Source organism: Pseudoalteromonas sp. c7(2019), from assembly GCF_011378625.1.
In the GTDB taxonomy this organism is placed as follows: domain Bacteria; phylum Pseudomonadota; class Gammaproteobacteria; order Enterobacterales; family Alteromonadaceae; genus Pseudoalteromonas; species Pseudoalteromonas arctica.
Genome location: NZ_WTKS01000014.1, coordinates 57672 through 115342 on the forward strand (window position 1 = coordinate 57672; position 57671 = coordinate 115342).

A 57671-nucleotide genomic window follows, 5' to 3' on the forward strand; every position below is an offset into this window, starting at 1 on the left:
AGTAAGGTGAGTACAATTGCACTGCCCATACCGCCAACCATAGGCGCTGCTATTCGGCTCATTACTTCGCTTCCGGTGCCTGTACCATAAAGTACAGGTAATAAACCGATAATAATTGTCGCGACAGTCATCATAACCGGGCGCACTCTAAGCCCTGCTCCTTCAATAATAGCTTGCTGTAATTGCACTAAACTAAGCGGTTTTCCGGCTTGCTCTGCTTCGAGGCACTTTTCTTGATAGGCTTGGTTTAAATACACCAACATAATGACTCCTATTTCTACCGCTACTCCAGCTAAGGCAATAAAGCCTACACCTACTGCAACTGAAAAGTTAAAGCCCTCTAAATACATTAGCCATACGCCACCAATCATTGCCAGTGGCAACGTAGCCATAATAATAGTGACCTCAGCAAAGCTTCTAAAATTAAGGTAAAGCAATACAATAATAATCGCTAATGTAAGTGGTAATACATAAGTCAATTTGTCTTTAGCGCGCTGCATGTATTCATATTGCCCAGCCCACGTAATTGAGTAGCCAGCAGGTAGTATTAGGTCTTTATTGAGCACTTGCTGAGCGTGCTCAACGTAAGTACCAATATCAACGCCATCTATATCAATAAAACTCCAACCGTTTAAACGTGCATTTTCGCTTTTTATACCAGGCGGTCCATCTTCAATAAATACATCGGCTACATCACCAAGTGCTATACGCTGCCCTGTAGGCGTTACAATAGGTAACAACATTAACTCTTCTGGCGAGTCTCTGTATGCTTGCGGATAACGTAAATTAACAGGGTAACGCTCTTGCCCTTCTACCGTTTGTGTTACGTTTGTACCACCTATTGCAGTAGATACAACTTGCTGTACGTCGCTAATGTTTAAGCTATAACGCGCGGCTTTTTCACGATTTATATCTACTTTTATATAACGTCCACCGGCTACTCGCTCTGAGTAAACCGATGCGGTGCCTTGCACATCTTTTAAAAGCACTTCTATTTGTTGACCAATTTTTTGAATTTCGCTCAACTTTGGTCCCGCAACTTTAATGCCCACGGGAGTTTTAATACCCGTTGCGAGCATATCAATACGTGTTTTAATTGGCATTACCCACGCATTCGTCAACCCTGGAAACTTAACTAAGCCGTCGAGTTCTTTTTTAAGTTTTTCAAGCGTCATACCCTCGCGCCATTCGTCTTTTGGTTTTAGCTGAATAAACGTCTCTATCATTGTAAGAGGCGCAGGATCTGTTGCAGTTTCTGCTCGCCCAACTTTACCAAATACCGTTTTAACTTCGGGTACTGTGGCAATTAACTTGTCGGTTTGCTGTAGTATTTCGCGCGCTTTACCTACCGATAAACCTGGATACGTTGTGGGCATATACATTAAGTCGCCCTCATCGAGTGGCGGAATAAATTCACTGCCTATTTTGTTTACCGGGTAAAAGCCAATAACAGAAACAACCACCGCGAGTACCAATGTCATTTTTGGAAATTTAAGCACCCAGTTAAGTAATGGCCGATACGCTGCAACAAGTAATCGGTTAACTGGATTTTTTTGCTCCGAAATAACTTTACCTCTAATAAAGTAACCCATCAATACCGGCACTAAGGTAATCGCAAGCCCAGCAGACGCTGCCATAGCATAGGTTTTAGTGTAAGCGAGTGGCGCAAACATACGTCCTTCTTGCGCTTCTAAAATAAATACCGGCATAAAGCTGACGGTAATAATTAATAAACTAAAAAATAATGCAGGACCCACTTCACTCGCCGATTTAGCCACAACTTCCCAACGGTTTTCCTTGGTAAGGGGCGTTTTTTCCATATGCTTATGCATATTTTCAATCATGACGATAGCGCCGTCGGTCATTGCGCCTATCGCTATTGCAATTCCTCCTAAAGACATAATGTTGGCGTTAATCCCCTGCCAATACATAATTATAAATGCCGTTAAAATCCCAAGCGGTAACGTAATAATCGCCACCAGCGATGAGCGCACATGAAACAAAAACACCACACACACTAAGGCAACTACAATAAGCTCTTCAATTAGCTTACTTGTTAGATTATCTACCGCGTTATTTATTAAGTTAGAGCGATCGTACACAGGGACTATTTCAACGCCCTCTGGTAATCCCTTTTTAAGCGATTCTAGTTTTTCTTTTACGAGCTCAATGGTTTTTTGTGCATTTTCGCCATAGCGCATAATAACAATGCCGCCGGTTACTTCGCCTTCGCCATTTAGCTCTGCAATACCACGGCGCATTTGCGGTCCGACCCGAATATCAGCTACATCACGTAATTGCAGCGCAGTACCGTTGGCGTTTACACCAAGCGGAATAGCTTCCAAGTCGGCAACACTCTTAATGTAGCCGGTGCTTGTTACCATGTATTCAGCTTCAGCCATTTCAACTACCGAGGCGCCCATCTCTTGGTTGCCTTGTTGAATAGCTGTTTGAATAAGGCTTAGCGGAATACCATATGCCCGTAATTTATCGGGCTCTACATTGACTTGGTATTGCTTAACCATGCCACCAACAGCAGCCACTTCAGATACACCGGGCACAGTTTGTAGCTCAAACTTTAAAAACCAATCTTGTAAGCTTCGTAGCTGACTAATATCGTGTTTATTTGTTTTATCAACTAGTGCGTATAAGTAAATCCAACCTACGCCTGTTGCATCAGGGCCAAGCTCTGGCGTAGCGCTATCGGGTAATCTACTCGCTACTTGGCTTAGGTATTCTTGTACTCGGCTACGCGCCCAATACAAATCGGTTTTTTCGTCAAAAATAACGTAAACGTACGAGTCTCCAAAAAACGAAAACCCCCTTACAGTTTGCGCACCCGGCACAGAAAGCATTGCTGTGGTGAGCGGAAATGTAACTTGGTCTTGCACTACTTGCGGCGCTTGCCCCGGATAAGTGGTTTTTATAATGACCTGAACATCAGATAAGTCAGGCAAGGCATCCACGGGAGTATTTTTTACCGCAAACAATCCTCCACCCAGTAAAATTAATGTAAGCAACAACACAAAAAAGCGATTGCTAACAGACCAGCGAATAATGGCAGTTATCATAATGGCTCCTAGTGAGAACTGTGTTGCATAGGTTGCATAGTAGAATGATCAATCGGCTCTGCGTTTTGCGCTTTAGTAATTACAAATTCATCGTTAATAATGCTAAAAGTAAAATTAATATACTGGGCATTTTCAAACTGACTAATATCAATATCTGGCGCTAATACAAAGTCCATTGTGGCGGGTTCTCGATTCCATTTTTCAATGGCTTCTCGGCTAATATTAATAATGCGATTTTGTGTATCTATGGCGTTAATAGTACCGTTAACAGTCGCATTTTGTGGCTGCATATCCATGTTCATATTTGAGTCTGAACCAGAATCCGAACTCATACCTGAGTTAATACTAGAACTAGGCATTTCCATTCGTTTAAAGTCGGAGCTTTTACTCGATTCAGAGTCTATTAAAAATTGCGCTGAAGTCACTACCGTGTCACCTGTCATTACACCTGACAAAATGACCGCTTCATTACTATTAATTTGCCCAACTTCAACTTCTACCGATTTAAAACGACCCTCACCTAATGCAATAACCACGCGGTTTTGATGCTGCGTGCGGATTACCGCTTCTTTAGGGACTGTAAATTGCGCCTTACTCGCTTTAGCGTGAATGCTCACTTGTGCAAACATATTTGGTTTTAACCGATGATCTGCATTTTCAAACCTAAGCCTTACACGCAGAGTCCGGTTTTTAGCATCAAGCGCGGGGTAAATGTAATCAACCTTACCTTCCCACTTTTGACCTTTTAAGTAATCAAGCGTCATTGTAACGGGCAACCCAACACTCACTTGTTCTGATTGGCGCTCGAACACTTCCGCCTCTACCCAAATTTCATCAAGCTGGGCAATACTCATCATTGATGTGCCTGGTTTAACGTAAAAGCCCTCTCGTACTGTTAGCTCATCTACCACACCACTTTGCTTTGCGTAAAAAGTAATATTTTGCATTATCTTTTTATTTTTTTGTAAGCGCTCGATAAATCCATCAGACACATTTAAAGACTCTAAACGCGCCTTTGCAGCGCGAATTAACACGGTATTATTACGATTAACCGCCAATAAAAGCTCTTCCTGTGCGTTCACCAATTGTGGTGAATACAATGTATATAAAGGCTCACCGGCTTTAACTTCTGCGCCTTGTGCTTTAACGTATAAACTTTCAATCCAGCCTTCTACACGCGGATGAATGTGAATAAGTTGGTCTTGGTTATATTGCACATAACCCACAGTATTTATATCTCTGTGAAGTGTTTTAAGCTGCACTTTGGCAGTTCTTACACCAAAGTTATTAACGACTGCAGGCGAAATAGTTACAGCACCTGGTCCATCCTGAGCCTTGCTAGCGTTTTCATACACAGGTACTAAATCCATTCCCATTGGCGAAAGCCCTGGCGCGTCACGCCTGTAATTACTATCCATAGGGGCTACCCAATATAAGGGCTGTTTTTCAGCGCTTTGCTGTTCATTCATTGCCGAGTTGCTAGGTAAAAACTGCATTACTAAGCCGCCTATTAACCCAAAGGCGCCTGCGCCAACTAAGGCGGCAACAAGTAACTTTAAATTAGTATTCATTGTGTAATTCTCCAGTTTGCTCGCTCATTACTTGGGTGTCTAAGCTACTTGCATAATAATTAAGGCGGGCGGTAATAATATGTTGATCTACTTGAATATTCAGTGCATCAATTTTGGCGTTAAGTTCACCAATGCGCGCGCGCATCACGTCAGAAAAATCCCCGTCGTCGCGTGTATAAGCATTTAGTGTTGCCTGAGATTGCTCTGACATTTGCGGTAATAACGTATTTTGATAAAGCGCATCGCGTTTTTGCAAACGAGCGAGTTGGCTAAACTCCTTAAAGTACATGCCTTTGAGTTTTTGAAGCGCCACCAGCTTTTGTGTTTTAATAGCTTCTGCACTAGCAATAGCCGATTTAACCTGTTGATCTTGTCTGTTATCAGTAAACAATGGCAAATCAATACTAAACCCTACAGAGAGTAAATCAGCTCGCGACTCACCCATCGGGGTATCATCTCGGTAACCATAACCCACATTAACGCCCATTTGAGGTTTGTAGCTTTGCTTAGCGAGCGCAACTTCGGTTTGCTTTGCCGTTACGGTTTTATCTATCGCAATAATTGCGGGATGCGCCATAAGCAACTGTATTAGCTCATCAAATTCAAGGCTCGCAAAATCAACCAGCCCTGTGGTTTTAGTAAACTCAGTATTTAAAGGCTGCATAAGCATATTCATAGGTAACCACTGTGCTAAACGGTTTTTAGCACTTTCAAATTGCTGCTCAAGCATAACCAGCTTATCTTCAAGACGGGTGAGTTCTAATTGCGCACGAATAATATCTTGCTGACGTGTTTTACCTAAGGTGCTTGCGTAGCTTGCTTCGGTAATGTCAATAAGTTGAGTAAATAGCCCTTTATCTAGCTCAATTAAAGCAATACTTCGCTGAGCACGATACGCGTTTAACCACGACTCAATCACAATTGCTTTTACTTGTGCTAAGCGATCGGCGCGCTGCCAAGGGTATTGTTGAGCAGACTGTGCTAATGCTTTTTGTCTAAGCGCTAAACTATTCCCTCGGCTAAACTTTTGGCTCAAATCAACTTTAAGCTGCGTCATCCCTTCTTGATCAAACGCATAACCGTTAGTAGGTAAGTTGAGTAAGCCAACCGTTAAAACAGGATCGGGTAAGGTGCCAGCGGCAATGCTTTGCGCTATTGCTGCATCTTCTTGGTAGCCACTCGCTTTTAGCCATGGCTCATGCGTTAGCGCATAATTAAGCGCTTGCGTTAAGCTAAGCGTTTGCTCATTACTAGTTTGCTTTAGTGTTTCGGTATTTAGGTTATTTTGATTGTTTTGCGCATTAACAGCTGTGCTAAATAACACAACACTACATAATACGACTTTAATACTTACAGCGTGGTTCATCACCTGCTCCATCTAAAAATAAAAGAAAATCTTAAATTAGGAAGCAAAAAAGGTGTTTAGGAGTTTTACAAAAACCTTTTATATCAATTGCATTGAATTAATGATCTATTATTGCGGTAGGGAAATAGCTCTATAACAAGGAAAAAATTACGCAGTATAGTTGCTTTATATAAGTAATTTTTAACGCAGTTAGAGAGTTATTTAACTCGCTAGAATGAGCATGTTTTCAATAAAATTGATATTACACCTATCCTGCTATTAAGCAGACATAGGAGGGCGGTAGAGTGAACGAGGTATATTAATTTGTGTAGTAAATACACGTACATTTACTTTTTCAGATTCAAGTAAAGTAACGCTAAATAAAGTATCAACATTAAGCATTGAGTTAGCAGCGCAGCCACTCATAGGGCATTTACAGTCATTTTGTGGCGTACTTTCGTCGTCGCAACAATCCATCTGCATCATATTTTCAGACATGCTAACGACAGCTGTTGCATCACTACTTTGTGTCATTGGCATTTGGGCATGCGTTGCTGTCTTAGTTGGCATATGTGGCATTTCGCATACCATAGCTACAGACGCAACTGCCTGACCCACAAAAGTGAGCAGTAAAGTTATCATGAGTAAACTAGAGTAAAAACGTTGCAACATTATGCCTTTTAATAAACTTTAAAATGATTGTAAGGTAACCTAACGGCAACCACAAATACTTTAATTATGTAGACTGCGGTTTAGCAGGTGTTTTAATTAAGTTACTCGCGATAATTGCAAATATACAATATGCGCTAAAATACCAAAACCCTTCACCAAATTGTGCATTCATAACAAGTAGCTCGCCACTTTTACCATGGGCGTTACCTGCTAAGTAAGTCACTATTAATGCAATAACAAATACATCAACCATGCTCCACTTACTTAATGCACAAATAACCAGACCGAGCTTTTGCTTAAACCCATTCAAAGGTAGGCAACAATAAAGCAATTGTAATAGCAGCTTTAAGCTTGGAATAACAATAGAAAACAACCCCACTAAAGCGGCTACAAATAAATTATTATTGCTAGCAAGCTCTTTAACTGTGCCTAAAATACTTTGTGTTTTGTTATAGGCGCTAATCTCACCTTCTAACTTATCAAGCCCTAGCATGTTCGAGAACATCATTAGCATACTGCGAGTTCGACCATCGCCCTCTTCAGCCAGCATTTCAATACCCGCTTGCGCTAGTTTTGATTTATCTATGTTGCCCTCTATTGTTAATACTGGTTTTGTAATACCAGGAAACAATAAACAAAGAGCAACCACTACACTTATAACCGACAACCAATTACGCATATTTATTCTGCTATTGCCTCAATAATATCGTCACTGTATAAAACAGCATCCAGTAAAAAATTAAATATATCGCCAATGTGTAGCTCTGAGTTTATGTTGGCCAAATGGACCATAGCTTCATCTACATTATCTAATTCAAATTCTTTTATAAGCGATAAACAGTTTCCTAAAATGCCGCTCTCTAATAGTAACGCATCAGATATAGCTGCATCTAAGGTAAACTCTTTAACTATGTCTTTTAAATCAGCATCTAAAATAGCATCAAGCACCGAGAACAAACCCACTAGATACCCTTGCTCGGTCAGCTCTTTATTATTTTGCTCTAAAATAAGCGACATAAATTGAGCCCGCGTTAAAGCAAGCTTAGTTAATTCGGTTGGTTTTTCGACCCCCAACTCACTAATTGCTAATACACGAACAAATTGCCTTATTGTATCTTCACCTAAATAAATAACCGCTTGTGAAATAGAAGTAATAACTAAATTTGCTTTTCCTGAACGCGCGTTAGCCAGCTTTAAAACCCTGGCTGTTATGGCTACATCTCTGGCCACTCGTTGATGAACTTCTTTAAAGCAAAGTTTTTGTTTTGCTGTAAAACGCAATAGATCAAAAACAGTTAACTTTGAAGGCTCTACACCTTTATACGTAATCATTTCTGGGCGAGAGAAAAAGAACCCCTGAAATAAATCACAGCCTGCCAATTTTAATATATTAAATTGTTCATGCGTCTCTATTCGTTCAACAATTATTTTTGCATGTGGATTTGCGCGTTTTATTTTTTTAATGCGCATATTGGTTTTAATAACCGGATCATCTATCTCAATTTTTATGTAATCAACATGTGCTAATAGTGGCTCCCATTTTGGATCGCCATCGTAATCATCAAGTGCAAAAACATACCCTTCTTTTTTAAGTTCTTGCACACGCTCAGCAACCGCAGGAATATTACCCGTGCGCTCTACTATTTCAATAACACTATTTTCTGGCAATAAAAGTTTGGGAAAGTTATCGAGAATAGTTTCTGATGACAAGTTTATAAAAGCTAAATGATGCGCGGTAAGTCTATCTAAACCTACCAACATTAATGCATTAAAAAACAGGCGGCTTGTCGCATGCACATCAGAAGTGCCCACAGGAAACGCATTGTTGGCTGAGTCTCGATAAAGCAGTTCGTAAGAGAAAACATTCTGCTCTATATCAAAAATAGGTTGCCGCGCGACAAACTGAGTTATTTTTTGTACCTCATCAGGTATGTTATTTAATTTCACTTGGCTCTAAACCTATAAATAAGAGATGGCAAAACAGCCAATAATATGTGTACTTTAATGCAACTCGCATAAGATAAACATAGTCGTCATTGCAAAAATGTTAAAATTACATAACACTAATATAAAAATATTAATATAAAAGGTGGAGATTTGGCTAACTTTATTCGGTTATTAGTACTGAGCCCTCTGCTATTTGTATTTTTTAGCTATGCCAGCATTAACCCTACTCCTCTCAAATACAATGTTAGCGCGTCAGGTAGTCATTATCCATATTATACAAATGATCCAGAAAAGCCTGGTGTATTACCCGAAATTATTGAAAAAGCACTCGATGATGCAAATATTGCAGCTTCTCATATCGACCTACCCACAAAGCGTATTACCAAATATTTACAAGATGAAATAATCGATTTTGATGTTATTTCATTAGAATGGCTTCCAAAGGATGAGAGAAATGACTCTCGTTATGTTTTTTCAGAGCCCCTTATTTATGCCACAGAAATGATTGTTACCTTGCCTCAAAATGCCCAGAACTGGCAAAACGCTGATAGCTTAAAGGGCAAAAATATAGGAACAGTACTAGGTTACTATTACTTTAATGACAACACCTTTGAGCGTGTTGACTTTCCATCCGAGAAAGAACTTATGACCGCTCTATCAAGAAACCGTGTAGAAGCAGCACTAATAGGTAAGTTAACTGCGCTCTATTGGGCAAAGCAGTTAGGGATAAACATTGCCTTTGGCGCACAGCATTCCCATGGTTTTTTAAGAATTCGTTTATTGAGCAAACATAAAGGGTTATTGCCCCAAATAAACCTAGCAATTAAAAACCTTCACGCTCAAGGATATATAAAAAGTATTGAAGATAAGTATATGAGTAATATACCCACACAAAATTAAGGGACTAATGGCGCAGAGCTCGTGTTTTGGAGTACAATAGCAGCAAATGTTAACTCGACCAGAATCAGAAAGAGCCCCATGAGTATTGAAAAAGCCTTAATCGAACGTAGTAATAATCAATGTGAATTGTGTGCAGCCACCGAGAACTTATCTGTTTATGAAGTACCACCGGTAACTGAAACCCACTCAGATAAATGTATTTACACGTGTCAAACATGTAAAGATCAAATCGAGAATAACAGCGAAATAACGCCTACACATTGGCACTGTTTAAACGATAGCATGTGGAGCCAAACTCCTGCAGTACAAGTTGTAGCTTACAGAATGCTTTCGCGTTTAGCGCCTGATAATGGCTGGGCACAAGATGCGCTAGACATGATTTACCTTGAAGAAGACACGCTAACCTGGGCTAAAAAAGCACTTGCCGAAGATGACGATTTAAAGCATGTAGATAGCAACGGTGTAGTACTTCAAGCAGGCGATACTGTTACCCTAATTAAAGACTTAGACGTTAAAGGCAGTAGCCTTACCGCTAAACGTGGAACAGCTGTTCGTAATATTGGCCTAACCAGCAACCCTGAACATATTGAAGGGCGAGTTGACGGCCAGCGCATTGTTATTTTAACTAAGTTTGTTAAAAAATAATCGTTTGTTTTTAATTATTAAAGGCGCTAATGCGCCTTTTTTTATGTTTAAAATAAGTTAAGGAATGATTAAGTAACTAGGTAATACACTAAGGACATAATATTGAGTAAGGATAACCAACATGGAAAAGCATCAAGCAGTATCTTCGCGTAAAAAGGCAGTTGCAGGGATTGGCTTATTGGCGCTTAGCGCTTTTGCAGTAACTGGCTGCGGTGAGCAAACTAAATCGACTGAAAACACAGAAATTGCAGAAGCAATAACCAGCCTAACTATCCAAGCTAGCTACAAAGATCGCAGTATGCTTCGCCCTGGCTCGCAATTAATAGTTACGCTTTCCAATGTATCTAAAATGGATGTAAAAGCCGATATAATCACACAAGAAGTGATTGATGTTACCCAAGCCCCGCCATTTACCGTTGAGCTAATTTATGATGCCAGCAAAATTAGCGATAAACATCGCTATAGCCTAAGCGCCAGAATTATAAATAAAGACAAAGTGCTTTACACAAGTACAACAAATCATGACCCGTTTGCAGAATCACAGTTAACTACCCCCTATAAAATTGAGCTTTCAAAAGTGTCGACTCAAAAACCCGATGTAACACTCACAAATACTTACTGGAAAGCAATAACAATAAATGCTCAAACTGTGAATGTTACAACTAAAGAACCGTTCATTCAGTTCAATAAAGACCACCGTGTTAATGGCTTTTTAGGCTGTAATAATTTTAGCGGAAGCTATAGTACCGAGCAGCAAACAATTACACTTAGTCAGCTAGCAAGTACAAAAAAGATGTGCTCGGATAATATGAGCCAAGAAGCGGCTATGTCTGACGTACTTAGCAAAACTTCAAAGTGGGAAATAACAGGTGAATCACTAAAACTTAAAAACAGTCGCGGTAATACGCTTGCTACTTTTAGTGCGGTTTATTTTAATTAATATTTAGCTCCCTTATATATATTACCTAACACATTCGTATTGATTTTAAATAAAATGCCCAGCAAAGCTGGGCATTTTATTATTCGTTATAAGCGCTATTTAAAGTTACTCATCAACGAGTTGTTCACTTCTGTAAAAACCACTTGGCTCACTTAACAAACTAACAAGTTCAGGCATTATTGCATCCATTGTTTGCTTTAGCTTCCATGGAGGATTAATTACAATCATGCCCGATGCTGTCATACCGTGTACATCAGTATCGGCTTCAGTGCCTAATTCAAATAACTGAATGTTGCGCATTCCTGAATCAATTAAGCCCTGCTCCATATTATCAATGCGTTCTCTATCTACAACCGGATACCAAATCATGTAAGTACCTGTAGCAAAACGCTGATGAGCTTTAACTAAGGTTTTTACAACCGTTTCGTAGTCATCTTTAATTTCGTATGGAGGATCAATTAACACACACGCTCTGCGAGATGCTGGTGGTAATAAACCAACTAAACCTGCAAAACCATCCTCTCCACGTACACGAATAGATCGCTTACCTTGCATGTTTTCTTCAAGTAATAATAAATCGCGCGGGTGCAGTTCAAAAAACCAACCCTTATCTTGGCGGCGTAAGTAGTGCTCTGCAATTTTTGGTGAACCTGGATAAAACGCAAGTTCGTCAGTGTCGTTAAATGACTTAATTAATTCAATGTATTCATTAAGCTCAGCATGCTCACTTTTATGATGCCAAAGTTTTTCAATACCATCTTGATACTCTTGCGTTTTTTGCGCATCGGCAGCTGCAAGTTCAAAAAAGCCAGCACCTGAATGTGTGTCTATATAATCAAGCGGTTTATCTTTAATTGTTTGATAATTTAGCACTTGTGCCAGTACTAAGTGTTTAAGTACATCGGCAGGATTACCCGCATGAAATGAGTGTCTGTAACTAAGCATTATTTATTTTCGCCATACGCAATTTAATATCGTAAGTGAACCATAAGCACTAGGCTTTGGCAACTTACACCAAGATAAGAGAGTGTTTAAGTGAACCATTTCTGAATGAAAAAGCCCATATGCTGAATTATCCCTTAACGCAAAAGAAAAATCAGCTAAAACCACCGTAAATGCTGGCAAATCAACACACTTTGCTTTACATTTGCATGACATTAATTACAGTTATATGAGCGCCTTTATGAATAACACTACTCTTCAACAACTCGAACAACTGATCGATTCTTTAATCGAACGTAATAACCAATTACAAACAGATGTTGTTACTTTAAAAGAACAGAACACTAAACTAAGCGATGACAACGAATTGCTACAACTTGAAGCTTTAGAAAATGAAGAAAAGCAAAAAGATGCCAGCACTACTTTATCTGGTCTTCTTGATAAGTTACAAAGCGCACAACAGGCTAGCTAATGTCTGAGCTGCAAAACCAGCGGGTCACTGTTGAGTTGCTAGGTAAAGAGCAGCAATTTGCTTGCCCTGAAGGGCAGGAAGATGCATTAATAGCAGCAGCTAAAAATCTAAATGACTTAGTTGAGCAAATGAAGCAACGCTCAACCGTTAGAAACGATCAAAAAGCCCTACTAATGGCAGCATTAAACTTAAGCCACGAATTGCTAGAAGCAAAAACACAGGCTACAGTTGAGCAACAGCATCAAGACCAAATGATTGATAAACTCAGTCAGCATTTGGCAAATGACCCCAAACACCAAAAATAAAAAGCGCATACTGCGCTTTTTGTTTATTATTAAAGTAATTAAACATCAGCGTAGAGATAATAAATGAAGTTAAAACTTTCAAACATAGCCTCTTCATGTAAGCACTTACTATTAGCATGCACTTTATTATCAATAGTACCTAACACCTATGCTGCCGTCACTTGGAATACAATAAACCCTCATATTCAGTTTTTAAAGCAACAAGACAAGCTTCGCTTTTACGACTCTAACCAAGTATTAATTGAAGGCGAGAAATGTGCCCTACTTGTTGATACGAGCGCCAATTTTGCTGCAGTTGAACAACTTGCTGAAGATTTAAAGAACCGCCTTAAAACACCCTTATGCTATTTAGTGGCTACCCACTACCATGACGATCACTTGCTGGGCATGGCGGTTATGCAAAATTTTTACCCTGATGCTAAGCTCATTGTTCATCAGCAGGTAAATAAAAATTTTAACCTTTATCAAACAGCATATACCGACAAACTAGACACGTATGAAAAGAGCATTGAGCTGAGCTACCAACGATTAGCGAATGTGCCCAAAGAAGAGCAAGCTAAATGGCGAAATAAGTTAGAGCTTGCAAAAAAACGACTTTTTCGCTGGCAGGAGTATCAGCTTAGCAAACCCGAAATAGTAATTGATAGTCGTAAAGTTATCGACCTTGGTGATTTTGAGGTAACGCTTGAGCCGCAACAAGCCCATACTAACGGCGATTTAACTATTACTACTAATAATGGCAGTGTGCTGATTGGTGGCGATATCGTTGACTGGCTTCCTTACCCTGGACACGGTGAACTTAAAAGTTGGCAAACGTTGCTTAAGCAATATATTAACGACGAAAAGCTCACTATTATTTTACCTGGGCACGGCGGCACATTAACAAAAGAGCAGCTGAAACAGCCTCTATCATTTTTAACAGCCATAATAGAGCACGTTAAAAACAATAAAGATCAAAGTATTGAGCAGTTAATGCTATCGTTTCCTGAATCAGTTATTGAGCCTTATAAACAAGAAGCGCTTAATATAAAATCGAGCAACTTCTTTTTACAAGCTGGCCTAAATCGCGCAAAAAGCGCAGAATAACTCAACACAACGGATTGTGTTAAAATAATAAAAGGAATTTACAAAAGTGATCACTATGCGCAGTTTGGTTTTATGTTGTTTGGGTATTTTGTTATTTGGTTGTCAATCAACGGAGCAAGAACCACAAGAAGCTCCACAAATATTTACTCATTTTGAGCCTGACTATACTTATGATATTGATGATGAAGTAGCTCAAACGCCCCAAGTTAGTGAGCACGTTACGCCACTTCAATTCAAAAAAACAATCGTAAAAAAGCGCCCACCAAAAACCACCGATCTGTGGGTGCATATAGCCAACAATCTACACTTTACGGTTTATCAAAATCGCGCGTTAAAAAAGCGTATCAGCTGGTACGCAAAGCAACCTAACTACTTACAAACTGTGAGTAAACGCGCAGCGCCTTACCTGTATCATATCGTAAAAAAAATTGAGCAAAAGCAACTACCTATGGAGCTCGCTTTACTACCATTTGTAGAAAGCGATTTTAGACCAACGATAGCCTCATCACAGCAAGCTGTTGGTGTTTGGCAGTTAGTTGGCGCAACGGCGCATCACTTTGGTGTTAAATCAGACCAATGGTATGACGGGCGCCAAGACGTACTTGCTTCAACCGATGCTGCACTTGATTACTTAAGCTACTTACATAAACGCTTTGATGGTAATTGGCTACATGCTTTGGCCGCTTATAACAGCGGTGAGGGCCGCGTTAAACGAGCAATCGAAAAAAACAAAAAACGCGGTAAAAGCACCGATTACTGGTCACTCAGTCTGCCAAAAGAAACCGCCGACTACGTACCCAAGTTACTCGCTTTAAGCTATTTAGTTAAGCACCCACAAAAGGGCATAAAACGCCCAAAGCTTGCATATAAGCCATTTACAACACAGATGAATATAGGCCAGCAGTTCGATTTTTCGGTTATAGCTAAGCTCTCTGGTATAGGCTCAAAGCAGTTACACGCGATTAATCAGGGATATTTAAAAAATCAAAGCTCACCTAACGGGCCGCATACTTTACTGCTTCCTATAGGACAAGAGGCTTTATTAAAAAGTCAGTTTTTTAAATCAAACTTTGCTGGAGAGTACATCGTTAAACAAAACGACACGCTTTACGGTATTGCTAGACGTTTTAGTATGTCGGTAAAAGCTTTAAAACAACTTAATAACAAAAATAATAATTTAATAGGCGTTGGAGAAAAGTTATTAGTTGGACAACCTAAAACCCTGCCAAGCACATTAACAGTTGATTACAAAATTAGCCCTTATTTAGAACACCAAGAGATTGCGATTCCCACCATTGAAATAGATTACGAAGTTAAGTCGGGCGATAGCCTTTGGAGTATAAGTCAGCTTTACGATGTACCTCATAGCGACTTGGCAAAATGGAACAAACTCTCTGCATCTAGCATTTTAAAGCCTGGTACTCAATTAGTGCTGTTTATACCACAGGCTGAAAAGCAAAAAGCAGCCCCAACAAAAAAAGATTTTCTGCTAAATTTACAAAAAACACTAAATCAGCCACGTTAAGTTTATAAACAAGTATATTTCGCGTAAAATTGCGCCCTAACATAGTTATTATTTGAAGAGACAAGCATGCAAATTAGCAAAAATTCAGCAGTTGAATTTCATTACACCCTTAGCGAAGCGGGCGAGCAAATTGAAAGTAGCACAAACGAAGCGCCACTTACTTACATTCATGGCAGTGAAGGCATGCTTCCTGGTTTAGAAAAAGCACTTGAAGGCAAAGAAGCTGGCGAAAAATTTAGTGTAACTCTAGAGCCAAGTGAATCATACGGCGAGCGTGTTGATGACTTAATTCAACGTATTCCGCTTAAGCACCTACAAGGCGACGTTAAAGTATGGAAACCAGGTATGACAGCAATGGTTAGCTCTAACCAAGGTCGTCATCAGGTTACTATTGTTAAGGTTGGTCGTTTTAACGCAGATTGTGATTTAAACCACCCATTTGCTGGTAAAACGCTAACGTTTGACGTTGAAGTTATATCGGTACGTGAAGCAACAAGTGAAGAAGTTTCTCACGGACACGTGCACGCTGAAGGCGGCTGTGGTCACTCTCACTAGTTAGCAATAAAGGAAGTAAGTATGTCTAAAGTTGCAGTCGTTACAGGTGGTACAAAAGGTATTGGCTTAGCCGTAGTAAAGCGTTTGCTAAACAATGGCTATGAAGTACATAATCTTGATATAGAGCTGAGCGAAATCGGTATATTTCATCAGTGTGATGTAAGTGATGTATCGGCGGTACAAAGCTGTATCAACGCTATCTGTGAACAAAGCAAACGTATTGATGTACTTGTTTCTAATGCTGGAAAACACTTAAGCGCAAATATAGAAAGCACTGACGAGCAAACTCTCGATGCACTTTTTGCGCTTAATGTTAAAGGCGCTTATGCCGCAATACAAAGCGTATTGCCAAGCATGAAAGCGCAAAATGGCGGCGCTATTATATTAGTCGCTTCGGATCAGGCAATTATAGGTAAGCAAAACTCTTTTGCGTATAACCTAACAAAACATGCCCTTGCCTCAATGGCTAAAACAACAGCGCTTGATTACGCGGGTTTTAATATTAGAGCAAATGCGGTATGCCCTGGCACAATAGAAACCCCGCTATTTCATAACGCGATAGATGCGTACTGCGCAAAAAGTGGCGCAAACAAAGCTGAAATAGTTGCCGAGGAAGCAAGTCTTCAACCGCTTAACCGATTAGGTCAAGCCGATGAGGTTGCTGCCCTTGTGAGCTTTTTAGCAAGCGACGATGCCAGCTTTATTACTGGCAGCCTACAAAGCATTGACGGTGGCTACACTGCCCAATGAGTAATGTGCAATGAGCCTAAAAATTATTGACCCACACGTACACTTTTTTAATTTAGTAGAAGGTCAATACTCATGGTTACAAGGCGCTAACCCACCAGCGTGGCCAAATTTAGAAAAAATAAAACAGCCAGTAAGTGCACAGCAACTTGTTAAAAGTACTGACTTTGAGCTAGTAGGGCTTGTTCATATAGAAGCAGGGTTTGATAACACCTCCCCTATTAACGAGCTAAACTGGCTAGACTCGCATTTAAAAAGCCTTTCATTTAAGGCTATTAGTTACACCCAAATTGACTCATCGGCTGATCAGTTTATAAACTCGTTGGAAGCTTTAGCTCATCTGAGTTTGTGTGGCATTAGAGATATAACCGAAGGCACTGACGCAAAGCGTTTATTAGATGCTAATAGCTTTAAAAACCTAACAACGTTATCAGATACCCAACTGCATTTTGAAGCTCAGTTTGATATTGAAAATAGCGAAATAACCAAACAAATAGCTTACTACGCTAAGCAGCTACCGCAGCTTCAAATTATAATTAATCATGCAGGACTGCCAAGTAATTTAAATGATTGGCGACAAGGTGCTGAGTTACTTGCTCAGCATGACAACATAGCAATTAAATTCTCTGGTTTTGAATTACTACAACTCACCAGCGAGCAACAAGCAGCGTGTTTTAGTTTTCTTTTTAATCACTTTGGCCAGCAGCGTATTATGTTTGCTAGCAACTTCCCTGTGTGCCAAATAAATACAAGCTACAACAATCTATGGCACTGCCATAAGGCGTTATGCTCAAACGATAAGACATGGCATGACCTTAGCTATGCAAACGCTAAGCACTACTACCAAGTGTAAGTAAAACTAGTTATATTAAACTCTCTTTTTATGATAATACGGCCAATTTATGAAAATGTACTTTTTACTAATCGTTGTATTTTCAGCGCTTCTTCTCAATGGCTGCATATCTCAAAATCCAGACCCGACACCTAAGCTGCAACATGCTCTACTGGCAAAGCCAAATAAAACAGCGGTTAGCAAAGCAATTAAAACACTTGTACATATGCAAGAGACTCAATTAGCTGATGATGTATTTACTACCAGCAGCACAGTAACCCTTAGCAATGTAGATGGTAATAATATTATCGACACGCAAAGTCGCAATACACCCGATCAGTTTGAATTGATGATTAAAGGCAAGCAATGCTACATACGCCATCTCGATAGCAAAGCAACTATTGAACTTAAAGACGTAGAATGTAAAATCAACGAGTTATAACAAGCTTTACCTCCCCCCAAAAAAGTAAAAGCCGGTAAGTGACTAATCACTTACCGGCTTTTTAATGCATAACCTAAAGTTAGGTTAAAAGGCTATTATTTTATTTCTACGCGTTGAGAACGCATAACAATCTCATCGTTTAATTCAATACCTAACCCAGGCTCTTCTGACACTTCAAAGAAACCATTTTTAGGTTGTGGGTCTTGTAAACATAACTCGCGGTTCCACTTTTTAATCGCATAAGTATGGTGCTCATGAATCAAAAAATTAGGGATAGCCGTTTCTAAGTGCAGTGATGCTGCTGTTGCAACAGGCCCGCCACATACGTGAGCTTGAATACGCACATCAAAAATATCAGCGTAATCACACACTTTTTTGGTTTCGGTAAAACCACCACATAAACCAATATCAGGTTGTAGAACATCAATACTTTGATCTTCTAAGTACGGGCGCACACCCCAGCGATTATACAAACGTTCACCACCAGCAATTGGCACATTAACTTTATCTGCTACTTTTGCATGTAATGAATGGTTTAAATAGTTAACTGGCTCTTCAAAGTACATACAGTCAAATTCTTCTGCAATTTCACCCAACTGAATGGCGGTTGTAACACCCGGTAAACTGTGGCATTCGAAAATAATGTCTACTTCGTCGCCTACTGCTTCGCGAATAGCTTGCATACGCGCACGGTATAGCTTCATTTCAGTACGTGAGATTATTTTTGTACGGTCGTAATAAGTATTGCCGTCTTTATCGTACTGAATTGGATCTACTTTTACTGCATCGTAACCTTCGGCCATCGCCTTTAAAGCCGCTTCTGCATATTCTTGCGGCTGTACGAGCGCTTTAAATTCGCTATCCCAGTCGAACTGTAATTGCGAAGCGTAAGTGCGTAGTTTGTCGTTAACTTTACCGCCTAACAATTGATATACAGGTAAACCAAGCGCTTTACCTTTTATATCCCAAAGTGCGGTATCAATTGCGCTCATTGCAGCATATACAACAGGTCCGCCGCCTAAACCCCAAAAGCTCTCACGTAACATACGTGACCATAGTTTTTCTGTTTGAAAAGGGTCGTGGCCGATTAAAAAGGCGTCGGCCATTTCTTTAATCATAGCCGCTGCAGCACTGTGACCTAAATCGTATGCAAGGCCCGCTTCGCCAACACCACTAATACCTTCGTCAGTATGAATACGTACAAACACAGGTGTCCAAGAAGGTCTATCAGGACAGTGAATATCAAATACTTCAACGCGATTTACTTTCATTAAAATTCCTTATTAACCGCTATGGGTTATTTTGCAAAACTAGGGTCAAGTCGATACGCTTTACGTAACATCGCAGGCCACGCAAGTTGCCCGCCAGTGCTGCCACTGTGTACTACGTTTGCTTGATTATAAATATTGTCGATTATAGGTTGCGGTACTTCAATCACCTCTTGCGAGCTTGATTGTAGCGCCAATTGAATTTCACACGCTCGCTGTAAATCATAAAAGCGCATAAACGCATCGCCTACCGTTGGCCCTACTGTTAAGCCACCATGATTTACCAATAACATATGGTTAGTACTGCCCAAATCATCTTGCAGCACTTTTCGCTCGTCGTCGTTTACTGCAAGCCCTTCGTAACCATGATAAGAAAGCGATGGCAGTGAAAACATTGAATATTGGCTAAGCGGTAATAAACCATTTTTTTGTGTAGCTACAGCGATTGTTTCTTTAGTATGAAGGTGAATAACACAATGAGCGTCTTCGCGTACCTCATGAATCGCACTGTGAATAGTAAAACCAGCTGGATTAATACTAAATGGCGTATCGTCAATAATGTTACCGTCTAAGTCGACCTTCACTAAATTAGAGGCAGTTACTTCATCAAAGGTTAAACCAAAGGCATTCACTAAGTAATGATCGGTGCCAGGCAAACGTGCTGATAAATGCGTATAGATCAAATCCCCCCAACGAAAGTGCTCTACCAGTCTGTAACACGCAGCTAAATCAATACGCAGTTGCCACTCTTGTGCCGATACTTTATTTTTTAAATCGAGTTGGGGTAAATCAAACATAATAAGCCTTTTAAAAACGTACATTATTAACCTGTACGAACAGATGTTTAGAAGTCTAAAGCAGTCTCTATTTTATAGCAAACACCAAACAAAACAGCCACACTATTGTGTGGCTGTTTGTAAAACTAAAATACCAATTGTATTAAAATGGTATAACTGCGTAAATTATTTTACGTTAGCTAGGTAATCTGCAATTGCTTCAAACTCTTCATCAGTTACCGTTGCAACCATTGCTTTCATAGCCATGGTCATACCGTTATTACGTGCACCTGACTTAATATCTTTCATTTGCGCTACTAAATAATCTTTGTTTTGACCGTTTAGTTTAGGGTACATACCCATAATTGGTGCTTTACCTTCAGCGCCATGACAAGTTTGACAATTTTTAGCGGTATAAAGTGCAGCGCCATCGGCAGCAGCTGCATTAAACGAGAAGCTTGCGACTAAAGTAATGCCCGCGCCTAATAGTAGTGTTTTCATCTTGCTCATTGTATTTACTCTTCTTTTTTGACGGTTAGAAAAACTGTTCTATTGATTGTAGTAAACAATCAAATAAAAAGCATACGTACGAAACGACGCTAGACGATCAACTTAACCAAAAACCGCTAACTCGTTTCTGTCTCACTTTTATATACTTTAGCAAATAAAAATGAGCTTACCCTTAATGGACTATTACCACACTATATCATCTGGTACTTCAAAGTCTGCGTACGGGTCATCTTCATCTTTTGGTTTGTTTTCTGGCTCTACATGAAAAACAATATACTTTTCGTCAACTTCAGCCACTTTGCGTGCTGGTTCGTCGTCTAATACGTAAAATTGCCCTTCTAGTACACAAATAGCTAAACGACCGCCCGATAACGCTTTTTGCGTTTTCTCGTTCACGTCGATATTTTTTACTTTGTTTTGATAAGTAAAATTAAATGTGCGCTCACCACGAATAGCGTCTTGGTTGTGGTGCTCTAAAATTTGTTTAACACGCGCTTCTTGCTCGCGCTGCTTTAAGCTCACTTGGCGTGTTTGGTTAAGCTCTTCAGCTTTTTTTTGCTGTTCTAGCTTGGTTTGTTGAATATGCTTTTGCAGATCACTTGGGTTGCTAGTAGCCCCTTTCTTTTGCTTTTTTTGTTGCTTACGCTTTTCTGATTTAGCAACTTTAGCATTATGCGATGTTGTTAATCCTGCTTGAAGCAATTGGTCTTGTAATGAACCCATGGCTTTGTTCCACTAAAAACTAATATTATCGCTATTTTAATCACCAACGAGTTCAAATAACAGCGCTATCGACATTAATCTAGCAAACTAGTTAAAACAAACCATGATATAGCGCAATGACTATGGTTTTAATTATGAATTAAAAGCAATTTTTAATACAATACCACGCAACCAATCAGCAAATGCACGAGCCATATAATGCGTTTACCTCATCTACTCGTTTGCTCGGTATTTATATTTTTTGTGCTTTATGCACCCCAACCCCTACTTAGCCTTTTTGCGAGCGAATTTAATGTAGCACCTGCGGTAGCTGGCAGCTTAATGACTGCAACTATGCTGCCCTTAGCCATTGCCCCGATCGTTTATGGTTTATTTTTAGCAAAAATAAATCCACTACTTATATTACGTATTGCAATGGTGCTTTTAGGCCTTAGCTGCTTACTTTTTATTTATGTACCTAGCTTTGAGCTTTTATTATTAGTCAGATTTTTACAAGGTTTAACACTCCCTGCAGCTTTAACAGCAATGACTAGCTATATAGGTATGAGCTATAGCGCTGATACACTTCAAAAAAATATGACCCTATATATTGGTAGCAGTATAGTTGGTGGTTACTTTGGTCGTGTGCTCGCAGCTTTGTTTAGCGACTTATGGAATTGGCAGAGCTTTTATTACGTAATTGCTTTTATGCTTATTTGCTTAGCTTTGACAATTAAGCATTCTCGCTTTACAAACCCAGCTACACCGTCGCAGCTCTCCCCTCTGGATTACATTAAACAACTTAAAGAAGGCGCTATCCTTAAAGTGTACGGTGCCGTCTTTTGTATGTTTTTTTGCTTTGCTGCACTACTTAATTACTTACCGTTTATATTACAAAACACGTTTTTAATTACCAATACTCGTGACATAGGTTTAGTTTACAGTGGTTATTTAGTTGGTGCCCTCGCCTCTATTGCTGCACCTTGGTTACTTAAAAAAGTCCCTTCGCCTTGGCATTTATTAACTGCGGTATTTAGTTTTTATAGTGTGAGTATTATTTTATTAATGAGCCACCAGCTTAGCTTATTTTTAATCGCATTTACTTTGTTTTGTGGTGCTATGTTTGTGATTCATTCAACTGCCGCACCGCTCGTTAATAAAATAAGTAAAGCCCCGCCAAGCGTAACCAATGGCGGATATGTATCGTTTTATTACAGTGGTGGGGCATTGGGGTCGTTATTACCCGGTGTGGTGTACCAACATCATGGGCAAACAGCGTTTATGTTTACGCTGCTCGCGGTTTGCTTATGCGGTTTATCGTTAATTATGTGGGCTTATTTTGAGGGTAAAAATACAACGCGCGGTTGATGCTTTGTGTGATTAAAAAATGTTTCTAAATCAGCTTTACTAAGCAACCATGTTTGGGTGTTTTCAAACGGATGACAATGAAACAAATCACCACCCCAAATATCTTGATCGACCCATAAGCTCACTTCGTTTTGCTTATCATTTAAAAGAGCCAACATAGATACACACCCAGGAGCCACTTTTAAATACGTTGCTAAGCGTTCACTCGATGCAAACCCTAAACGCGAAAGCCCTTGTTGCTTTGATAGTGCCTTTAAATCGAGTTGCTTATTGTGCGCTGTAATAACTAAAAAGTGTCGCTTGCCTTCGTTATCGCGTAAAAATAGGTTTTTAAGACGAGTACCTGGGCGCTCAATCATAAACTCATCAGCCGCTAAGCTAGTATGTAGCGGCGGATGTTCTATTGCATCGTAAGTAATATCTAGGCGCACTAAAAGCTCTGCTAACTTAGTTTTATCAGCCAACATATTACAAGCAACGTCCTCTTAGCTGTACGCTCAAATCTCGCCATAAAACATCATTAACTTCATGTTTGTTATCGCAATACTCACGCTCTTTTAGCTCTTGATTTAATAATTCAACTGCTTGATCTTCTAGCTGCAACTTCAGAATGCTCGACTCTTCAAAATGCTCTTTCTCTATATACTGCTTAACCTCACCACGGCTTGGTCTATTGTTAGGACCACGGTCTAGGTTAAAGTTTTCACGATGCTTAGCTTTTACCGAAACAACATAAGCAAAAAGCTTATTGCCTTGCTCATCTTGCTTTTCGTGAAACTGTTTATTATTTATTTCAAAAGGCGGCTCGTCATTTGAGGCACAACCAGCGAGTAAAACCATAAGCGCTAGAACACATTTTTTCATTGTTTTTTATCGTTTTAGTTTTGAATTAAGCCGAGTCTAACAAAAATTGACGTAAACAGTGAAAATTTACGAAAAAATACTTGACCAAATTTATAAAAAAACTTAAAGTTCGTCCCGCTTGAAACTCAGCAGTCAAGCAGTTACATTATATGTAATTTAGGAATGTGGGGCTATAGCTCAGCTGGGAGAGCGCCTGCCTTGCACGCAGGAGGTCAGCAGTTCGATCCTGCTTAGCTCCACCACTTTCCTACTCCTTTTCAAATTCGCTCTACTCTTCTACTCTTCTACTCTTCTACTCTTCTACTCTTCTACTCTTCTATTTTTCCATTGTTTTTATTATTTTTTGACACCCTACTATTCTAATTTTTCATTCTATATAATTTTAAATTTATCCATTCAACTTGTGTCTTTACAAGTTCTTAGCTATACATAATGTCACACATTAGTACTTTAGGCTTAACATGGACATACCTAAGCGTTCAACGCTAAAAAAGCTAGCTGCTATAGGTTTAACAGCTGGTGCAATAACACATGCGCCTTATGTTTTTGCCCGAAAAAAAGTCACATTAAGAGTGCTTGGTACGCATGTAACACTCCAAGAGGCTATCCGCAAACAAGCAATGAGTGACTTGGGTATTAATATAGAATTTACTCCCGCAGGCAGCGCTGCCGTTTTGCAAAAGGCATCAATGGACCCTAGCTCCTTTGATTTATACGAACAATGGTCAAACAGCATTAATGTGCTTTGGGATGCAGGTTCTATACAGCCAATAGAAAAAAAACGACTCACCTACTTTAACGAGATAAATCCACTTACTAAAACGGGAAAACTAACCGAAACTGCAAGTATTGGTGCAGGTGATGCTCCCTATAAATTATTAAATGTTCAACCCGATGGCACATTAAGCTCACAAGAAAGCGATCATATTAGCTTTTTACCTTATGTGCATAATGTTGACTCTTTTGGTTACAACACCGATTTTATTAAGCCCGGTATAGCATACGAAACAGAAAGCTGGAGTTGGCTGCTTGATGACGAGAACAGAGGTAAAGTAGCTATCGTAAATGCGCCTACCATTGGACTCTTTGACCTAGCCCTAGCAGCGCAAAGTAAAGGGCTTATAAAATTTAACAATATAGGTGCGATGACTCGCCCAGAACTTGATAGATTGTTTAGTATATTACTCGACTTTAAACGCCAAGGTCACTTTAGTGGCTATTGGAACTCGGTCCCTGAGTCGATTGAATTTATGAAAAGTAAGCGAGCCCATATAGAAAGTATGTTTTCGCCTGCCGTCTCTGCGTTAAACAGCCAAAATATTAATGTTCGTTTTGCCGCGCCAAAAGAAGGCTACCGAGGCTGGCATGGTGTTATGTGTTTATCGTCACAAACACAAAGTAGCGTAAAAGATGCAGCTTACGATTATATGAATTGGTGGCTTTCAGGCTGGCCTGGTGCATTTATTGCTCGCCAAGGTTATTACATTAGTAACCCACAACGCTCTAAACTACTCTTATCGCCGGCCGAATGGGATTACTGGTACGGTGGAAAAGTAACAAGCATAGATTTATTAAATACAAATGGCGACGTAGCTATTAAAGCTGGTGCGCAACGTAATGGTGGTAGTTACTATAAACGCTTTAGCAATGTAGCAGTATGGAATACAGTTATGCCAACCTATGACTACAGTCTACAAAAATGGTATGAGTTGATTAGCCGATAATGATAATAAATTCAATTAAATCAAAAATAATATTAGCTTTGTGTTCGCTGATTGGATTACTTCTTTTACAAAGCTATTTGTTTAACTATTCGCAAACGTCCTTACTTAACTTGCAAAAGTCGCAGCATAACGCGCTTATTCAAAGTGAAGCTGTGAATCACTTAGAAAACGATATTATTTCCCTGCAAGGGCATGCAGTTTCATTTATTGACAATGCAAATGAAAATACGATTACCAAATTTAATTTTTATTTAAATAAGGCAAATCTAAATCTCGAGCAGCTAAAAACAAACACTCAAAACCAAACCCCTGAGTATCAAAACTCACTAATACGCCTTGGCGAGTATCTAAATAATTACCAAGATACATTTGGCCAAGTTGTCGTAAACAGACAAAAACGCGAACACCTTTACACTACTCAGTTCAAACAGCCTATTGATGACCTACAGGTAACAATTAGTGATTTAGAAGGGTCTTCAAACAATGATAATAAAGTTATTTTTAACGATGTTTTACTCACAATAAGTAATTTAAAACACGCAATTATAAGCTATCTCTATAAACCTAATTTTGATGAAGCACAAAATGTAAAACAAAACTTAAATCACTTACATAAAAAACTAACGAGCACCTCTGTAATAAATGAATCCCTCTCCAATAAAACAACAAGCTTAAAACAAGCTTATAACCAACTTGTATTACTCACCCGTAGCTACACTTTTTCTGTAAATGTAGTGCTTACAGGCATAGAAAACGAATTGCTGTATTTAACTAATGAAATTAAAAATATAGAAAAAAATAAACTAATCAAAACAGAAGAGCTACTAAGTAGCCACTTAACAAAAAATACAGAACAGGCAAATATATTTGCCGTTTTAATTATGTTAATCATTTTATTATTAAGCTATTTTATTTTTAGATCGGTTATAAAACCGATTACCCAGCTCACTTTATTACTTAAAGACATGAATAACGAAAAGCCAGTAACTATTTCAAATACCAGCCAAAATCAAACTGAAATAGCGTCGGTAATAAAAGCAGCCAACGCTTTATATTTAAAAAATAAGCAAACCAAAGAGCTACTCAATGAAACCCGCGTATTAAATTCCCAAATGGAAGCAATGAATGCCGACCTGACGAGTGCTATGGAGCAAACTGATAAAGCCAATAAAACAAAAATAGATTTTGTAGCCAATATGAGTCATGAACTTCGCACCCCAATGAATGGCATATTAGGTATGTTGCAACTCTTACAAAGCAGCGAGCTTCCCTCAAGGCAAAAACACTACGCAGATAAAGCTTTTTCAAGTGCTCAAAATTTATTGCAGATTTTAAATAATATTCTGGATTTTTCTAAACTAGAATCGGAAAAAGTTCAGTTAGAGCAAATCCCTTTTACCTTACATACTATAGTTTCTAACGTTCAAAATTTATTCTCAACAAATGCTAAGCAAAAAGGCTTGTTATTAAACTTTACTTTACACGTTGATGCAGGGCTTGAACTTATTGGCGACCCAATGCACTTAAGTCAAATAATAAATAACTGTGTAGGTAACGCAATTAAGTTTACTGAGCATGGTGAAATATCATTAATTATAGAAGCGACATCTCAACACGAAAAAACAATAAACCTTCGCTTTAGTATAAAAGACACGGGTATTGGGATGACTGAAGAGCAATCAAAAATTATATTCCAGTCTTTCTCGCAAGGTGATTCAAGCACAACAAGAAAGTATGGTGGGACCGGTTTAGGACTCACTATAAGCAAACAATTAACTAAATTGCTGGGCGGAGATATACAAGTAAGGAGCACGATTAATCAAGGTAGCGAGTTTTTCTTTACTCTACCCTTTACTTTATCTGAGCAACAAAAGCTTAAAAAACACGCCTTATTAATTAGCCCTGATAATGAGCAAATTAAAAAATTAATGGACTTACTAAGTGATATAAATATAACGACAGAAACAACACAAGAACCATTAAGGGCCATTGCAAAAATGTCTCAGCCTAGTAGCCCATTTAGTATTGTAATAATGTCGATAGAAAAAAAAGAGCTCAACGATAACTTTATTTTACAACAACTGTACGCTCAAAATAAAAACGTTAATGAAAAATTGACACTGATTTTATTAATTACCGATGAAGAGTCTCCTGAGCCAATTGCAAAAAATGAAAATATAGACATTATAATTATCGGTAATAAAAATAGTGAAGTTGAAATTTTAAGAAAGCTTTCACCAAATAATTTTAAAGAAAAGCAATTAAAGCCTCACCCTAAATTCTCGGGTTTTAATGCATTAGTTGTTGATGATAATAGAATTAACCAAGAAATAGCCTCCGCCCTTTTAGCAAGATTAGATATGACCGTGATCATTGCTGATAATGGACATGATGCATTAGATAAAGTAGAGATAAATGACATCGATATTATTTTTATGGATGTTCAAATGCCAGTTATGGATGGGCTTGAAGCAACAAGCATATTAAGAGAGCGAGGCTACAAAACTCCTATAATTGCTATTACGGCAGCCGGAGATCCTAATGATAAAAAAGCAGCGTTTAGAGCGGGTATGGATGACTTTTTAGTAAAACCGATTATTTTTGATGCGCTTTACGAAAGTATTGAAAAGCATCTGCAAAGTAGCGAATCTCTGAGCACTATAAACCTGCCTTTAGCAAAAGAAAACCTAGAAAACAATGACGAATTGTTAGCTAAATTATTTACTCAGTTTGTCAACGATTACAATGACTTTTCGATTAAAGCTGATATATTAATCAAAAATGAAGAGTTAGAAAGCTTAATTCGACTAGTACATACACTCAAAGGCTTGGCCGGCACATTAGGCTTTGAGCTACTGCAACAAAGCGCGCAAAGTATTGAGGAAAGCTTAATAGATAAGAAAAGTATTAATTTATCTCATTTTAATGAGCAATTAATACTTACACTTTTTGCTGTAAAACAATTTTTGATAGCTGATAGCTTTAAAAAAGAACATATACAGCAACATGAACTAGAAAACGAAGACTCGGTTATTGATAATATATACTCATTAGCATTAACGGCTCGCCCCGTACCTAGCAGTTTGGTTAGACAGCTAGAAATGAATCAATATGATAGAGGCCACTCTCTATTTAAGCTCAAAGAAGCAATTGATCATTTTAACTACGCGTTAGTAATTGAGCTTATTGATAAGTATAGAAACGATAATAAAAATTAGGCATAACCACTAACCTGAACTAGATTTAATATTGTAAAGAACGCAGAGAAGGACAGATAGTGCATTCAAATTACCTCGCAAACAATAATGGATTAACCACAGAACAAAAGCATAAACCTTTAATTCTTATTGTTGATGACGAACCTAGTAATTTACACGTATTAGTAGAAGGACTTTTAACTGACTACGATGTACGTATTTCTACTAGTGGTGAGCAGGCTTTGATATTTATTGAGTCAACTCGGCCTGACTTGATTTTATTAGACATAATGATGCCTGGCATGGACGGCTACGAAGTATGTAATATACTCAAAGCGAAACAAAATACCAAAGGCATCCCCGTCATATTTGTAACTGCGCTTACCGAGGAAGAGTCTGAAGAAAAAGGCTTTGCTATGGGCGCAATTGACTACATACACAAACCTTACAAGCTAGCGCTCGTTAGAGCACGCATTCGCACTCATATTACCGCTCAAGGCATGCTAGATAGGCTTATAGAAAAAAACTTTGACCTGCACGACAAACTACTTGAAATAGAGTCTCTGGCGAAAGAGTTAAGTCAGCGTGAAGAAGAATTAAAAGAACTCTCCTCAAAACAAAAGTTATTTTATCAAGCCCTAACGGGAACCGCTGATGGCGTTGTTATTACCGACAGTAACGGAAAAATTATTGCCGTAAACCCTTCATTTTGCCGGATTACAGGTTACTCTGAATCTGACTCCCTGCAAATGCAGTTGCACGATATTAAACAAAATAACCACCCTAGTATTAGCTTTGATCAAGTATGGCATCATGCAAACCAAGCAGGATATTGGAGTGGAGAGCTAGTAACCAGACGAAAAAATGGCGAGCTTTATCCTGAGTTATTAACTCTTAGTATGGTAAGAGGCGAGCAAGATACCAATGTGCACTATATTGGTGTATTTAGTGATATTTCTAGCGTTAAGATAACGCAAGAAAGAATTCACTACCTCACATGGCATGATGAACTTACAGGTTTGCCCAACCGAAATGGTTTTTTAAAGCAGTTGGAGCAGCAACTTCAGGTTTGTAGTACCGAAAATAGTTATGCCTATATTTATATTATTGACATAGACAGCTTCCACTCAATAAATGATGGATTAGGCCTACTCGCTGGCGATAACATTTTAAAAGAATTAACTAAACGAATTCATTCTAAGGTGAGTAAAAAAGATGTTATTGCTCGCTTAGGCAGTGATGAATTTGCAGTACTGTGTACAGTTGAAAAAGGCGTTGGCAGGATCAGAGCCCAAGCTATGGCTGAAAATAAAGCCCAAGAACTGCTCATAAGTGTAAACCACCCCTTTGTGGTTGATGAACAAGACGTTAGCTTAACCGTAAGTATTGGCACGTATATTTTTCCTCGAGAAGATCAGTGGGAAAGTGCTATAGAAACAATTCGTAACTGTGAGGCGGCTTGTTACAAAGCAAAAGAAAAAGGCGGTAATAGAGTTACCTTTTTTGATACTTCGTTTGGCGAGCAAGCAAAACGCCGTTTTGAAATCGAGCAAGATTTACGTAAAGCAATCTCAAATAATGAGTTATCCCTATATTTACAATCCCAATTTGACCGAAGCCAAACCCTTAAAGGGGCTGAGGTTTTATTAAGATGGGAGCATCCTCAAAAAGGCTTCATTAGCCCTGGTGAGTTTATATCTATAGCCGAAGAGTCAGATATAATTTATGACTTAGATTGCTGGGTAACTTCAAATGCACTTGAAATATTAACGCAACTTAGTAAAACTCACCCTGAGTTAAACCTATCAATTAATGTAAGTGGCAGGCACTTTCATGAAGCGCGTTTTTTAAGCTTTATTAGCCAACAAATAAAGCAACATAGCATTAATCCTCAGCAACTCACTATTGAGATAATTGAAGGTACATTGCTTAATCACATGGAAGCGGCTATTGAGGCTGTTCACTTTCTCAAGAAGCTAGGTATTAGGGTATCAATTGATGACTTTGGTACTGGATATTCGAGTTTAACTTATCTTAAACAATTACCCATACAAGAACTAAAAATTGACCGTTCTTTTGTATTGGAAGCACCGACTGATAATAACGATAAGTTGATTATTGATATGATTGTAAGCTTAGGCCGTTTATTTGAACTCGAGATAGTTGCCGAAGGTGTAGAGAATCAGTCCCACTTTGATTTATTGCAAGAATATCCAGAAGTTATTCTTCAAGGCTATTATTTACACAGGCCTGAACCTGCAAGCGACTGGCTTGAAAAACTAAATTAATTACAGAGTAGTCTGAAAAAACAAAAAAGCCGAGTATTTCCATACTCGGCTTTTTAATGAAATTAAGCTTTAGCGGTTACTCGCGAACTTGGCCTTCACCATTCACTAAGTACTTCTCAGTAGTCAGTGACTCAAGTCCCATAGGGCCGTATGCATGAAGCTTAGAAGTTGCTATACCAATCTCTGCGCCTAGACCCAGCTGTGAGCCATCAGAAAAGCGAGATGATGTATTAACCATAACTACAGAAGCATCAACACTACGCTGGAATAACTCTGCAGCGGCTGCGTTCTTAGTGCAAATTACTTCAGTGTGGTTTGAACCAAACTGTGCAATGTGTTCAACCGCTGCCGTAAAGTTTGGTACAACGCGAATAGCGATTTCTAGGTCTAGATATTCTTCACCAAATTCGTTATCGGCTAACACAGTTGCATTATCAAAGTATTTAGCTGCAAAGCTGTCAGCATTTATTTTTACACCTTCTTGGCGTAATACAACTGCGCACAGATTTAAAAACTCATCTGCAACATCTTGATGAACTACTAAGCCCTCAAGTGCATTACAAACACCGGTACGCTGCGTTTTACCGTTAAGTAGTAAGTTAAGCGCAATTTCTAGGTCTGCATCTTTATCTACATATAGATGACAAACGCCTTTGTAATGCTGAATTACTGGGATCGTGCTATTTTCAGTAACAAAGTTAATTAAGCCTTCACCGCCACGTGGAATTATTAAGTCAATGCTTTCACGTTGCTGCATTAATTCCATTAATAGTGCACGATCTGGATCTGGAATCACTGAAATAAGTGATACTGGTAAGTTATGCTTTTCAAGTACGCTGTGCATTACACTTGCGATAGCTTGCGAACTTTTAAGTGCTTCTTTACCGCCACGTAAAATTACGCCATTACCTGATTTAAAACATAATGCGCCAGCGTCTGCTGTTACATTTGGGCGTGCTTCGTAAATCATACATACAACGCCAAGAGGTACGCGCATTTTACGAATTTTAATGCCATTTGGACGCTCTGTAATATCACGTAGCTGACCAACAGGATCGTCCAGGCTTACGATTACTTCAATGCCTTCTGCCATTGCTTCAATACGCTCATCGTTTAGCGTTAAGCGGTCGATCATTGAAGCTGCTAAGTTATTGTCGCGTGCTGCGCTTAGGTCACTTTCGTTTTCTTTGATTATAAATGCTTTTTGCTCTCTTAGTGCTGCTGCCATTTCAACTAGTACTTGGTTTTTAGTCTCGGTATCGAGTAAAGCAAGTGTGTGGGCAGCTTTAGCTGTCTGGCGTGAAATGTCCGTAATTAAACTCATGACTTCTCCAATAATGCGATATGTTTTTCAGATATAACTGGTCCAATTGAATCCTGCATTTTTTCGCTGAATTCACTCTGTTCGTTGTCTGCAATAAAGTTTAACAAACAGCTACTATAATTTGCGGTCGCTTTAGCTAAACGCGTACCGTCTTCACTACGTACTAAAATGGTATCACCAACAGCAAATTCACCATGGACTTCCATGATTTCATCACCGCGAATACAGCCACTTTCACCTTCAAGGGATTCATCAAATGATCCATCAACAACAACTTCACCTTGCTCATTTGCTGTGTGTGTCATCCAATGCACAGAGTCCAGCATCGGTTTTTCGTACGGTAAAAATATGCTACCAGGATTTTCCCCAGCTAGCAGTTTCGTAAATGTTTCTTCTTTAAAGCCGTTTATAATGTAAGTCGCGATACCATGTGACGTTGCTTTTTCTGCAGCTTCTATTTTGGTTTTCATGCCACCAGTACCAACAGCACTTGTAGCACATCCTGCCATAGCATAAATAGATTCATCAATTGATTTTATTTCAGGCAGTAACACCGCATCATCATGTAAGTTAGGGTTTTTGTCATATAGCCCATCAACGTCTGAGAATATTAATAAAGCATCGGCATCCGCTGCAGCTGCAACCATCGCTGATAAGTTATCGTTATCACCCACTCGTAGCTCATCGGTTGTCACCGCATCGTTTTCATTAATAATAGGGAGAATACCGTGCTCAAGTAGAGTGAACACAGTTTCGCGAATACTTTGGTAACGCTCGCGGTCACGTAAATCGCCGTGCGTTAATAATAGCTGCGCAGATGGAAAGTCAAAAAAGCGGTCCCACATGGCGATCATTTCTGTTTGACCTGCTGCTGCCATTGCCTTTTTCATTACCACAGAGCGAGGTTTGTCTGATGGGAATAAATGCGCTCCAGCCGCTACAGAACCCGATGATACTAAAATCACCTCGATTCCACGGGCACGACAACGAACAATGAACTGTGCGATGGTTAATATGTAACGCGAACGGCAGCCATCTTGATCTGGTGCAATTAATGCACTACCTACTTTAAGTACGATACGTCGCCAATTTAACTTTTGCATAAATGCTCAACTTTCCATTTTATCTGCGCTCATCTTAATTAGACGAGCTAAAACTAAGTAGCTAGGTTTAAAACATAGCTTCGAATTTTTCTTTTCATTTAGGCAACACTTTTTTACACACACGCAAAAACCATATCTAAAACAAGAAGCTTAGATTTGAGGTTAAGTAAAAGTAGCAACAACCCAATAATATTGAGCAGCACTAATCAAAAAATTTAAAAGTGTTGTTTATGCATCGCTGTAAAAAGCTGTGTGTGGCTTTTTTATTAACAACATACATAGAGCCTCTAAAGTCTGATACACCAACAGATAGGGTGAAGACCAAAGGACCGAGATTTAACCGCCACGATGGGGGGCTAAATATTGAAAGTAATAGTTCAACTCAAACCTTTATTTACTTAAATAATTAAATAAACTTGTTTGGCAAAACCATACCAAGAATTCGGCAAATGATATTTTGTAATGCTCAAATACTAGAAACATCACTAACACATGATTATAAAGATTAAAAATGACGTTAAGATTAACAAGCATCTTTTATCTTCAATAAACTTCGTTAGATGACTAATTATTAGAACACGAAGTATAATACACCAAATACCCCTTTAAAATCAAGGTTAAAATTCGAACTAAGTTAATACGAAACACTCATACCCTTTATATTGTTATTAAAATTCAATAAATTAAACAATTAATACACTTTAAAATAAGGTGGCTAAGTTCTCGCTAAATAATTTAAGCCTACTAATCTTTTATAAGCAGCTAAAATTGATTAGTAATATTTCAGTTTCCGGTGTATACCCCTGTATTAATAATTAACAAAAGTTATACTTTCTAAACATATCGTCATAAATAAGGAATTCTTAATCTATGTCAGCAATTTACATAGCCGGTATCGCACTTTGCTCTGTGCTTGCCCAATGGGTCGCGTGGGCTTTTAGAGTACCCGCTATTCTTTTTTTATTGCTTACTGGTCTTTTACTTGGACCATTTAGTGGTGTTTTAGACCCTGATGCACTTTTAGGTGATTTACTGTTTCCAGTAGTATCACTAAGCGTTGCCATCATTTTATTTGAAGGTTCCTTAACTCTGCATTTCAGAGAATTAAAAGGGATAGGAAAAGTTGTAAGGAATCTCTGCTCAATCGGTATGCTTACTACCTGCATTATTATTAGCCTAAGCGCCTACTGGTTGCTTGAGCTTAACTGGCGTGTTGCTGCGGTACTAGGCGCAGTACTCGTTGTTACTGGCCCTACCGTTATAGCACCGCTATTAAACTCAATGCGCCCAACACAAGACATAGACCGCATACTTCGCTGGGAAGGTATTGTAATAGATCCTATTGGCGCATTATTTGCTGTATTGGTATTTGAAGCTGTAATGCTTGTAGGCCAAGGCGAAGTATTTAGTCATACTATTATTGCTTTAGTTAAAACCCTGGGTGTTGGTTTAAGTATTGGTGTTGCTGCAGGTTGGCTAACAACCCTATTAATGCGTCGCGAGTGGCTGCCATTTGAATTACATAAGTTTGGAATTTTAGCACTAGTCCTTATTAGTTTTTCTGTATCAAACTATTTAAGCCATGAATCAGGCTTATTAGCAGTAACTGTATTTGGTATTTGGCTTGCGAACCAAGACGATTTAGAAATAGATTCTGTACTTGAGTTTAAAGAAGACTTGTCGATGATATTAATATCGACGCTATTTATTTTACTTGCAGCACGCTTACAGCTTTCTGATTTGATGATGCTCGACAGCGATGTATTTATATTTTTAGCTATTGTGCTTTTTGTTGCACGCCCACTGTGTATTGCTATTTCGACCTTTGGTACTGACTTACCAATGAAGTCTCGCTTGGTACTTGCCTGGATTGCTCCACGCGGTATAGTTGCCGCAGCCGTTGGGTCGGTATTTGCACTAAGTATGATGGAAGCTGGCGTTGCTGATGCTGAAAAAATGGTGCCACTTATATTTACGGTGATCATCATTACGGTTGTGCTGCAAAGCTTAACAGCCATCCCTGTTGCCAAGCTATTAGGTGTACGCCAACCATCGCCAAACACAATATTAATTATTGGTGCAAACCATGTATCGCGTGCAATTGGACGTGGCTTACAAGAGCAGAATATTCCGGTTCACCTTTCAGATCCTGCATGGGAAAACTGCAGAATGGCACGTATGGATGGCTTAGCTTGTTATTATGGTAACCCGCAATCAGAGCATGCTGAACGCTACTTACCTCTAACAACTATTCGCAGTGTCTTAGCGCTATCGCCAAACCGTCATCATAATGCGCTAGGCGTTCAATACTTTTCGCATTTACTTAATGAAAAAAATGTATTTTCGCTTCGCTCATCAACGTCGCATGCTAAAGCAAATAAAGACAGCGCAACGTTTTTATCTAGACAAATACTGTTTGGAGACGAAGGCTCGTATGCACGTTTAAGCAGTATTATAGCTAAAGGCGGTAAGGTTAGTTCAACACGTATCTCGGATGAGTTTAGCTGGGAGCAATACCTAGAAATGAACCCTGAGGCTATCCCTTTGTTTATTCTTAAAGGTGATAAAGACAGCGATGACGATACGCCAATTAAGCTAAGACCGTTTACAATCAACATGGAAAAACCGCCGCTAGAAGGCGAGCGTGTTGTTGCATTACAGCCGCCTAAAATGTCGGTCTTAAAAGACCCGCAAACAAAGGCTAAAGAAGAAAGTTAAACACTTTTACTACCTGTAAAAACTCAAAAACCCTAACTTAAAAAGTTAGGGTTTTGTTTTTTAAGAGCCATTAAATAGGAAGGCGAGCTCGCGCAACCACGCTATCTGGCATTTTTTGCGCTAACTTAGTCAGCGCTCGCTCAATTTTTTTATGAGTCGCTTTATCTGCGACCATAGAATTAAATAGCCAACGGTATGCATCTTCAAAATCACGCGGGCTGCCATAGCCATCATTAAATAATTTAACCAAACGTAGTTGTGCTTTTAAATTGCCTTGCGACGACGCTTCACGCAAATACGTAATTGCCATTGCTTTATCTTGCTGAACTAAACGCCCGGTGTCGTAGTAACGCCCTAGCTGCTCTAGCGCTGCCGCTAAGCCTTGTTCAGCCGCTTTTCGCATGTAATACACACCTAACTCTACATTACGATCCACGCACACGTTATAAGCCAGCATATCGCCGTATAAAAATTGATAAGACGGCAATGCCATTTTATTGGCTCGTGCTTCTATATCTTGCACTAACTGGCAATCATCTGCCTTCACCCGCGCTAAATGCGTATTTTTATTTATTAACGCAATTAGCTCAGATTCTGTATACAGCGGTACAGCAGCAGGGCTTTCTGTAGCTAAGCTGTTGGTTGCTATAAATAAAGACAGCGGAATTAACGAAAGCCTTAATACGCAATTACGGTAAAATAAACGCATGCTCACCACTTATAAAAATAAACTTATTAAAATATATACAAAGATCGTTCCAAGGTGAATTTTAGATACAAAAAAAGCTGCACTAGGCAGCTTTTTTTAATCTAATGGTAATTACGCAAACGGGTTGCGAAGTACCATAGTTTCTACGCGGTCTGGACCTGTAGAAATAATATCAATTGGAACACCCGTAATTTCTTCAATACGCTTGATGTAGTCAATCGCAGCTTTTGGTAAACCGTCAAGACTCGTTACACCAACAGTGTTTTCTGACCAACCTGGCATTTCTTCGTATACTGGCGTTACTTTATCGTAACCTTCAGCTGCTAATGGTGTTACGTTAGTAACTGTGCCATCTTCAAGCTTGTAACCAATACAGATTTTAAGCGTTTCTAAGCCATCTAAAACATCAAGCTTAGTTAAACAAAAACCTGAAATACTGTTGATTTGAACTGCACGGCGCATAGCCACTGCATCTAACCAACCCGTACGACGAAGTCGACCTGTTGTAGCGCCAAACTCATGGCCTTTATCACCTAAGTGCTTACCAACTGGATCTTGTTTCTCAAGACCGTCGTAAAGCTCTGTAGGGAAAGGACCTGAACCAACACGTGTAGTGTACGCTTTAATAATACCTAAAACGTAATCAAGGTTTAATGGACCAAAACCTGCACCAGTAGCAACGCCACCAGCTGTAGTATTTGAAGATGTTACATAAGGGTAAGTACCGTGATCGATATCAAGTAACGTACCTTGTGCACCTTCAAATAAAATGTTTTCGCCAGCTAAACGCGTTTGATCTAAAAGCTCAGTTACATCTACAACCATTGCTTTTAAGATATCAGCAACAGCCATTGCATCATCAAACGTTTTTTGGAAATCTACAGCGTCTACTTTGTAGTAGTTAACTAAAGTGAAGTTATGGTATTCAAGAACTTCTTTTAATTTAGCTGCAAATAATTCAGGATTAAATAAATCGCCTACGCGTAAACCACGGCGAGCCACTTTATCTTCGTACGCAGGACCGATACCACGGCCAGTTGTACCAATTGGCTTATCGCCACGAGCAGTTTCGCGGGCTACATCTAATGCAACATGGAAAGGCAAGATTAGCGGACATGCTTCACTTATTAAAAGACGCTCGCGTACAGGTACGCCGCGTTCTTCAAGCATGCCAATTTCTCTCATTAGCGCTTCTGGTGATAAAACTACACCATTACCAATCACACATTTAACATTGTCACGTAATACACCCGATGGAATAAGGTGTAGAACCGTCTTTTCACCTTCGATAACTAAAGTATGACCCGCATTGTGGCCACCTTGATAACGAACTACTAAAGATGCTTTGTCTGTAAGGAGATCAACTACCTTACCCTTTCCTTCGTCACCCCATTGGGTGCCTAATACAACAACGTTTTTACCCATCGTAAATTCACTTAGAGAAAATTAGGACGAGATTTTACCAGAAAACTAAAGTAAAGATCACCCCTGTTCAGCTTATTTTTTCTGCGCGCATTTGTTATATCCAAATATTAGCTAATAACCACATAAATAACAGTGATTTAAAGCACTAGACTGTGTTTAACAAAAAGCCCCGCAAATGCGAGGCTTTTTAACTTTTAAATAATTAACGTAAAGCCTATTGAGCTTTAGCGCCTTTCATATATTGGAAGAAGTCGCTATCTGGTGAAAGCACCATAACGTCTTGCTTATTTTTAAAAGTCTTTTTGTAAGCCTCAAGCGAACGCACAAAACTAAAGAACTCAGGGTCTTTGTTATACGCGCTTGCATAGATGCCTGCGGCATCAGCATCGCCTTGACCACGTACAGAACGCGCATTACGCTCTGCATCGGCAAGCATTACTGTTACACGACGGTCAACACCCGCACGAATAGTCTCGGCTTTTTCCTGACCTTCAGAACGATGCTCTTTTGCAACAGCAGTACGCTCAGCGCGCATACGTTGGTAAATAGAGCTACTCACTTCTTGTGGTAGGTTGATTTGCTTAACACGTACGTCTAGTACTTCAATACCTAGCTCACGTGCACTTTCAGAAGCTTGTACTAACGCTTCTTCCATCAACTCGCTACGCTCACCCGATACAATTTCGCGAATTGTACGTGTACCAAAGTTTGTACGAAGACCATTATTTACTTTTTGTTTAAGTAGCGTTTCAGCATATTGCTTATCGCCACGGGCACGTAAGTAAAAAGCGCTAAAGTCATTAACACGCCATTTTACAAACGAATCAACAATTAAGTCTTTTTTCTCACTAGTAACGAAGCGATCCGGCGCACCATCTAGCGTTTGAATACGTGCATCAATGCGACGTACTTGGCTAAAAAATGGCACCTTAAATTGTAGGCCTGGGCCATATACAATCGCTTGATCGTCACTGTCTTTTTGTACTTTACTAAATAACATTACAATTGCTTTTTGCCCTTCAGGTACAACAAATACCGATGAAAAAGACATAACAATGGCAGCTAATAGTATTACTAAACTAAAGTTTTTCATTATGATTATCTCCCATCATTGAAGCGGTCGTTGTTAAAGCGGTCATTGCCACTATTAACAGAGCTATTGCGCGACGTATTTACTTTATTGCGTAAATCTTGAATATCACTAGAGCTTGGAAGTGCAACACGTGTTGCTGTCCCTTGCTTATCCATGATCTTATCAAGTGGTAAATAAAGCATATTATTACCGCCTTTAACATCAACCAATATTTTAGAACTACTCCCTAACACTTCTTCCATTGCATCAATGTATAAGCGCTCACGAGTAACTTCTTTAGCTGCTTGATATTCAGGTAATAGCTTTTCAAAACGAGCTACTTCACCTTGTGCTTCTAATGTAATACGCTCTTGGTAACCTTCCGCTTCTTGAGTCATACGCGTTACTTGACCACGAGCACGCGGTTCAATTTCACGAGCATATGCTTCTGCTTCACGAATGAAACGTTCTTCATCTTCTTGTGCAGCAATCGCATCATCAAATGCATCTTTAACTTCAGTTGGCGGACGAGAGTCTTTAAAGTTCACGTCAGTAACAATTAAACCTAAGTTATATGGTTCGATAATCTTATTAAGCTCATCCCATGTATTTTGACGAACAACCTCACGGCCATTAGTTAATACTTGGTCCATTTTTGCATGGCCCACAACGTAACGTAGTGCACTATCTAGTGCTTCTTCTAAGCTACTATCAGCGTTAGTTACGCTAAATTCATAAAGGTATGGGTCAATAACACGGTATTGCACCTGAAACTCAACGCTCACTACGTTTTCGTCTTCAGTAAGCATAAAACCAGAAGCCGATAATGAACGAACTGCTTCAATATCTACTGGGATTACCGTTTCAATAAACGTCATTTTCCAACGCAGACCAGGATCAGCAATTCGGTCATATTTACCAAATTGAAGAACCACACCACGCTCGGCTTCTTTAACCGTATAAATACCACTTAACGCCCATACAATAACGGCGATAATAAGTATGAATGAAATACCGGCTCCGCCAAGTCCACCGCCGCTACCATTGCCGGATTTTTTCCCGCCAAATAAGCCGCCGAACTTGTTACTAAACTTGCGGAACACCTCGTCTAAATCAGGTGGGCCTTGATCACGTCCGCCTTTATTATTCCACGGATCTTTGTCATTGCCATTATTACCCGGTTCATTCCAGGCCATAGCTATACTCCATTGTTATCTAAATAAATTAGGAAATTGTGTTAAATCTAACAAATCTACCGCGTTTCTCATACAAAAACCGACATTAAAACGTCAATTTTTAATTACGGTTGATAAAACCAGCAATTTCAGGACCAAATTCTTTAATTAAACGATTCCACTCAACCATTGGCATTCTAACATCTAACAGCCAATTACCTTGCTCATCAAAGCGTTCTTCATGTACTGCATTTAAACTAAACAATGCAGCCCTTAGGCGACCATACAATGGCGTAAGAAATAATGTTTCGTTAAACATCTTCTTAGCAAGCAGTTCACTAATAGCCTCACTAAGTAATTCACACCCTTCACCAGTCTGAGCGCTAAGCCATACTCTTATAGGTTGGCCTTCGTCATCTCGATCAATACGTGGGCTTACGTTATCCAGCGCATCAATTTTATTATAAATTAATAGCTGTGGTACTTCATCGGCTTCAATTTCTTTAAGCACCGATTGTACTTGTTCAATATTTTCTTGAAGACGAGAGTCTGCTGCGTCAATTACATGTAACTGTAAATCAGCTTCACGAGTTTCAGTTAGCGTTGCTTTAAAAGCAGCAACTAAGTCGTGCGGTAAATGACGAATAAAGCCCACTGTATCAGCTAAGATAACAGGACCAACATCACCTAATTCAAGCTTACGTAGAGTCGGGTCAAGCGTTGCAAACAACTGATCGGCCGCGTATACATCTGAATTCGTAATTCGATTAAATAATGTAGATTTACCCGCATTGGTATAGCCAACTAACGATACCGTAGGTATTTCGTTACGAGTACGAGCTCGCCTACCTTGTTCGCGTTGCACTGCTACTTTAGCTAAACGCGCACGGATATTTTGAATTCGGGCACGAAGTAATCGTCTATCTGTTTCAAGTTGGGTTTCACCAGGTCCACGTAAACCAATCCCGCCTTTTTGGCGTTCAAGATGGGTCCAGCCCCGAATTAATCGAGTCGACATATGGCGAAGTTGTGCCAATTCAACCTGCAGCTTACCCTCATGGGTACGTGCACGTTGGGCAAAAATATCAAGAATTAGTGTCGTTCTATCAAGCACACGACACTGACAAACACGCTCTAAGTTACGCTCTTGTGACGGCCTGAGTTGATGATTGAAAATTACGACATCTGCATTGTGGATTTTGACAATCTCAGCTATTTCTTCTGCTTTACCGGTACCGACGAATAGTTTCGGATGTGGTGCTTGACGGCTGCCTTGCACAACCGCCAAACTACTAACACCAGCAGAAGATACCAACATTTCTAATTCATGAAGATCTTCACGATCCCCTTCTTTAGGTAAGTCGATATGAACTAAAATTGCCTGTTCGCCGGATTCATAGCGGTCAAACAAACATTATGCTCCTAATTAAAAGTTACCAGCTTCTGGTTCTTCAGTGTCTTCACTCCCTTGAACTGCTTGGAAGTTAACTGCGCGAGCAGGGACAACTGTTGAAATTGCATGCTTATAAACCATTTGATTTACGGTGTTCTCTAGTAAAATAACAAATTGGTCAAATGACTGAATTTTGCCTTGTAATTTTATGCCATTTACCAAAAAGATTGATACTGGAATGCGCTCACGTCGTAGTGCATTCAAAAATGGGTCTTGTAACGATTGGCCTTTTGCCATGTTATTGTTCCTTCGTTCTAGGTGTTATTATAATTAAGTGGCTGAACTTATTTGATAAAAAACAATATTCAACTACTACTAGCTTAGCGAACTTACTACACGATGCAAGTTTTCTTCGTCACCCGTTGTTAACCAAGTAACATCAGGCCAGCTACGAAGCCACGTTAACTGACGTTTTGCCAATTGACGTGTTGCTGCGATGCCACGAAAAACCATTTCATCATGGCTTGTTTCACCCGCAAGGTAATCCCACATTTGTCTATAACCAACACAACGAATAGAAGGCATATTGGGGTGTAAATCCTTACGTAGATATAGGGTCGAAACTTCATTTTCAAACCCCTGATCAATCATTATTTTAAACCTTTCTTCAATTCGGCGATGTAATTCGCTACGTTCTTGCGGTGCAATCGCAAATTGATGAAAAGTATAAGGTAAAGCCGGCTGTTTTTGCTTTTGCAACTCAGTCATGGTCTTACCAGTTAACCTGTAAACCTCTAAAGCTCGGTTAATCCTTTGTGAGTCATTCTCACTTATTTTTTCGGCTGCTTTTGGGTCAACTTTAACTAATTCTTTATATAAATGAGGCCAGCCAAATTCTTTAGCTTGTGCTTCTAGCTCTGATCTTATTACTGTATCTGCTTCAGGCAAAGGCGATAAACCATCAATTAAAGATTTAAAGTACAACATTGTACCTCCAACCAATACAGGCACTTTACCTTGTCTATGAAATTCGTCAATTTTTTGTACTGCATCGCGCCTAAAATCAGCAACTGAATATGTTTCACTCGGGTCAAGTAAGTCGATCAGATGATGCGGAGCTTTAGCAAGTTCTTCTGCATCAGGTTTTGCAGTACCAATGTTCATATCTTTATACACTAACGCTGAATCAACGCTGATTATTTCTGTATTTAAATGCTCGCACAGTGAGATTGCCAATGCTGTTTTACCAGCAGCAGTTGGACCCATTAAAAATATGACTGGTAAATTACTCAACACTGATACCTTAATCTAATTGCATTAAATAGTGATTTAGCTCTATTTTAACTGCTTTTTCGCGTAAGCGTTCAATAGTTTGCGGATTATTTTGTAAGCGCATTTGTTGCGCTAAAAACACATTGCTTAAATAAAACCGGGGGGGTACACATTTTATCTGCCACTCTAACCAATTCTCTATATTTTCAAGCCCTGCTTTACACCCATCAAGTAGCTCACCTATCGCTGTACTTACATCAAGTAAATATAAGCACGCTGGCAATTTTTTAACCATTACAAACTGTTTTTCTATTACGAGTTCAAAACCAAGTAAAGTAAACCACGATTGCTGAGCTTCTATAAGTAAGCAATCTTCTTTTGATAAGTTTACTCTTACGGGCAGCAAAAGAGCTTTCCCTTCTAAACTTCCGGACTCTTTAATTTGATTATGCCAATCATCTACCAATGCATATTTGAAATGTGAGCAATACAATTGCTGCTCAACACTAAATACACACGCACCTTCATTAACACTGATGATTGAAACTGTCTTTAAAACATTATGCGCAGACTCTAACTGGTGTTGTGCTACAGGTATGTTTGCTACATTATCAAAATGCGCAGCGTGTTGCTCACTCACACCTTGATAAAACGCGTTTACATCATGATGGCTTGTACTTGGTGTAGCACGGTATGCCCCGCCACCGCCAACACTTCTAGTACCTGATGACGAACTACCAGCACTTCCTGAGTAAGAGGGCTGTAATTGCGATTTAGGGTAATCAAATACTCCATCCGCTTTTGTATCATTAGAACTACTATGCGCTGACCCCATAAACACAGGCGCAGATTCCATCTCAGAGCTAAGCGGTTCATTCGTAAACTCACCTTGCAGCGGCACTACCACTTGCTTAATAGCCTGTAATATAAAGTCATGAATTAAGCGCCCTTGATGAAAACGCACTTCATGCTTAGCTGGATGAACATTTACATCAACCTGCCGAGGGTCTATATCAATATAAATGACAAAACCGGGTAATTCTTGTGTTCCACTTACTTCTTCAAATGCCTGGCGTATAGCATGCAGAATAAGTTTATCGCGCATCATACGATTATTAACATAAGTATACTGAGTCGTATTAGCTGAACCTACAGGTAGCACCCAACCATGCAGCTGTAAGCCACCCTCTCCTGATTGAATATGCAAACCTTGCTCAGCAAAAGCCTTACCTGCAACTTGCGCTACACGTGTAATAGCCTGAGAGGGATCTGTCTTCGCACGATACTGCCTTACTACTTTTTCGTTGTGAGTTAGTGTAATAGAGACATCAAAGCGACTAAGCGCAATACGCTTTATCAACTCATCAATATGGCTAAATTCAGTTTTTTCGGTACGCAAGAATTTACGACGAGCTGGGGTGTTAAAAAATAAATCTTTTACTTCAATGGTTGTGCCATCAGGGTGCGCTACTGGCTTTACTTGCACGGCCATATCGCGACCTTCAGCAAATGCTTGCCAAGCAGCTTCTTGATCTTTTGGTTTTGAGCTCAGCGTTAAACGCGATACAGAGCTAATTGACGCAAGCGCTTCTCCCCTAAAACCAAGTGAACAAATATTTTCAAGGTCATCTAGAGATTTTAATTTACTCGTAGCGTGACGAGAAAGCGCGAGCGTTAGCTCATCTTTACTTATCCCTGAACCGTTATCACGTATACGAATAAGCTTATGACCGCCACGCTCTATATCTATCTGAATACGTGTAGCGCCAGCATCTAAACTGTTTTCGACTAGCTCTTTTACTACCGACGCTGGGCGCTCAACCACTTCGCCTGCGGCAATTTGGTTAGCTAAACGCGCGGGTAATATTTCAATATTCATGAGATTTCCTAGCAAGCATTGCGCTAATAATAATGACTAACTTTGTGGTATATCGAGCTCTTGCCCAATAAACAAAGTATTAGAGCTAAGCTTATTAACTTGTTTTAATTCAGTGACTGTAATGCCATAGCGACTCGCCAACATACTTAAAGATTCACCCGGGCGTACCTTGTGCTTTGTTGGATATTGCGACTTTAATTTAGCAAATAAAGAGTCATCAGGTGGATTTTTTAAATAGTAATTTTTAATTGAAGTAAATATAGCTTTAGCCAAACGCTCTTGATGGTTAGCACTTTTAAGCAGCTTTTCTTCTCGTGGGTTAGATATAAACCCTGTTTCTACTAAAATTGATGGGATATCTGGTGATTTAAGTACAGCAAGACTCGCATGTTGGGGATCTTTCTTATGCAACTTAGCAACTTTACGTAGCTCTTTAACCACTTCGTCAGCTACGTTTAAGCCGGTTTTCATAGAGTGATCCATCGACATATCAAGTAATGCTTGCGCTAAGTATTTTTCGTTAGCGGCATCTTTCATTACATCCGCAGCGCCACCTAAAAGCTCAGAGTGCTTTTCTTTATCTTCTATCCATTTACCTATCTCTGAATTAGCACGCCTTAACGACAACACCCAAACAGAGGCACCATTTGGTCCCGGGCTCGTAAATGCATCAGCATGAATAGAGACAAAAAAGTCGGCCTTTTTTTCACGAGCACGATTGGTACGCGTATTAAGTTTTACAAAGTAGTCACCGCTTCGTACCATGCGCGAAATCATCCCACGTTCGCCATCAATCATGCGCTCTAAACGTTTTGCAATTTGCAGTGTTACTGTTTTTTCGTACGTGCCAGATGGACCAATTGAACCTGGATCTTCGCCGCCATGACCCGCATCAATTGCAATTACAATATCGCGTTCTTGGCTTAACTGGCGATTTTTAGCTGCTGTTTGAGCAGGAGAAACAACTGTGGCAGCTTGGCTTTTATTGTATAAATCAACAACGAGTCTGTTTTTATAAGGGCCTGTAGGCGCTAAAGCAAATACAACTGGCTTTACTGGTGCGTTTAATTCAAACACTAACCGAACACTGTGCTTATTTTTAGGTTTTGAGTAGCGTAGCTTGCTCACTATTTGATGTTTTGGTGGTACACCTGGTAGTATTTTTAACTCGTTAGTGTTTTCTAAATCAATTACTAAGCGGCTTGGGTTTTTAAGCATGAAATAGCTAAAGTCAGGCTTATCATTTAAATCAAATACCACACGCGTACTATCAGGGGACGGCCATACGCGTACACTATTAATTGTATTTTTGGCCCACAGCGGCAAGCTTATGGTAATAACCATAAGGTAAATAAAGAGTTTAACTACACCTCGGCTCATTTGATAATTACTGCCTTAACTATATTATTATTTGTTATTTAGTTTTTCGACAATTGCTACACCACGCTCACTGGCGCTATTAATAACAATTTTACGTTCGTTACCCATATAGCTTAGAGTAATATCTAAATCAGGCACAGGAATAAATTCACCACCTTTTTCTGGCCACTCAACAACGCAAATTGCATCTGGTGAAAAATAATCGCGTATTCCCATGTATTCTAGTTCTTCAGGGTCACCTAAGCGGTATAAATCAAAATGATAAACATTTGCGCGCTCGAGTTCATAAGGTTCAACAAGTGTATACGTTGGGCTTTTAACTTTGCCTGCATGACCAAAGCCTTGCACTACACCTCGTGTAAATGTTGTTTTACCAGCGCCTAAATCACCATGTAAATAAATAACCGCACCTTGCTCTATAATATCAGCAACGCAATTACCCATTGCGACCGTGGCTACTTCATCAGTCAAATGAAATTCAAAACTACGCGTCATTACTACCTCAAAAATTCATTCAAAAGCGCATATTTGCTAATCATACCAGAATATTAATTTAAGGCGATAAATTGAAGTTTTAGACATAAAAAAACAGATAAGCTGATAATGAAAGTTGTGTATGGATGTCTATTTTCGATACTTTGAAGCTGTATCATTGTAATAAAATAAGGTAAGTGAGTTCTCAGACTAAAAGATAGTAAAAGAAAAGTAACACCACGAATTAGATGACCCCATATTGGCATTAAATTAACTGAGATATGTAAGTTTATTATCTAACTTCTTCTGATTCAGTAGATGGCTCTGCTAGCAAAAAAGTAACTGGTACATGAAACTCTCACTACTCCCCAAGATAACTTTGTATTTTCAGATAGAAGACTAATCCAGGTGACCCGCTCATCCTAGTTTACTGTTTGCAGGTGCTTTAAAAACAAAAAGCCCCAGCTAATGCCGGGGCTTTTTTACAAAACTAACTTAATTAAAAATTAAGCTTGTTTTGGACTAGAAATAACGTCTACTAAAGTCCAAGATTTATTCTTAGAAATCGGTGCGCATTCACGGATAGTAACTACGTCACCCGCTTTTGCTGTGTTATTTTCGTCATGTACGTGTAACTTAGTCGTACGTTTAATGAATTTCCCATAGATTGGGTGCTTCACGTAACGTGCGATAGCGATAGTGAAAGATTTTTCCATCTTGTCGCTGATTACACGGCCTTGAAGAGTACGAATTTTATCGCTCATTATTGACCTGCCTTCTGGTTAATAACTGTTTTTACACGCGCGATATCGCGGCGTACTGTTCTTAGCGTGTGTGTCTGAGCTAACTGACCAGTGCTAGCTTGCATGCGCATATTAAATTGCTCACGAAGTAGTCCTAGAAGTTCAGCATTAAGCTCTTCTACGCTTTTGTCTTTTAGTTCGCTAGCTTTCATCACATTACCGTCCGAGTTACGAAAGTTGTTTTGAATGGCAATTTACGAGCAGCAAGGTCGAATGCTTCACGAGCAAGCTCTTCTGAAACACCTTCCATTTCGTAAAGTACTTTACCAGGCTGAATTTCAGCAACCCAATATTCAACAGAACCTTTACCTTTACCCATACGAACTTCAAGAGGTTTTTCTGTAATCGGTTTGTCAGGGAAGACACGAATCCAGATTTTACCTTGACGTTTCACGTGACGCGTCATAGCACGACGAGCTGCTTCGATTTGACGAGCAGTCATACGGCCACGGCCAGTTGCTTTCAATCCGAAAGTACCGAAGCTTACTTTGTTACCGTTTTGCGCTAAACCGCGGTTGCGGCCTTTGTGCATTTTACGGAATTTTGTACGTTTTGGCTGTAACATTAGTCGCTACCTCTACTTAGCACTTTTCTTGGCTTTCTTTGGTGCGCGTTTAGCTGGCTTCTCTTGCTCTTGTACTAGTGGTAAACCACCAATAACTTCGCCTTTGAAGATCCAAACTTTAACACCAATGATACCATAAGTGGTTAAGGCTTCAGAAGTTGCGTAATCGATATCAGCACGAAGAGTATGTAGAGGTACACGACCTTCACGATACCATTCTGAACGTGCGATTTCAGCGCCGCCAAGACGACCGCTAACTTCAACTTTAATCCCTTTAGAACCGATGCGCATTGCATTTTGTACCGAACGCTTCATAGCGCGACGGAACATAACACGACGTTCTAGTTGAGAGGCAATGCCGTCTGCTACTAGTTGTGCATCTAGTTCTGGTTTACGTACTTCAGAGATATTAATCTGAGCAGGTACACCAGCGATTTTAGTTACCGCTTGACGTAATTTTTCTACGTCTTCGCCTTTTTTACCGATAACAACACCCGGACGAGCCGTATGAATTGTTACACGGATTGATTTTGCTGGACGCTCAATAACGATTTTAGACACAGAAGCCGTTTTCAATTCCTTAGTAAGGAATGTACGAACTTTGTGATCGCCAAAAAGCTGTGCAGAGAAATCTTTTGAACTCGCGTACCAGGTAGAAACCCAAGGTTTAGATATACCTAGGCGAATACCAGTAGGATGAACTTTTTGTCCCATTACTTATACTCCTAGCTATCTGAAACCATAACAGTGATATGGCTTGTACGCTTAAGGATGCGGTCTGCGCGTCCTTTAGCACGAGGCATAATACGTTTCATTGTAGGACCATCGTCCACAAAGATCGTTGTTATACGAAGCTCATCAATGTCAGCACCTTCGTTATGCTCTGCGTTAGCAATAGCAGACTCAAGTACTTTCTTAACTAATACAGCCGCTTTCTTAGGGCTGTACGCCAGGATTTCTAGTGCGCGATCTACAGGTAACCCGCGGATCTGATCTGCAACTAGACGTGCTTTTTGCGCCGAACCAGAGGCGAATTTATGTTTAGCTAATGCTTGCATTTATCTTCCCCTCTTATCGTTTCTTCGCTTTCTTATCCGCAGCATGGCCACGGTAAGTGCGAGTTGGTGCAAATTCACCTAGTTTGTGACCGATCATTTCGTCAGAAACGAAAACTGGTACGTGCTGGCGACCATTATGGACAGCAATGGTCAATCCGATCATGTTAGGTATGATCATTGAACGACGGCTCCAAGTTTTAATTGGCTTTTTCTCACCGCTTTCCAAAGCTTTCTCTACCTTCTTCAGCAAGTGTAGGTCTATAAAAGGACCCTTCTTGAGAGAGCGTGGCATGGCTATTCCTCAATATTACTTAGTACGACGACGTACTATAAATTTATCCGTACGCTTGTTCTTACGCGTCTTCGCACCTTTAGTCGGTTTACCCCATGGAGACACAGGATGACGACCACCAGATGTACGACCTTCACCACCACCGTGTGGGTGATCTACCGGGTTCATGGCAACACCACGAACTGTCGGACGAATACCACGCCAGCGATTTGCACCTGCTTTACCAAGTGAACGAAGCATATGCTCAGCATTGCCTACTTCACCTAGAGTCGCACGACAATCAGATTCAACTTTACGAACTTCGCCTGAACGAAGACGTAATGTTACATACTGACCATCACGAGCAAGGATTTGAACGTATGCACCAGCAGAACGTGCGATTTGAGCACCTTTACCTGGTTTTAATTCTACGTTGTGAACAGTCGAACCTACAGGCATATTACGCATTGGTAATGCATTACCAGGCTTGATTGGTGCATCAACACCAGACTGGATTGCATCGCCAGCTTTTAAGCCTTTAGGTGCGATAATGTAACGACGCTCACCGTCTGCATATAATACAAGAGCGATGTTTGCGCTACGATTTGGATCGTATTCTAAACGTTCAACAGTAGCTGGAATGCCATCTTTAGTACGTTTAAAATCGATTAAACGGTAGTGTTGTTTATGACCACCACCGATATGACGAACCGTAATACGACCATTGTTATTACGACCACCTGATTTAGAGTTTTTCTCTAAAAGTGGTGCGTATGGCTTACCCTTATGTAGATCAGAGTTAACCACTTTAACTAGGTGACGACGGCCCGCAGAAGTAGGCTTACACTTTTGAAGTGCCATAATTCTATCCCCTTATTACTCGGCGCCGCCGACAAAGTCTAGCTCGCTGCCTTCTTTAAGAGTAACGTAAGCTTTCTTCCAGTCGCTACGACGACCGAAACGTGCGCCAGTACGTTTTGTTTTACCCTTAACGTTAAGTGTGCGAACACCAGTTACTTCTACTTCAAAAAGCTTCTCAACTGCTACTTTAATTTCAGCTTTAGTTGCGTCATTTACTACTTTAAAAACAATAGTATTGTTTTCTTCAGCAGCAATTGTGCTTTTTTCAGAGATATGTGGAGCAAGGATCACTTTTAAAAGACGTTCTTCGCGAATCATGCTAGCGCCTCCTCAAGTTGCTTAACAGCAGCGGCTGTAATAAGTACCTTATCGAAAGCAATTAAGCTTACAGGATCGATACCAGCTACATCACGTGTGTCAACCTTATAAAGGTTACGTGCCGATAAGAAAAGATTTTCATCTACTTCTTCAGTCACGATAAGAACATCTTTAAGCTCAAGTTCTTTAAGCTTAGCAACTAGTTCTTTAGTTTTTGGTGCTGCTAGAGCAAAACTTTCAACAACGATTAAACGCTCTTGACGAACTAATTCAGATAAGATGCTTTTAATCGCACCACGGTACATTTTACGGTTTACTTTTTGGCTGTGGTCTTGTGGTTTAGCTGCAAAGCTAACGCCACCTGAACGCCAAATTGGGCTACGGATTGTACCGGCACGTGCACGGCCAGTACCTTTTTGAGCCCATGGTTTTTTACCACCACCGCTTACTTCAGAACGTGTCTTCTGAGCACGAGTACCTTGACGAGCACCTGCTGCGTATGCAACAACTACTTGATGTACTAATGCTTCGTTAAACTCACGTCCAAAAGTAGCTTCAGAAACTTCAAGACCGCCAGAAGCGTCTTTAATTGCTAATTCCATCACTAAATCTCCAGGACTTATGCTTTAACAGCTGGTTTAACGATAACGTCACCGCCAATAGCTCCAGGTACTGCACCCTTAACTAAAAGCAAATTACGCTCAGCGTCAACGCGAACTAGTTCTAAGTTTTGAGTCGTTACACGCTCAGCACCCATATGACCGGCCATTTTCTTACCTTTAAACACCTTACCAGGTGATTGGTTTTGACCGATTGAACCAGGAGCACGGTGAGATAGAGAGTTACCATGTGTAGCGTCTTGCATGCTGAAATTCCAGCGCTTAACACCACCTTGGAAACCTTTACCTTTAGAAGTACCGGTTACGTCAACCTTGTTGATTTCGTTGAATAATTCAACAGTAAGCTCAGCGCCTACTTCAAAATCGCCTTCACCACCGTTAAGGCGGAATTCCCACAGACCGCGACCCGCTTCAACACCAGCTTTAGCGAAATGACCCGCTTTAGCTTTGTTTACACGACTTGCTTTTTTAGTGCCTGCGGTTACTTGAAGCGCGTTATAACCGTCTGTTGCGTCAGATTTGATCTGAGCAATGCGGTTAGGTGTCGCTTCAATAACTGTCACAGGGATAGATACACCATCTTCAGTGAAGATTCGTGTCATACCCACTTTACGACCGACTAGACCTAATGCCATTTTCCTAAAACCTCTCTAATCTTTCGATTAACCCAGGCTGATTTGAACATCAACACCAGCAGCAAGATCTAAACGCATAAGCGCGTCTACAGTCTTGTCAGTTGGTTCTACGATGTCTATCAGACGTTTATGGGTGCGGATCTCGTACTGATCACGCGCATCTTTATTAACGTGCGGTGAAGTTAGTACAGTAAAACGTTCAAAGCGTGTAGGTAGTGGGATTGGACCACGTACTTGTGCGCCAGTGCGTTTCGCAGTTTCCACGATTTCTGCCGTTGATTGGTCAATCAAACGGTGGTCAAAAGCTTTTAGGCGAATACGAATGCGTTGATTTGACATTCTTAACCTCAATATAAAGAGCATATAAAAGAGCATAAAAAAACGACCGAAACAATCTTAAAACTTAAGATGTCGGCTGTTTGATTATATCTACGTTGAGTTCCAAATCGGAACTCCTGTTTATTAGCTTGAAATCCAAGCTTAATTTATCCTTTCTAGTTCCCAGAGGAATTTTGAAAGCCTGCGTATTATAGAGGTATTGGTGATAAATGCAACAACTATTTAGAAACAATACAATGCCTATAAATTTGATTAAATAAGCACCCATACATGCTTACTAGCTATACTTGAACTAATACCTCTACTGTTAGTCAATAAACAAGTTAACACCTTAATTACGCAAACTAAGGGATTTTTAGATATTATGGTATCCTACTGCGCTAATTTTGCCCTTAATACTCTCAATATGGTGAGTCGATGCGTATTTTTAATTATTGTTTAAATGTTATGTCTGCTGGATTTAGCCGCTTATTTGTAAAAAGCAAAGTGCTGCCAGAAAATCCGATTAAACAGTATGATCTAAACCCTGAGTACCCTACATTTTATATAGTGCGTTTAAATTCACGATTTGATTTAGCGGCTCTCGCACATGCGTGTAAAAAAAATGGTCTACCTAGCCCAACCGAAGAGCAAGTATTAGGTAACCAAGATTTAGACCGTTTTATTGGTATTAAAAATCCACCGCCACTGTTTGGTGATGAAGCTAAGCCAACCAATGCTTTAGCTCAAGGTAAACAAATTATTGAATACCTAATACAAAGTGGGCAGCAAAACGTACAAGTGGTTCCGGTTACTATTTTATGGGGTCGCGACCCGGGTAAAGAAAAGCCGGGGCTACGCACTTTAATTACGCACTCTCTAACTCCTAGCTGGTTTAGAAAGTTTTTTGTGGTGTTGTTTTCAGGACGCGACAACTTTATTCGCTTTAGCCAACCACTCGACTTATCGCTTTTAGTCAATGAAAAAGCCGATGTAAGCGAGTTACCACATAAATTATTACGTGTAGCACGTGTTCACTTTAAGCGCCAAAAGCTAGCTGCTACAGGCCCTAAAATGCCCTCTCGTGAACAATTATTTAATTCATTATTAGCGTCACCTACAATAAAAAAAGCAATTCAAGATGAAGCTAAAGCTAAAAACATTAGCCAAACAGAAGCCCGCCAAAATGCACTTAAGCTACTTGATGAGATAGCTGCTAATTACTCTGAAGCAATGATACGTGTGGCCGAGCGATTTTTAACTTGGTTGTGGAATAAGCTCTATAACGGTATTGATATTAAACACGCAGAACAAATTCATGAACTAACAGATAAAGGCCATGAAATAATCTATATGCCTTGTCATCGCAGTCATATGGATTACTTACTGCTTACTTACTCTATTTATCATTTAGGCTTAGTTCCACCACATATAGCTGCAGGTATAAATCTTAACTTTTTCCCTGCCGGTGGCATATTTAGACGCTCTGGGGCATTTTTTATTCGTCGCTCGTTTGCAGGCAATAAACTTTATTCTGCCATATTCAAAGAGTATTTAAGCCAACTGTTTATTAAAGGTTACTCTGTTAAGTTTTACACGGAAGGCGGTCGAAGCCGAACTGGGCGCTTACTTCCACCTAAAACAGGTATGCTATCTATGACATTACAAGCAATGCTGCGCGGAATAGACAGACCAATATCTATCGTTCCTGTGTACATTGGCTACGAGCACGTAATGGAAATTAACACCTACCTTAAAGAGCTAGATGGAAAAGATAAAAAAGGCGAATCTATATTTGGTATTTTTAAGGCAATCAAAAACCTTAAAAACTACGGTCGTGGTAATTTAAACTTTGGTGATCCAATCTCGATTAACCAATACTTAAACGATAACCAACCTGATTGGCGTGATTCAATACACCCTACCGATGTACAAAAGCCACAATGGTTAGCGCCACAAGTAACTAAACTTGCCGACCAAGTAATGGTTAAAATTAATAATGCGGCGGCGCTTAATGCGGTTAACTTACTAGCGATGATATTGCTGGTTAACGATAAACAAGCATTGAGTAAACCAAAGCTATTAGCACAACTTGATTTTTATCTGCGCTTACAGCGCGATGCAAGCTATAGCGATAAAGTAACCGCGCCAGACGAAACACCAGAGCAATTACTAACGCATGCATTAAAGCTGAATAAGTTTGAAGTTATCAGTGATGAATTTGGCGAAATTATTACTATTAGCGATAAAGAAAAAGTACTGTTTAATTACTACCGAAACAATATTTTGCACTTATTTGCAGTACCAAGCTTAATTGCACTACATCTATTTAAACAACACAGCACAACTATTGAGCAATGCCAGCAACTTGTAAAAACATTTTATCCATTATTTGCTAAAGAATGGTATTTACAGCCTCTTGATGAAAACTATATAACGCGTATTTTAGCTAACTTTGCTGATCAAAATTTAATTGAGTTTGATGGCGATAACATTCATATAACGAACAGTAATGACTGCTTAGCTAAGCTAGAAATGCTTGGACGAGCACTTAGTTTTACTCTACAACGTTACGCTATTGTGATTGGTTTTATTCAAACAAGTGATGGCATTGAAAAAGCAGAATTAGAACGAGAGAGCCAAGTGCTTGCACAGCGTTTAGGCACACTGCATGGTATTAAAACACCTGAATTTTTTGATAAAAAAGTACTTGTTAGTTTTATCGAGAACTTACGTGGCGAGTCGTTAATAACAGAGGGTGATAAAGGCTTAGTAGGCAGTACACAACTTTGCGAAACCTACGCACACCTTAAAACATTACTGCCAGCACGCGTCTGGCAGTCAATCAGCGATATAGTACAAGATCAGTGTAACTAGTACTATATCTATAAAAGGGGTTAGCGCTGACGCATAACCCCTTCTTGCATTGTTGAGGCAACCAAGTTGCCTTGGCGATCAAAAAACTGCCCGCGTACCAAACCACACCCATTACTCGCACTTGGACTATCAATTGAATACAAAATCCAATCATCCATTCTAAATGGGCGATGAAACCACATTGCATGATCAATAGTAGCTACTTGCATATTTGGCTGCATAAACGATACACCATGAGGCTGCAATGCTGTTGGTAAAAACTCAAAGTCAGAGGCATACGCTAATAAGTAATTGTGGATGCGCTGATCGTCTGGCATTTCACCATTAGCTTTAAACCAAATATGCTTTACCGGCTCCATAACTTCTGGTTTAAACGGGTTATGAAAAGTAACTGGTCGCATTTCAATTGGCATTTCACGCGTAAACTTATTACGGATGACTTCAGGGATATGCGAAGCGTTATCTTGATAAAACTCAAGTGATGAGCGTAACTCTTCAGGTGCGGGTACATCAGGCATTGTTGCTTGATGCGACAAACCATTTTCTTCACCCTGAAACGACGCTGTCATATAAAAAATTGGCTTACCGTACTGAATCGCTTTTACTCGGCGAGTACTAAAGCTCTTTCCATCGCGAATAGTTTCGACATCATAAACAATCGGTTTAGCTGGATCGCCTGGGCGTAAAAAGTAAGAATGTAATGAATGAACTATACGCCCCTCAGGTAGAGTTTCTTTAGCGGCAGAAAGCGCCTGCCCCATAACTTGACCGCCAAACACAGCACCAAAGCCTAAATCTTGGCTTTGTCCTCGATATAAACCTTGCTCAATTTCTTCAAGTGTTAACAACGACAATAAATCATCTAATACTTGGCTCATTACTTCTTCCTCATTACCCTAGTATCCAAATGATACTATACAATAGTGGGAAGTAAATATTTGTTAGGAATACTGTTATGGCTTACTGGCTATTTAAAACTGAACCCGATGCGTTTTCATTAGATGATTTAAAAAACGCACCAAAACAAACGACTCTTTGGGAAGGCGTGCGTAATTACCAAGCGCGAAACTTCATGCGTGATGGCGTTAAGCTCGGTGATTCAGTGATGATTTACCATTCAAGCTGTAAACACGTAGGTGTAGCGGGTATTGCCGAAGTGACACACGATGCCTACCCAGATCCTACTCAGTTTGATTTAAGTAGCGACTATTACGATGCAAAAGCCACCAGCGACAAACCACGCTGGGTTGTTGTTGAGGTTACTTACCAAAGCCATTTAAAAAAATTAATTAGCCTTAAAGATATTAAAGCCAATAATAATATTACTGAAATCGCACTTAAAAAAGGCGGACGACTATCAATAATGCCTGTTACTAAAAATGACTGGGATGAAATAATCAAAATGGCGCAGTAACACCCTCTCGGTTTGACCTAATTTCATTGAGTTTGATATGATCTATGCTGACTTATAGCTGGAGGATTAATGAAATTACTGTATTGGTTAGATGAATGGTTAACTCTCCCGCGCAATGAGCAACAAACTCGATTACCCATGACGGGTAGTGATTTACTCGGCGATGTATTTGTTAAGTATGATTTTGTTGACGTTAATAAGCCCCTGCTTTTTACCTTTTCACCCGCAGGCACTAACGTGCAAGAGCAAGATCTCAATCCTGATTTTGCACCATGGGGTTATCACTTAGCTCAAAAACAAAACGTAAACGTAATCGCTTTTCAGCATTTAGGTAAAAGTAATTGGTTTCGTAATCGTAATTTAATCTTTTTTCTCGAGCAATTATCAACATTACTTACGCCGTTTAATTGTCGATTAGGCTATGGCTTAAGCCGTGGCGGATTTGCTGTTGGCGCTTTTGCTAAACTATTAAAGCTAAACCAAGTACTGTTCTTTCACCCGGTAAGTACTAAAAATAAAGAATTAGTACCGTGGGATGACCGCTCTAGTACCGATATAGCTCAGCAGTTTGACTGGCAACAAGATTATCACGATCTAGATTTAGGAGATGCCCAAGGCTATATTATTTACGATCCTACTAATCGTATAGACCGAATGCACGCCAAGCGCTATAAGCAGTTAACTCACTTGCGAGTATTTGGTATGGGACATGGCACACACGCTACATATTTGAATAAGTTTGGGTTTTATAAGCAAGTAGCCGTTGATTTCATTCAACATCAGCAAATCGATATTGCACAGTTTCGCCTGCAAACCAAAACCTTACGCTTAAAAGAAGATTATTATCAAAGTCTCAATACGGCTAATGCAGACTCCCCCCATCGTTTAGCATTATTGAGTACAGCGCATAAAATTTTAGCTGATGAAAAAGAAGTGTATGTACAAGAGCATCAAGCAAAAATTGATATTCAGCCATTAATAGATGTGGCACTTAAGCACCAAGATGAGCACCCTAATGATGCTATTCAGCTATTAGAAGTCGCCCAGCAACTTCTACCTGACGACCCTCTAATTGAGCATAAACTCAAACAGTTGGAAGAGTAATTATTCCAACGAAAACGGCTATAAAGGCTAATTACTCTATTTAGCCTTTTTCTTTTTGTGCCTATGCTTGGGCACAATGGTAAAGTACATCATTAAACCTAACCAAGAAAATATAATGATTCCCATTAGCCAGCCATTCTTTTCATGACCCTGTGTACGCTTACTGTTAAGTACAATAACGACAGGTAATATGTAAGCACTTAAAACAA

The 57671-nt window shown here is 39.6% G+C and carries 57 protein-coding genes and 1 tRNA gene (2 of these 58 cut by a window edge); 20 read left to right on the forward strand and 38 right to left on the reverse strand.

What is annotated here, in order from left to right; genetic code table 11:
• The 6 genes from GQR38_RS15255 to GQR38_RS15280 all read right to left on the reverse strand — a co-directional run.
• Window positions 1–3071: the 5' portion of an efflux RND transporter permease subunit gene (locus GQR38_RS15255; protein ID WP_165722418.1), read on the reverse strand. 49 nt of this gene lie to the left of the window's left edge; 3071 of the gene's 3120 nt are visible here — the first part of the coding sequence; it begins with the start codon at window positions 3069–3071; its stop codon lies beyond the left edge, outside the window.
• Between the two features lie 8 nt (window positions 3072–3079).
• A complete protein-coding gene (locus GQR38_RS15260) occupies window positions 3080–4642 on the reverse strand; it encodes an efflux RND transporter periplasmic adaptor subunit (RefSeq protein WP_165722416.1) in 1563 nt (520 codons plus the stop codon).
• Window positions 4632–6008, reverse strand: a complete 1377-nt coding sequence (locus GQR38_RS15265) for a TolC family protein (protein ID WP_165722414.1) — start codon at window positions 6006–6008, stop codon at window positions 4632–4634. Before GQR38_RS15265 ends, GQR38_RS15260 begins: the two co-directional genes overlap by 11 nt.
• A 258-nt stretch (window positions 6009–6266) precedes the next feature.
• The gene (locus GQR38_RS15270; protein ID WP_225913250.1) at window positions 6267–6629 is read right to left on the reverse strand and encodes a hypothetical protein; all 363 of its coding nucleotides are present in this window, start codon (window positions 6627–6629) and stop codon (window positions 6267–6269) included.
• A gap of 94 nt (window positions 6630–6723) precedes the next feature.
• Complete coding sequence (locus tag GQR38_RS15275) at window positions 6724–7338, reverse strand: paraquat-inducible protein A (protein WP_007586454.1); 615 nt, start codon at window positions 7336–7338, stop codon at window positions 6724–6726.
• A 2-nt stretch (window positions 7339–7340) separates the two neighbouring features.
• Window positions 7341–8606, reverse strand: a complete 1266-nt coding sequence (locus GQR38_RS15280; protein ID WP_165722412.1) for an EAL domain-containing protein — start codon at window positions 8604–8606, stop codon at window positions 7341–7343.
• A gap of 150 nt (window positions 8607–8756) precedes the next feature.
• Here GQR38_RS15280 and GQR38_RS15285 point away from each other — a divergent pair, with 150 nt between their 5' ends.
• The 3 genes from GQR38_RS15285 to GQR38_RS15295 all read left to right on the forward strand — a co-directional run bounded on the left by GQR38_RS15285 (window position 8757) and on the right by GQR38_RS15295 (window position 11091).
• Entirely contained in the window at window positions 8757–9506 is a 750-nt protein-coding gene (locus tag GQR38_RS15285; protein WP_165722410.1) for a transporter substrate-binding domain-containing protein, read from the forward strand.
• A gap of 78 nt (window positions 9507–9584) precedes the next feature.
• Window positions 9585–10151 (forward strand): PhnA domain-containing protein, encoded by a 567-nt coding sequence (locus GQR38_RS15290; RefSeq protein WP_007586451.1) that lies wholly within the window; start codon window positions 9585–9587, stop codon window positions 10149–10151.
• Window positions 10152–10272: 121 nt separating this feature from the next.
• A complete protein-coding gene (locus GQR38_RS15295; RefSeq protein ID WP_101164326.1) occupies window positions 10273–11091 on the forward strand; it encodes an META domain-containing protein in 819 nt (272 codons plus the stop codon).
• A gap of 105 nt (window positions 11092–11196) precedes the next feature.
• Here the strand turns inward: GQR38_RS15295 and rlmJ are convergent, their stop codons facing one another.
• Complete coding sequence (gene rlmJ / locus GQR38_RS15300; protein WP_007586449.1) at window positions 11197–12036, reverse strand: 23S rRNA (adenine(2030)-N(6))-methyltransferase RlmJ; 840 nt, start codon at window positions 12034–12036, stop codon at window positions 11197–11199.
• Between the two features lie 238 nt (window positions 12037–12274).
• Here rlmJ and GQR38_RS15305 point away from each other — a divergent pair, with 238 nt between their 5' ends.
• From GQR38_RS15305 to GQR38_RS15340, 8 genes are all read left to right on the forward strand, one after another.
• On the forward strand, window positions 12275–12505 hold the full coding sequence (locus GQR38_RS15305) for a hypothetical protein (RefSeq protein WP_007586448.1): 231 nt from the start codon (window positions 12275–12277) through the stop codon (window positions 12503–12505).
• On the forward strand, window positions 12505–12810 hold the full coding sequence (locus GQR38_RS15310; RefSeq protein WP_007586447.1) for a cell division protein ZapA: 306 nt from the start codon (window positions 12505–12507) through the stop codon (window positions 12808–12810). Before GQR38_RS15305 ends, GQR38_RS15310 begins: the two co-directional genes overlap by 1 nt.
• Window positions 12811–12873: 63 nt before the next feature.
• A complete protein-coding gene (locus GQR38_RS15315) occupies window positions 12874–13896 on the forward strand; it encodes an MBL fold metallo-hydrolase (RefSeq protein WP_165722408.1) in 1023 nt (340 codons plus the stop codon).
• 55 nt (window positions 13897–13951) lie between these two features.
• Window positions 13952–15421: a LysM peptidoglycan-binding domain-containing protein gene (locus tag GQR38_RS15320; protein WP_101164327.1), complete on the forward strand. Its 1470-nt coding sequence runs from the start codon at window positions 13952–13954 to the stop codon at window positions 15419–15421.
• A 66-nt stretch (window positions 15422–15487) separates the two neighbouring features.
• Complete coding sequence (locus tag GQR38_RS15325) at window positions 15488–15976, forward strand: peptidylprolyl isomerase (protein ID WP_007586440.1); 489 nt, start codon at window positions 15488–15490, stop codon at window positions 15974–15976.
• A 21-nt stretch (window positions 15977–15997) separates the two neighbouring features.
• Window positions 15998–16726 (forward strand): SDR family oxidoreductase, encoded by a 729-nt coding sequence (locus GQR38_RS15330; protein ID WP_010554366.1) that lies wholly within the window; start codon window positions 15998–16000, stop codon window positions 16724–16726.
• 10 nt (window positions 16727–16736) lie between these two features.
• On the forward strand, window positions 16737–17576 hold the full coding sequence (locus tag GQR38_RS15335; RefSeq protein ID WP_165722406.1) for an amidohydrolase family protein: 840 nt from the start codon (window positions 16737–16739) through the stop codon (window positions 17574–17576).
• Between the two features lie 49 nt (window positions 17577–17625).
• Window positions 17626–17997, forward strand: coding sequence for a hypothetical protein (locus tag GQR38_RS15340; protein ID WP_165722404.1), 372 nt, complete (start codon window positions 17626–17628; stop codon window positions 17995–17997).
• Window positions 17998–18092: 95 nt separating this feature from the next.
• On the opposite strand, the gene GQR38_RS15345 is transcribed toward GQR38_RS15340, so the two are convergent.
• The 4 genes from GQR38_RS15345 to GQR38_RS15360 all read right to left on the reverse strand — a co-directional run bounded on the left by GQR38_RS15345 (window position 18093) and on the right by GQR38_RS15360 (window position 21274).
• Complete coding sequence (locus GQR38_RS15345) at window positions 18093–19268, reverse strand: mandelate racemase/muconate lactonizing enzyme family protein (protein WP_007375956.1); 1176 nt, start codon at window positions 19266–19268, stop codon at window positions 18093–18095.
• Window positions 19269–19294: 26 nt separating this feature from the next.
• The gene (locus GQR38_RS15350; protein WP_121953742.1) at window positions 19295–20062 is read right to left on the reverse strand and encodes a class II aldolase/adducin family protein; all 768 of its coding nucleotides are present in this window, start codon (window positions 20060–20062) and stop codon (window positions 19295–19297) included.
• A 165-nt stretch (window positions 20063–20227) separates the two neighbouring features.
• Window positions 20228–20551: a c-type cytochrome gene (locus GQR38_RS15355; RefSeq protein ID WP_165722402.1), complete on the reverse strand. Its 324-nt coding sequence runs from the start codon at window positions 20549–20551 to the stop codon at window positions 20228–20230.
• A 183-nt stretch (window positions 20552–20734) separates the two neighbouring features.
• Window positions 20735–21274, reverse strand: a complete 540-nt coding sequence (locus tag GQR38_RS15360; RefSeq protein ID WP_002957867.1) for a DUF2058 domain-containing protein — start codon at window positions 21272–21274, stop codon at window positions 20735–20737.
• A 198-nt stretch (window positions 21275–21472) separates the two neighbouring features.
• Here GQR38_RS15360 and GQR38_RS15365 point away from each other — a divergent pair, with 198 nt between their 5' ends.
• Window positions 21473–22621, forward strand: a complete 1149-nt coding sequence (locus GQR38_RS15365; RefSeq protein ID WP_165722400.1) for an MFS transporter — start codon at window positions 21473–21475, stop codon at window positions 22619–22621.
• Here GQR38_RS15365 and GQR38_RS15370 read toward each other — a convergent pair.
• Both GQR38_RS15370 and GQR38_RS15375 read right to left on the reverse strand, forming a co-directional pair.
• Entirely contained in the window at window positions 22588–23088 is a 501-nt protein-coding gene (locus GQR38_RS15370) for a prolyl-tRNA synthetase associated domain-containing protein (RefSeq protein WP_010554360.1), read from the reverse strand. The genes GQR38_RS15365 and GQR38_RS15370 overlap by 34 nt on opposite strands.
• 1 nt (window position 23089) lies before the next feature.
• The gene (locus GQR38_RS15375) at window positions 23090–23485 is read right to left on the reverse strand and encodes a hypothetical protein (RefSeq protein WP_010554359.1); all 396 of its coding nucleotides are present in this window, start codon (window positions 23483–23485) and stop codon (window positions 23090–23092) included.
• Window positions 23486–23651: 166 nt separating this feature from the next.
• Here GQR38_RS15375 and GQR38_RS15380 point away from each other — a divergent pair.
• From GQR38_RS15380 to GQR38_RS15395, 4 genes are all read left to right on the forward strand, one after another.
• Window positions 23652–23727: transfer RNA gene (locus GQR38_RS15380), tRNA-Ala, on the forward strand.
• 219 nt (window positions 23728–23946) lie between these two features.
• A complete protein-coding gene (locus GQR38_RS15385) occupies window positions 23947–25209 on the forward strand; it encodes an extracellular solute-binding protein (protein ID WP_165722398.1) in 1263 nt (420 codons plus the stop codon).
• Window positions 25209–28427, forward strand: a complete 3219-nt coding sequence (locus tag GQR38_RS15390; RefSeq protein ID WP_165722396.1) for an ATP-binding protein — start codon at window positions 25209–25211, stop codon at window positions 28425–28427. The genes GQR38_RS15385 and GQR38_RS15390 overlap by 1 nt, the downstream gene beginning before the upstream one ends.
• Before the next feature lie 59 nt (window positions 28428–28486).
• Window positions 28487–30694, forward strand: a complete 2208-nt coding sequence (locus tag GQR38_RS15395; protein ID WP_165722395.1) for an EAL domain-containing protein — start codon at window positions 28487–28489, stop codon at window positions 30692–30694.
• A 76-nt stretch (window positions 30695–30770) separates the two neighbouring features.
• On the opposite strand, the gene GQR38_RS15400 is transcribed toward GQR38_RS15395, so the two are convergent.
• Entirely contained in the window at window positions 30771–32018 is a 1248-nt protein-coding gene (locus GQR38_RS15400; protein WP_007586417.1) for a glutamate-5-semialdehyde dehydrogenase, read from the reverse strand.
• Window positions 32015–33121, reverse strand: a complete 1107-nt coding sequence (gene proB / locus GQR38_RS15405) for a glutamate 5-kinase (protein WP_165722393.1) — start codon at window positions 33119–33121, stop codon at window positions 32015–32017. The genes GQR38_RS15400 and proB overlap by 4 nt, the downstream gene beginning before the upstream one ends.
• Window positions 33122–33991: 870 nt before the next feature.
• Here proB and GQR38_RS15410 point away from each other — a divergent pair.
• Window positions 33992–35839: a sodium:proton antiporter gene (locus GQR38_RS15410; RefSeq protein WP_165722391.1), complete on the forward strand. Its 1848-nt coding sequence runs from the start codon at window positions 33992–33994 to the stop codon at window positions 35837–35839.
• Window positions 35840–35909: 70 nt separating this feature from the next.
• On the opposite strand, the gene GQR38_RS15415 is transcribed toward GQR38_RS15410, so the two are convergent.
• The 21 genes from GQR38_RS15415 to rpsJ form a co-directional block, all read right to left on the reverse strand.
• On the reverse strand, window positions 35910–36548 hold the full coding sequence (locus GQR38_RS15415) for an SEL1-like repeat protein (protein WP_007586412.1): 639 nt from the start codon (window positions 36546–36548) through the stop codon (window positions 35910–35912).
• A gap of 111 nt (window positions 36549–36659) precedes the next feature.
• Complete coding sequence (locus GQR38_RS15420; protein ID WP_010554354.1) at window positions 36660–37973, reverse strand: adenylosuccinate synthase; 1314 nt, start codon at window positions 37971–37973, stop codon at window positions 36660–36662.
• Between the two features lie 214 nt (window positions 37974–38187).
• Window positions 38188–39066, reverse strand: a complete 879-nt coding sequence (gene hflC / locus GQR38_RS15425; RefSeq protein ID WP_010554353.1) for a protease modulator HflC — start codon at window positions 39064–39066, stop codon at window positions 38188–38190.
• 5 nt (window positions 39067–39071) lie between these two features.
• On the reverse strand, window positions 39072–40241 hold the full coding sequence (hflK, locus tag GQR38_RS15430) for an FtsH protease activity modulator HflK (protein ID WP_010554352.1): 1170 nt from the start codon (window positions 40239–40241) through the stop codon (window positions 39072–39074).
• A 100-nt stretch (window positions 40242–40341) separates the two neighbouring features.
• Window positions 40342–41631, reverse strand: a complete 1290-nt coding sequence (hflX, locus tag GQR38_RS15435) for a ribosome rescue GTPase HflX (protein ID WP_007586404.1) — start codon at window positions 41629–41631, stop codon at window positions 40342–40344.
• Between the two features lie 15 nt (window positions 41632–41646).
• Window positions 41647–41910 (reverse strand): RNA chaperone Hfq, encoded by a 264-nt coding sequence (gene hfq, locus GQR38_RS15440; RefSeq protein WP_007586402.1) that lies wholly within the window; start codon window positions 41908–41910, stop codon window positions 41647–41649.
• A 78-nt stretch (window positions 41911–41988) separates the two neighbouring features.
• The gene (miaA, locus tag GQR38_RS15445) at window positions 41989–42906 is read right to left on the reverse strand and encodes a tRNA (adenosine(37)-N6)-dimethylallyltransferase MiaA (RefSeq protein WP_007586400.1); all 918 of its coding nucleotides are present in this window, start codon (window positions 42904–42906) and stop codon (window positions 41989–41991) included.
• Window positions 42907–42916: 10 nt separating this feature from the next.
• Window positions 42917–44764 (reverse strand): DNA mismatch repair endonuclease MutL, encoded by a 1848-nt coding sequence (gene mutL / locus GQR38_RS15450; RefSeq protein ID WP_165722389.1) that lies wholly within the window; start codon window positions 44762–44764, stop codon window positions 42917–42919.
• Window positions 44765–44800: 36 nt separating this feature from the next.
• Window positions 44801–46144: an N-acetylmuramoyl-L-alanine amidase gene (locus GQR38_RS15455; protein ID WP_007586394.1), complete on the reverse strand. Its 1344-nt coding sequence runs from the start codon at window positions 46142–46144 to the stop codon at window positions 44801–44803.
• 27 nt (window positions 46145–46171) lie between these two features.
• Window positions 46172–46639, reverse strand: coding sequence for a tRNA (adenosine(37)-N6)-threonylcarbamoyltransferase complex ATPase subunit type 1 TsaE (tsaE, locus tag GQR38_RS15460; RefSeq protein ID WP_165722388.1), 468 nt, complete (start codon window positions 46637–46639; stop codon window positions 46172–46174).
• 485 nt (window positions 46640–47124) lie between these two features.
• Window positions 47125–47382 carry a 30S ribosomal protein S17 gene (gene rpsQ / locus GQR38_RS15465; RefSeq protein ID WP_002957888.1) on the reverse strand — a complete coding sequence of 86 codons (258 nt, stop codon included), beginning with the start codon at window positions 47380–47382 and terminating at the stop codon, window positions 47125–47127.
• Complete coding sequence (rpmC, locus tag GQR38_RS15470; RefSeq protein ID WP_002957889.1) at window positions 47382–47573, reverse strand: 50S ribosomal protein L29; 192 nt, start codon at window positions 47571–47573, stop codon at window positions 47382–47384. Before rpmC ends, rpsQ begins: the two co-directional genes overlap by 1 nt.
• Window positions 47573–47986 carry a 50S ribosomal protein L16 gene (rplP, locus tag GQR38_RS15475; RefSeq protein ID WP_002957890.1) on the reverse strand — a complete coding sequence of 138 codons (414 nt, stop codon included), beginning with the start codon at window positions 47984–47986 and terminating at the stop codon, window positions 47573–47575. The genes rpmC and rplP overlap by 1 nt, the downstream gene beginning before the upstream one ends.
• Before the next feature lie 12 nt (window positions 47987–47998).
• The gene (rpsC, locus tag GQR38_RS15480; protein WP_002957891.1) at window positions 47999–48700 is read right to left on the reverse strand and encodes a 30S ribosomal protein S3; all 702 of its coding nucleotides are present in this window, start codon (window positions 48698–48700) and stop codon (window positions 47999–48001) included.
• Window positions 48701–48711: 11 nt separating this feature from the next.
• Window positions 48712–49044 carry a 50S ribosomal protein L22 gene (gene rplV / locus GQR38_RS15485; protein ID WP_002957892.1) on the reverse strand — a complete coding sequence of 111 codons (333 nt, stop codon included), beginning with the start codon at window positions 49042–49044 and terminating at the stop codon, window positions 48712–48714.
• Window positions 49045–49057: 13 nt separating this feature from the next.
• A complete protein-coding gene (rpsS, locus tag GQR38_RS15490) occupies window positions 49058–49336 on the reverse strand; it encodes a 30S ribosomal protein S19 (RefSeq protein ID WP_004588689.1) in 279 nt (92 codons plus the stop codon).
• A gap of 15 nt (window positions 49337–49351) precedes the next feature.
• Entirely contained in the window at window positions 49352–50176 is an 825-nt protein-coding gene (gene rplB, locus GQR38_RS15495; protein ID WP_002957895.1) for a 50S ribosomal protein L2, read from the reverse strand.
• A 15-nt stretch (window positions 50177–50191) separates the two neighbouring features.
• Window positions 50192–50494, reverse strand: a complete 303-nt coding sequence (gene rplW, locus GQR38_RS15500) for a 50S ribosomal protein L23 (RefSeq protein ID WP_002957896.1) — start codon at window positions 50492–50494, stop codon at window positions 50192–50194.
• The gene (rplD, locus tag GQR38_RS15505) at window positions 50491–51096 is read right to left on the reverse strand and encodes a 50S ribosomal protein L4 (protein ID WP_002957897.1); all 606 of its coding nucleotides are present in this window, start codon (window positions 51094–51096) and stop codon (window positions 50491–50493) included. The genes rplW and rplD overlap by 4 nt, the downstream gene beginning before the upstream one ends.
• A 17-nt stretch (window positions 51097–51113) precedes the next feature.
• On the reverse strand, window positions 51114–51749 hold the full coding sequence (gene rplC / locus GQR38_RS15510; RefSeq protein WP_002957898.1) for a 50S ribosomal protein L3: 636 nt from the start codon (window positions 51747–51749) through the stop codon (window positions 51114–51116).
• 27 nt (window positions 51750–51776) lie between these two features.
• The gene (gene rpsJ, locus GQR38_RS15515) at window positions 51777–52088 is read right to left on the reverse strand and encodes a 30S ribosomal protein S10 (protein ID WP_002957900.1); all 312 of its coding nucleotides are present in this window, start codon (window positions 52086–52088) and stop codon (window positions 51777–51779) included.
• Window positions 52089–52505: 417 nt separating this feature from the next.
• Between rpsJ and plsB the strand changes: the two genes are divergently transcribed.
• Window positions 52506–54944: a glycerol-3-phosphate 1-O-acyltransferase PlsB gene (gene plsB, locus GQR38_RS15520; protein WP_101217114.1), complete on the forward strand. Its 2439-nt coding sequence runs from the start codon at window positions 52506–52508 to the stop codon at window positions 54942–54944.
• Between the two features lie 20 nt (window positions 54945–54964).
• On the opposite strand, the gene tesB is transcribed toward plsB, so the two are convergent.
• Entirely contained in the window at window positions 54965–55822 is an 858-nt protein-coding gene (tesB, locus tag GQR38_RS15525) for an acyl-CoA thioesterase II (RefSeq protein ID WP_002957902.1), read from the reverse strand.
• Window positions 55823–55899: 77 nt separating this feature from the next.
• Here tesB and GQR38_RS15530 point away from each other — a divergent pair, with 77 nt between their 5' ends.
• Together GQR38_RS15530 and GQR38_RS15535 are read left to right on the forward strand one after the other, a co-directional pair.
• Entirely contained in the window at window positions 55900–56358 is a 459-nt protein-coding gene (locus GQR38_RS15530) for an EVE domain-containing protein (RefSeq protein WP_007587049.1), read from the forward strand.
• Window positions 56359–56427: 69 nt separating this feature from the next.
• Entirely contained in the window at window positions 56428–57462 is a 1035-nt protein-coding gene (locus tag GQR38_RS15535) for a cytosolic protein (protein ID WP_165722380.1), read from the forward strand.
• Between the two features lie 36 nt (window positions 57463–57498).
• On the opposite strand, the gene GQR38_RS20560 is transcribed toward GQR38_RS15535, so the two are convergent.
• Window positions 57499–57671, reverse strand: the 3' portion of a protein-coding gene (locus tag GQR38_RS20560; RefSeq protein ID WP_007587044.1) for a PLDc N-terminal domain-containing protein. It continues 25 nt past the right edge of the window; 173 of the gene's 198 nt are visible here — the last part of the coding sequence; its start codon lies beyond the right edge, outside the window; the stop codon is at window positions 57499–57501.

Coding starts and splice junctions, on each gene's coding strand:
- GQR38_RS15260 (WP_165722416.1), bottom strand. CDS start 4,642: ATGAATACTAATTTAAAGTTACTTGTTGCCGCCTTAGTTGGCGCAGGC.
- GQR38_RS15265 (WP_165722414.1), bottom strand. CDS start 6,008: ATGAACCACGCTGTAAGTATTAAAGTCGTATTATGTAGTGTTGTGTTA.
- GQR38_RS15270 (WP_225913250.1), bottom strand. CDS start 6,629: ATGATAACTTTACTGCTCACTTTTGTGGGTCAGGCAGTTGCGTCTGTA.
- GQR38_RS15275 (WP_007586454.1), bottom strand. CDS start 7,338: ATGCGTAATTGGTTGTCGGTTATAAGTGTAGTGGTTGCTCTTTGTTTA.
- GQR38_RS15290 (WP_007586451.1), top strand. CDS start 9,585: ATGAGTATTGAAAAAGCCTTAATCGAACGTAGTAATAATCAATGTGAA.
- GQR38_RS15295 (WP_101164326.1), top strand. CDS start 10,273: ATGGAAAAGCATCAAGCAGTATCTTCGCGTAAAAAGGCAGTTGCAGGG.
- rlmJ (WP_007586449.1), bottom strand. CDS start 12,036: ATGCTTAGTTACAGACACTCATTTCATGCGGGTAATCCTGCCGATGTA.
- GQR38_RS15305 (WP_007586448.1), top strand. CDS start 12,275: ATGAATAACACTACTCTTCAACAACTCGAACAACTGATCGATTCTTTA.
- GQR38_RS15310 (WP_007586447.1), top strand. CDS start 12,505: ATGTCTGAGCTGCAAAACCAGCGGGTCACTGTTGAGTTGCTAGGTAAA.
- GQR38_RS15315 (WP_165722408.1), top strand. CDS start 12,874: ATGAAGTTAAAACTTTCAAACATAGCCTCTTCATGTAAGCACTTACTA.
- GQR38_RS15320 (WP_101164327.1), top strand. CDS start 13,952: ATGCGCAGTTTGGTTTTATGTTGTTTGGGTATTTTGTTATTTGGTTGT.
- GQR38_RS15325 (WP_007586440.1), top strand. CDS start 15,488: ATGCAAATTAGCAAAAATTCAGCAGTTGAATTTCATTACACCCTTAGC.
- GQR38_RS15330 (WP_010554366.1), top strand. CDS start 15,998: ATGTCTAAAGTTGCAGTCGTTACAGGTGGTACAAAAGGTATTGGCTTA.
- GQR38_RS15335 (WP_165722406.1), top strand. CDS start 16,737: ATGAGCCTAAAAATTATTGACCCACACGTACACTTTTTTAATTTAGTA.
- GQR38_RS15340 (WP_165722404.1), top strand. CDS start 17,626: ATGAAAATGTACTTTTTACTAATCGTTGTATTTTCAGCGCTTCTTCTC.
- GQR38_RS15345 (WP_007375956.1), bottom strand. CDS start 19,268: ATGAAAGTAAATCGCGTTGAAGTATTTGATATTCACTGTCCTGATAGA.
- GQR38_RS15350 (WP_121953742.1), bottom strand. CDS start 20,062: ATGTTTGATTTACCCCAACTCGATTTAAAAAATAAAGTATCGGCACAA.
- GQR38_RS15355 (WP_165722402.1), bottom strand. CDS start 20,551: ATGAGCAAGATGAAAACACTACTATTAGGCGCGGGCATTACTTTAGTC.
- GQR38_RS15360 (WP_002957867.1), bottom strand. CDS start 21,274: ATGGGTTCATTACAAGACCAATTGCTTCAAGCAGGATTAACAACATCG.
- GQR38_RS15365 (WP_165722400.1), top strand. CDS start 21,473: ATGCGTTTACCTCATCTACTCGTTTGCTCGGTATTTATATTTTTTGTG.
- GQR38_RS15370 (WP_010554360.1), bottom strand. CDS start 23,088: ATGTTGGCTGATAAAACTAAGTTAGCAGAGCTTTTAGTGCGCCTAGAT.
- GQR38_RS15375 (WP_010554359.1), bottom strand. CDS start 23,485: ATGAAAAAATGTGTTCTAGCGCTTATGGTTTTACTCGCTGGTTGTGCC.
- GQR38_RS15385 (WP_165722398.1), top strand. CDS start 23,947: ATGGACATACCTAAGCGTTCAACGCTAAAAAAGCTAGCTGCTATAGGT.
- GQR38_RS15390 (WP_165722396.1), top strand. CDS start 25,209: ATGATAATAAATTCAATTAAATCAAAAATAATATTAGCTTTGTGTTCG.
- GQR38_RS15400 (WP_007586417.1), bottom strand. CDS start 32,018: ATGAGTTTAATTACGGACATTTCACGCCAGACAGCTAAAGCTGCCCAC.
- proB (WP_165722393.1), bottom strand. CDS start 33,121: ATGCAAAAGTTAAATTGGCGACGTATCGTACTTAAAGTAGGTAGTGCA.
- GQR38_RS15410 (WP_165722391.1), top strand. CDS start 33,992: ATGTCAGCAATTTACATAGCCGGTATCGCACTTTGCTCTGTGCTTGCC.
- GQR38_RS15415 (WP_007586412.1), bottom strand. CDS start 36,548: ATGCGTTTATTTTACCGTAATTGCGTATTAAGGCTTTCGTTAATTCCG.
- GQR38_RS15420 (WP_010554354.1), bottom strand. CDS start 37,973: ATGGGTAAAAACGTTGTTGTATTAGGCACCCAATGGGGTGACGAAGGA.
- hflC (WP_010554353.1), bottom strand. CDS start 39,066: ATGAAAAACTTTAGTTTAGTAATACTATTAGCTGCCATTGTTATGTCT.
- hflK (WP_010554352.1), bottom strand. CDS start 40,241: ATGGCCTGGAATGAACCGGGTAATAATGGCAATGACAAAGATCCGTGG.
- hfq (WP_007586402.1), bottom strand. CDS start 41,910: ATGGCAAAAGGCCAATCGTTACAAGACCCATTTTTGAATGCACTACGA.
- mutL (WP_165722389.1), bottom strand. CDS start 44,764: ATGAATATTGAAATATTACCCGCGCGTTTAGCTAACCAAATTGCCGCA.
- GQR38_RS15455 (WP_007586394.1), bottom strand. CDS start 46,144: ATGAGCCGAGGTGTAGTTAAACTCTTTATTTACCTTATGGTTATTACC.
- tsaE (WP_165722388.1), bottom strand. CDS start 46,639: ATGACGCGTAGTTTTGAATTTCATTTGACTGATGAAGTAGCCACGGTC.
- rpsQ (WP_002957888.1), bottom strand. CDS start 47,382: ATGAGCGATAAAATTCGTACTCTTCAAGGCCGTGTAATCAGCGACAAG.
- rpmC (WP_002957889.1), bottom strand. CDS start 47,573: ATGAAAGCTAGCGAACTAAAAGACAAAAGCGTAGAAGAGCTTAATGCT.
- rplP (WP_002957890.1), bottom strand. CDS start 47,986: ATGTTACAGCCAAAACGTACAAAATTCCGTAAAATGCACAAAGGCCGC.
- rpsC (WP_002957891.1), bottom strand. CDS start 48,700: ATGGGACAAAAAGTTCATCCTACTGGTATTCGCCTAGGTATATCTAAA.
- rplV (WP_002957892.1), bottom strand. CDS start 49,044: ATGCAAGCATTAGCTAAACATAAATTCGCCTCTGGTTCGGCGCAAAAA.
- rpsS (WP_004588689.1), bottom strand. CDS start 49,336: ATGCCACGCTCTCTCAAGAAGGGTCCTTTTATAGACCTACACTTGCTG.
- rplB (WP_002957895.1), bottom strand. CDS start 50,176: ATGGCACTTCAAAAGTGTAAGCCTACTTCTGCGGGCCGTCGTCACCTA.
- rplW (WP_002957896.1), bottom strand. CDS start 50,494: ATGATTCGCGAAGAACGTCTTTTAAAAGTGATCCTTGCTCCACATATC.
- rplD (WP_002957897.1), bottom strand. CDS start 51,096: ATGGAATTAGCAATTAAAGACGCTTCTGGCGGTCTTGAAGTTTCTGAA.
- rplC (WP_002957898.1), bottom strand. CDS start 51,749: ATGGCATTAGGTCTAGTCGGTCGTAAAGTGGGTATGACACGAATCTTC.
- rpsJ (WP_002957900.1), bottom strand. CDS start 52,088: ATGTCAAATCAACGCATTCGTATTCGCCTAAAAGCTTTTGACCACCGT.
- plsB (WP_101217114.1), top strand. CDS start 52,506: ATGCGTATTTTTAATTATTGTTTAAATGTTATGTCTGCTGGATTTAGC.
- tesB (WP_002957902.1), bottom strand. CDS start 55,822: ATGAGCCAAGTATTAGATGATTTATTGTCGTTGTTAACACTTGAAGAA.
- GQR38_RS15530 (WP_007587049.1), top strand. CDS start 55,900: ATGGCTTACTGGCTATTTAAAACTGAACCCGATGCGTTTTCATTAGAT.
- GQR38_RS15535 (WP_165722380.1), top strand. CDS start 56,428: ATGAAATTACTGTATTGGTTAGATGAATGGTTAACTCTCCCGCGCAAT.